This window comes from Streptosporangiales bacterium (assembly GCA_009379825.1).
GTDB lineage: Bacteria > Actinomycetota > Actinomycetes > Streptosporangiales > WHST01 > WHST01.
Genome location: WHTA01000015.1, coordinates 57,672 through 103,223 on the forward strand (window position 1 = coordinate 57,672; position 45,552 = coordinate 103,223).

Annotated in this window: 41 protein-coding genes (1 of these 41 cut by a window edge); 26 read left to right on the top strand and 15 right to left on the bottom strand. The window is 70.2% G+C overall.

Annotation, left to right across the window (positions count from 1 at the left end):
- The 5 genes from GEV07_10420 to GEV07_10440 all read left to right on the top strand — a co-directional run.
- Window positions 1-925: the final stretch of a molybdopterin-dependent oxidoreductase gene (locus GEV07_10420; GenBank protein MQA03111.1), read on the top strand. Its footprint begins 1,484 nt before the window's first position; 925 of the gene's 2,409 nt are visible here — the last part of the coding sequence; its start codon lies beyond the left edge, outside the window; the stop codon is at window positions 923-925.
- Window positions 909-1,898 (top strand): amidohydrolase family protein, encoded by a 990-nt coding sequence (locus tag GEV07_10425; GenBank protein MQA03112.1) that lies wholly within the window; start codon window positions 909-911, stop codon window positions 1,896-1,898. The genes GEV07_10420 and GEV07_10425 overlap by 17 nt, the downstream gene beginning before the upstream one ends.
- A gap of 31 nt (window positions 1,899-1,929) precedes the next feature.
- On the top strand, window positions 1,930-2,409 hold the full coding sequence (locus GEV07_10430; protein MQA03113.1) for a homogentisate 1,2-dioxygenase: 480 nt from the start codon (window positions 1,930-1,932) through the stop codon (window positions 2,407-2,409).
- A gap of 1 nt (window position 2,410) precedes the next feature.
- A complete protein-coding gene (locus tag GEV07_10435) occupies window positions 2,411-3,820 on the top strand; it encodes an amidohydrolase family protein (protein MQA03114.1) in 1,410 nt (469 codons plus the stop codon).
- 106 nt (window positions 3,821-3,926) lie between these two features.
- The gene (locus GEV07_10440) at window positions 3,927-4,148 is read left to right on the top strand and encodes a hypothetical protein (GenBank protein ID MQA03115.1); all 222 of its coding nucleotides are present in this window, start codon (window positions 3,927-3,929) and stop codon (window positions 4,146-4,148) included.
- Here the strand turns inward: GEV07_10440 and GEV07_10445 are convergent.
- The 5 genes from GEV07_10445 to GEV07_10465 all read right to left on the bottom strand — a co-directional run bounded on the left by GEV07_10445 (window position 4,145) and on the right by GEV07_10465 (window position 7,983).
- Window positions 4,145-4,615 carry a flavin reductase gene (locus GEV07_10445; GenBank protein ID MQA03116.1) on the bottom strand — a complete coding sequence of 157 codons (471 nt, stop codon included), beginning with the start codon at window positions 4,613-4,615 and terminating at the stop codon, window positions 4,145-4,147. The two genes, GEV07_10440 and GEV07_10445, sit on opposite strands and share 4 nt — an antisense overlap.
- Before the next feature lie 61 nt (window positions 4,616-4,676).
- Window positions 4,677-5,021: a cupin gene (locus GEV07_10450; protein MQA03117.1), complete on the bottom strand. Its 345-nt coding sequence runs from the start codon at window positions 5,019-5,021 to the stop codon at window positions 4,677-4,679.
- 10 nt (window positions 5,022-5,031) lie between these two features.
- The gene (locus tag GEV07_10455) at window positions 5,032-6,480 is read right to left on the bottom strand and encodes a 4-hydroxyphenylacetate 3-hydroxylase (protein MQA03118.1); all 1,449 of its coding nucleotides are present in this window, start codon (window positions 6,478-6,480) and stop codon (window positions 5,032-5,034) included.
- 82 nt (window positions 6,481-6,562) lie between these two features.
- The gene (locus GEV07_10460; GenBank protein ID MQA03119.1) at window positions 6,563-7,279 is read right to left on the bottom strand and encodes a DUF2848 domain-containing protein; all 717 of its coding nucleotides are present in this window, start codon (window positions 7,277-7,279) and stop codon (window positions 6,563-6,565) included.
- The gene (locus GEV07_10465; GenBank protein ID MQA03120.1) at window positions 7,279-7,983 is read right to left on the bottom strand and encodes an FCD domain-containing protein; all 705 of its coding nucleotides are present in this window, start codon (window positions 7,981-7,983) and stop codon (window positions 7,279-7,281) included. Before GEV07_10465 ends, GEV07_10460 begins: the two co-directional genes overlap by 1 nt.
- Window positions 7,984-8,155: 172 nt before the next feature.
- Between GEV07_10465 and GEV07_10470 the strand changes: the two genes are divergently transcribed.
- From GEV07_10470 to whiA, 12 genes are all read left to right on the top strand, one after another.
- The gene (locus tag GEV07_10470) at window positions 8,156-8,941 is read left to right on the top strand and encodes an ATP-binding cassette domain-containing protein (GenBank protein MQA03121.1); all 786 of its coding nucleotides are present in this window, start codon (window positions 8,156-8,158) and stop codon (window positions 8,939-8,941) included.
- Between the two features lies 1 nt (window position 8,942).
- A complete protein-coding gene (locus tag GEV07_10475; protein MQA03122.1) occupies window positions 8,943-9,950 on the top strand; it encodes a hypothetical protein in 1,008 nt (335 codons plus the stop codon).
- Between the two features lie 10 nt (window positions 9,951-9,960).
- A complete protein-coding gene (locus tag GEV07_10480; protein ID MQA03123.1) occupies window positions 9,961-10,743 on the top strand; it encodes an ABC transporter permease subunit in 783 nt (260 codons plus the stop codon).
- Entirely contained in the window at window positions 10,743-11,522 is a 780-nt protein-coding gene (locus GEV07_10485) for an ABC transporter permease subunit (GenBank protein ID MQA03124.1), read from the top strand. The genes GEV07_10480 and GEV07_10485 overlap by 1 nt, the downstream gene beginning before the upstream one ends.
- Before the next feature lie 16 nt (window positions 11,523-11,538).
- The gene (locus tag GEV07_10490; protein ID MQA03125.1) at window positions 11,539-13,065 is read left to right on the top strand and encodes a UbiD family decarboxylase; all 1,527 of its coding nucleotides are present in this window, start codon (window positions 11,539-11,541) and stop codon (window positions 13,063-13,065) included.
- A 200-nt stretch (window positions 13,066-13,265) separates the two neighbouring features.
- Window positions 13,266-16,127, top strand: a complete 2,862-nt coding sequence (uvrA, locus tag GEV07_10495) for an excinuclease ABC subunit UvrA (GenBank protein MQA03126.1) — start codon at window positions 13,266-13,268, stop codon at window positions 16,125-16,127.
- 91 nt (window positions 16,128-16,218) lie between these two features.
- Window positions 16,219-17,466 carry an amidohydrolase family protein gene (locus GEV07_10500; GenBank protein MQA03127.1) on the top strand — a complete coding sequence of 416 codons (1,248 nt, stop codon included), beginning with the start codon at window positions 16,219-16,221 and terminating at the stop codon, window positions 17,464-17,466.
- Between the two features lie 27 nt (window positions 17,467-17,493).
- The gene (locus GEV07_10505) at window positions 17,494-18,228 is read left to right on the top strand and encodes a phosphotransferase (GenBank protein ID MQA03128.1); all 735 of its coding nucleotides are present in this window, start codon (window positions 17,494-17,496) and stop codon (window positions 18,226-18,228) included.
- Between the two features lie 86 nt (window positions 18,229-18,314).
- Window positions 18,315-20,249: an excinuclease ABC subunit UvrC gene (gene uvrC / locus GEV07_10510; protein MQA03129.1), complete on the top strand. Its 1,935-nt coding sequence runs from the start codon at window positions 18,315-18,317 to the stop codon at window positions 20,247-20,249.
- Window positions 20,250-20,351: 102 nt separating this feature from the next.
- Window positions 20,352-21,251 carry an RNase adapter RapZ gene (gene rapZ, locus GEV07_10515; protein MQA03130.1) on the top strand — a complete coding sequence of 300 codons (900 nt, stop codon included), beginning with the start codon at window positions 20,352-20,354 and terminating at the stop codon, window positions 21,249-21,251.
- Between the two features lie 48 nt (window positions 21,252-21,299).
- Window positions 21,300-22,298, top strand: coding sequence for a uridine diphosphate-N-acetylglucosamine-binding protein YvcK (gene yvcK / locus GEV07_10520; GenBank protein MQA03131.1), 999 nt, complete (start codon window positions 21,300-21,302; stop codon window positions 22,296-22,298).
- On the top strand, window positions 22,298-23,275 hold the full coding sequence (gene whiA / locus GEV07_10525) for a DNA-binding protein WhiA (protein ID MQA03132.1): 978 nt from the start codon (window positions 22,298-22,300) through the stop codon (window positions 23,273-23,275). The genes yvcK and whiA overlap by 1 nt, the downstream gene beginning before the upstream one ends.
- Before the next feature lie 491 nt (window positions 23,276-23,766).
- Here whiA and GEV07_10530 read toward each other — a convergent pair whose 3' ends face one another.
- The 4 genes from GEV07_10530 to GEV07_10545 all read right to left on the bottom strand — a co-directional run bounded on the left by GEV07_10530 (window position 23,767) and on the right by GEV07_10545 (window position 27,433).
- Window positions 23,767-24,042, bottom strand: a complete 276-nt coding sequence (locus tag GEV07_10530; protein MQA03133.1) for a DUF397 domain-containing protein — start codon at window positions 24,040-24,042, stop codon at window positions 23,767-23,769.
- Between the two features lie 249 nt (window positions 24,043-24,291).
- A complete protein-coding gene (locus GEV07_10535) occupies window positions 24,292-25,113 on the bottom strand; it encodes a helix-turn-helix domain-containing protein (protein ID MQA03134.1) in 822 nt (273 codons plus the stop codon).
- Between the two features lie 161 nt (window positions 25,114-25,274).
- The gene (locus tag GEV07_10540; GenBank protein ID MQA03135.1) at window positions 25,275-26,423 is read right to left on the bottom strand and encodes a hypothetical protein; all 1,149 of its coding nucleotides are present in this window, start codon (window positions 26,421-26,423) and stop codon (window positions 25,275-25,277) included.
- Complete coding sequence (locus GEV07_10545; protein MQA03136.1) at window positions 26,420-27,433, bottom strand: hypothetical protein; 1,014 nt, start codon at window positions 27,431-27,433, stop codon at window positions 26,420-26,422. Before GEV07_10545 ends, GEV07_10540 begins: the two co-directional genes overlap by 4 nt.
- A 921-nt stretch (window positions 27,434-28,354) precedes the next feature.
- Between GEV07_10545 and GEV07_10550 the strand changes: the two genes are divergently transcribed.
- The 7 genes from GEV07_10550 (at window position 28,355) to GEV07_10580 (ending at window position 34,779) form a co-directional block, all read left to right on the top strand.
- Entirely contained in the window at window positions 28,355-30,106 is a 1,752-nt protein-coding gene (locus GEV07_10550) for a DUF2207 domain-containing protein (GenBank protein ID MQA03137.1), read from the top strand.
- 170 nt (window positions 30,107-30,276) lie between these two features.
- Window positions 30,277-31,278, top strand: coding sequence for a type I glyceraldehyde-3-phosphate dehydrogenase (gene gap, locus GEV07_10555; protein ID MQA03138.1), 1,002 nt, complete (start codon window positions 30,277-30,279; stop codon window positions 31,276-31,278).
- A 19-nt stretch (window positions 31,279-31,297) separates the two neighbouring features.
- Window positions 31,298-32,485: a phosphoglycerate kinase gene (gene pgk / locus GEV07_10560; GenBank protein MQA03139.1), complete on the top strand. Its 1,188-nt coding sequence runs from the start codon at window positions 31,298-31,300 to the stop codon at window positions 32,483-32,485.
- Window positions 32,485-33,273 (top strand): triose-phosphate isomerase, encoded by a 789-nt coding sequence (locus GEV07_10565; GenBank protein MQA03140.1) that lies wholly within the window; start codon window positions 32,485-32,487, stop codon window positions 33,271-33,273. Before pgk ends, GEV07_10565 begins: the two co-directional genes overlap by 1 nt.
- Before the next feature lie 149 nt (window positions 33,274-33,422).
- Window positions 33,423-33,653 carry a preprotein translocase subunit SecG gene (gene secG / locus GEV07_10570; GenBank protein MQA03141.1) on the top strand — a complete coding sequence of 77 codons (231 nt, stop codon included), beginning with the start codon at window positions 33,423-33,425 and terminating at the stop codon, window positions 33,651-33,653.
- 157 nt (window positions 33,654-33,810) lie between these two features.
- A complete protein-coding gene (locus GEV07_10575) occupies window positions 33,811-34,155 on the top strand; it encodes an RNA polymerase-binding protein RbpA (GenBank protein MQA03142.1) in 345 nt (114 codons plus the stop codon).
- A gap of 15 nt (window positions 34,156-34,170) precedes the next feature.
- Window positions 34,171-34,779 carry a GNAT family N-acetyltransferase gene (locus GEV07_10580; GenBank protein ID MQA03143.1) on the top strand — a complete coding sequence of 203 codons (609 nt, stop codon included), beginning with the start codon at window positions 34,171-34,173 and terminating at the stop codon, window positions 34,777-34,779.
- Between the two features lie 12 nt (window positions 34,780-34,791).
- On the opposite strand, the gene pgl is transcribed toward GEV07_10580, so the two are convergent.
- From pgl to GEV07_10610, 6 genes are read right to left on the bottom strand one after another with little or no spacing between them, the layout of a single operon-like run.
- Window positions 34,792-35,523, bottom strand: coding sequence for a 6-phosphogluconolactonase (gene pgl, locus GEV07_10585; protein MQA03144.1), 732 nt, complete (start codon window positions 35,521-35,523; stop codon window positions 34,792-34,794).
- A 3-nt stretch (window positions 35,524-35,526) separates the two neighbouring features.
- Window positions 35,527-36,450: a glucose-6-phosphate dehydrogenase assembly protein OpcA gene (locus tag GEV07_10590; protein MQA03145.1), complete on the bottom strand. Its 924-nt coding sequence runs from the start codon at window positions 36,448-36,450 to the stop codon at window positions 35,527-35,529.
- 14 nt (window positions 36,451-36,464) lie between these two features.
- Window positions 36,465-38,003, bottom strand: coding sequence for a glucose-6-phosphate dehydrogenase (locus GEV07_10595; GenBank protein MQA03146.1), 1,539 nt, complete (start codon window positions 38,001-38,003; stop codon window positions 36,465-36,467).
- Window positions 38,000-39,604, bottom strand: a complete 1,605-nt coding sequence (locus GEV07_10600; protein ID MQA03147.1) for a glucose-6-phosphate isomerase — start codon at window positions 39,602-39,604, stop codon at window positions 38,000-38,002. Before GEV07_10600 ends, GEV07_10595 begins: the two co-directional genes overlap by 4 nt.
- Entirely contained in the window at window positions 39,604-40,707 is a 1,104-nt protein-coding gene (gene tal / locus GEV07_10605) for a transaldolase (protein MQA03148.1), read from the bottom strand. Before tal ends, GEV07_10600 begins: the two co-directional genes overlap by 1 nt.
- Window positions 40,708-40,744: 37 nt before the next feature.
- Window positions 40,745-42,778, bottom strand: coding sequence for a transketolase (locus tag GEV07_10610; protein MQA03149.1), 2,034 nt, complete (start codon window positions 42,776-42,778; stop codon window positions 40,745-40,747).
- Between the two features lie 231 nt (window positions 42,779-43,009).
- On the opposite strand from GEV07_10610, the gene GEV07_10615 reads away from it, so the two are divergent.
- The gene (locus GEV07_10615; GenBank protein MQA03150.1) at window positions 43,010-43,975 is read left to right on the top strand and encodes a protoheme IX farnesyltransferase; all 966 of its coding nucleotides are present in this window, start codon (window positions 43,010-43,012) and stop codon (window positions 43,973-43,975) included.
- Window positions 43,976-44,025: 50 nt separating this feature from the next.
- Window positions 44,026-45,453: a PrsW family intramembrane metalloprotease gene (locus GEV07_10620; protein ID MQA03151.1), complete on the top strand. Its 1,428-nt coding sequence runs from the start codon at window positions 44,026-44,028 to the stop codon at window positions 45,451-45,453.
- The last annotated feature ends 99 nt before the right edge of the window (window positions 45,454-45,552 follow it).

Genomic DNA, 45,552 nt, shown 5'->3' on the forward strand with positions numbered 1-45,552 from the left:
GGTCACCGTTCGCACCGGCTCGGTCGACACCGGCCAGGGCCACGAGACCACCATCTGCCAGGTGGTCGCGGACATGCTCGGCGTCGGCCTGGACGACGTGCACTTCGACACCACGTTCGACTCGTCGTGCTCGCCGTACACCGGCGCGTCCGGCGCGTACGCGAACCGGTTCAACGACGTGGAGGTCGGCGCGGTCATCACCGCGACCAAGCGGGTGCGGGTGAAGCTGCTCGAGCTCGCCGCGTACCTGATGGAGGCCGAGCAGGGCCAGCTGGTGCTCGGCGGCGGCGCGGTGAGCGCCGCGGACGGCAAGGCGCAGATGTCGCTCGCCGACCTGGCCAAGATCGCGTACAACAAGGTGGTGCTGCTGCCGCCGGACATGGACCCCGGCCTGCGGGTGCTCGCGTACTACCGCAACCCGATGGCGAAGCCGCCGGAGCGCGAGGACTTCAATGTGCAGCTGACGCACTCGAACTCGGTACATGTGGTGGTGGTGGAGGTCGACCCGGGCACGGGCATGCTCGACTTCCTGAAGTACGCGATCGTGCACGACTGTGGCCGGCAGCTCAACCCCACTGTGGTGGAGGGCATGGCGATCGGCTCCACCGTGCACGGCATCGGCGCCGCGCTGCTCGAGGAGTTCCAGTACGACGAGGCTGGCAACCCGCTTGCGACCACGTTCCAGACGTACCTGAAGCCGGTCGCCCAGACGGTGCCGCGGATCGAGCTCGGCCACCTGGAGTCGCCGTGCCCGTACACCATCCTCGGCACGAAGGCCACCGGCGAGGGTGGCGCGATCACGTCGCTCGCAGCGATCGGCAACGCGGTCGAGGATGCCCTGCTGCCGCACGGCGTGCAGGTGAACTCGCTGCCGATCACACCGGAGAAGATCTTGCGCGGGATCCGCCATGGCACTGCCATCTGACGGCTGCATCGACGCGCACGCGCACCTCGTACCGGCGAAGCTGGTCGAGGCGACCGAGCGTGCCGCGGGCAACCTGCCGAACGTGACCGTGAGCCGCCCCGAGGGCGGCGGCGTCGCGATCTCGTTCCCCAGCACCCAGGCGGTGCGGCCGATCCCGCCCGCCGTGCTCGACCGGGAGCGCTCGCACGCGTGGATGGACGCCCACGGCATCGCGGCGCAGGTGGTGGGTGTCTGGGCCGACCTGTTCGCGTACGACCTGCCGCCGCGCGAGGCCGCGTACTGGACCAGGATGGTCAACGAGCTGCTGGTCGAGGAGACGCATGCGTCCGGCAGGATGGCACCGCTGGCCATCCTGCCGCTGCAGGACACCACGCTTGCGTTGCAGGAGCTCGACCGCGCCCTGGACCTCGGCTATCCCGGGGTCACCATCGGGTGTTCGGCGGGTGCCGACGAGCTCGACCACGACCGGCTGGACGAGGTGTGGGCGGCACTCGCGGACCGCCGGGTGCCTGTGGTCATGCACCCAGGCTTCCGCACCAGCGACGTTCGTGCAACGGCGTACGGGCTGCCGAACACCCTTGGCCGTGCGTACGACACCGACGTCGCCGTCGCGCGGCTGCTTTACTCCGGCCGGCTCGCGAAGCACCCCGGAGTACGTCTCGTGCTGATGCACGGGGGAGGGGCGGTGCCGTACCTCTGGGGCCGGATGCAGCGCAACCACGCGCTCGGCGACGGGCCGGCCGATCCCGCCGATGGTTTGGCATGCCTGTACTTCGACAGCGTCGTCTACCGCGAGCAGGCGCTGTCGTACCTGGTCGACTTCGCCGGCGCCGACCGCGTGCTGCTCGGCTCCGACTACCCGTTCCCCATCATGGACCCTGAACCGTTGCGGGTGGTGCGCGAGCTGGTACCACCGGACGACGTGCGCGCCCGAATCTGCGCGGACAACGCCCGTGCCCTGTTCGTCCGCTGACCCCGTCGAGACCGTCGAGAAAGGACGCCCCATGGCGAATGATCCGATCCCCACCCGCGAGGTCATCACGGCCGGTGACACGCGCGTCGAGCTGGACCGTCCAGGCGTGCGGATGACGGCGGCCGAGGTGCTCGGCGGCGCGGAACGGTTGGTGTACTTCGACACCGCGGACGACAAGCTCCAGCCGGCCAACTACGACAAGCCCGACGGTGCGCCGCTGCGGGTGCTCACGTCCGCCGCGGCGAAGGTCGACGTCTCCAAGCGCAGCGTGCACGACATGGGGTTCTGGCACCGCAACGTCGACCACTCCGAGGTCATCATCTGCGTCAAGGGCGCGCTGCGGTGGGAGACCGAGCTCGGCGTGCACGAGCTGACGGCCGGCCAGGTGCTGTGCATCCCGCGCGGTGTCGCGCACCGGTCGGCGCTGTGCGACAAGTCCGAGGAGGAGAACATCCTCGTCGAGCTGAAGGTGCACGACGACATGACACCCGTCGGCCCGATCGGAGACTGACGTGACTGCCGAACCGCAGGTGGTCGACGTCGTCGTCGAGCACATCGACTGGTTGGTCACCGTCGACGAGGAGCGGCGGGTGATCAGGGACGCTGCCGTGGCGATCGCCGATGGTCGGTTCGCCGCCGTCGGCAAGACCGACGAGATCGCCGCGGCCTACACCGGCAGCACGGTCGTCGACGGCCGGCGGCGGGTCGGCACGCCGGGCCTCATCGACGCGCACCTGCACTCGTCCTTCCAGCTGTCGCGCGGGCTCGCGGACGAGGCGAATGCGCGGGAGTTCCTCATCCAGCGGATGTACCCGTACGAGGCGGCGCTCACGCCGGACGACGTCGAGCTCAGTGCCCGGCTGGCCGCCAGGGAGATGCTGCTGCACGGCACCACGTGCTTCGTCGACCCGGGCAACAACCACCCGGAGCGCAGCCTCGCCGGCGTGGTGCCCACGGGGATCCGGGTGGTCGTCGCGCGCAGTGCGTTCGACCTCGGCGACTCCGCGTTCGGCAGTGTGCCCGACTCGATGGTGTCGACACCGGACTCCGCCGCGCGGGAGGCCGCCGATCTGGTGGACAAGTACCACGACACCGAAGGCGGCCGGGTGCGCGCCTCGGTGTCGTTCCGGGGGTTCAACAACTCCAGCGACGAGCTGATCCGCGCGCTCGGTGCGGTGGCGGACGACAAGAACGTGCTGCTGCAGACGCACGCCTGCTTCAACTACTCGACGCACGACGCGTCGGTGGCGAAGTTCGGCCGGCCGGAGATCGAGCGGATGGCCGAGCTGGAGCTGCTCGGGCCGCGTACCCTGCTCGTCCACGGCGGCTGGCTCGAACCGCACGAGGTCGCGCTCCTGGCGGAGCACTACGCGAGCATCGTGGCGGCGCCGAGCTCGTCCCTGCACAACGGGTACGGCAACATCCGGATGGGCGTGATCCCCGAGCTGCTCGCGCTCGACGTGAACGTGGGGCTCGGCAGTGACCACGCCTGCTCCGGCCCGGTCGACCTGGTGCGGGAGATGTTCCTCGTTGCCTGCGGCCACAAGGAGGTGCGGCTGAACCCGCGCGTGCTGCCGCCCGAGCAGGCGGTGGAGATGGCCACGGTGAACGGGGCGCTGGCCGTCGACGCGGCCGACGATCTCGGGGCCGTCGCAGTGGGCAAGCAGGCCGACCTGGTGCTGTTCGACGTCGACGACCCGAGCTGGCAGCCGCTCTACAACCCGGTGTCGAACCTGGTGTACTCCGCGACCGGCCGCACCGCGCGCGACGTGTTCGTCGCCGGCGAGCGGGTCGTCGAAGGCGGCCGGCTCGCGAGGGTCGACGAGGAGCGGCTGCTCGCCGACGTCACCGCGGGCGCAGCCGCCCTCTACGACCGGCTGGACGGCGACTCCCTCGTCCGCGGCCGCTGGCCGGTCAGCTAGGCGGTTGACCGCAGTGGCTGCCCTGGGCGAGCCTCCGGGGTGGCCAAAAAATTCCTCCCAAAACCGGTCAACCGTGGCGCCGGTCCAGGCGTCTACGTGACGTCCGGTGGCGAAGGGGACCGCCACCGGCTGGACCACGGGCGACCACGCCCTTACCTGGGAGGCCATGACTCGGATGGTCGAGCTGTTCTTCGTGCTACTCGCCGCCACCGCGGTGGCGGCCTGCGCCGGACTCGTGCTACTGATCGGCGGCTCGCGGTTGCGCCCCGTGACGCTCGCCTTCGCCCGCACCGTTCGGCGGGTGACCGGCCGTGCCCGTACGCCCTAGAAGAACCAGTCGATGGGGCCGTGGTCGCCGACGGAGAGCTCGCCGAAGCTGCCGGCGTAGAAGGTCAGCGGCTTGCCGTCGCGCGCACAGGTGCTGACGATGCGGCCGAGGAACAGCACGTGGTCGCCGGCCGCCACCTCCTGCTCGGTGACGCACTCGAGGTGGGCGAGTGCGGCGGGGATCACCGGCACGTCGTGGTAGCCGTACTCCAGCGGTAGGCCGGCGAAGTGGTCGACGCCGCTCTTGGCGAACCGCCTGGCGATCTCCTCCTGACGCGACGACACGACCGACACCGCGAACCTGCCGGCGGTGCGCATGGTGCTCGTCGTGCGGGCGTCCTCGGTGAGGGAGACCAACAGCAGCGGCGGGTCGAGCGACACCGAGGTGAGCGAGTTGACCGTCATGCCGTCGGCGTTGCCGTCGGCGATGCTGGTGACGACGGCGACCCCGGTGGCGAACTTGCTCATCGTCCGCCGCAGCAGCCCGGGGTCGGTGCCCTTACTGTGTTCGATGGTCACGAGCACACCCTCACGCTGGGTAACGGACCTCGAACGTCAGGCAGCCGTCCTCGCTCGTCCACGGCCCGTGCGGCATGCCGGGCGGCCGGCACGCGTAGCTGCCCGCGGGGAAGGTCTGACCCAGTCGGAGATCGCTCATCGACCCCTCGAGGATGTACACCTCTTCCCAGAAGTCGTGCTCCTGCACGCCGTTCTTGCTGGTGTCGCACCCCGGTTCGAGCTTCAGCATCCGGGTCGCGACCCCGGTCTGCGGGTCGCTCGCGAGGATGCGCTCGGTGAGCCCCTCCGCCTCCCCGGCGCAGCGGGTGAACCCGACCGTGCCGACGTCGAAGAACTCGTACTCCGGCTTCGCCATGCAATCGCTCCTAGTCTTCGCTGCCGTACGAGGCGAGGAACTTCTCCACCGCGGCCAGTGGCTCCTCGAACCCGTAGTTCCGGTAGGCGTATCCCTTCGCGACGAACGGGGCGCCCGCATAGAACATCTCGTACTGGTGGTGTCTGCTGCCGAACTCGCTGCCGACGGCGTCCCAGACCAGCTTGAACAGCTTGACCCGCTCCTCCGCGGGCACGCCGGGGGACTGCACGTAGCGGTCCATGTCGGCGCGGGTCGCGGGGTTGCGCATCTCCGCGACGCTCGACGGCACCTGGAGCACGCCGCCGCCGACGAGCTCCCGCACGATGGCGAGCACCCGCGGGTACAGCTCGGCCTGCAGCCCCATGGCGCCGTAGAGCGAACGCGGCCGCGGTCGCCACATCCCGGCGTCGTCCGGGGTGGCCTGGTACTCGGCGGCGAGCACCGCGGACTCGACCAGCGACGCGACGCTGGCCAGCTCACCCAGCTTCTCCTGCACGCCGGGGATACGGTCGACGCCCGTGGTCTGCGCCGCCTTGCGGGCCAGCCCGGCGAGGAACTGCAGCTTGACCGCGAACCTGATCTGCGCCTGCCAGTTGCCGAGCACGTGCGCGCCGGTGTCGAAGAACTGCCGGCGCACGCCGTCCACGTCGCGGCAGACGAAGACCTGCTCCCACGGCACGAACACGTCGTCGAAGACGACCAGGGCGTCGGTCTCGTCGTACCGGGTGCTGAGCGGGTAGTCGAACGCGCTCGTCGACGCAGGTGCGTACGGCCGCCGGCAGTACAGCTTGAGCCCCGGCGACGCGACCGGCAGCGCGAAACCGAGCGCGAAGTCGCGGTCCTCAGGCGTGAGCGGCTTGATGCAGGACACGAAGATCTCGTCGGCGATCGCGCCGCCGGTGGCGAGCATCTGCGAGCCGCTCACGACGATGCCGTCGTCGCGCTCCTCCTTGACGCCCACCTGGATCAGGTCGCCCTCCCAGGCGTGTGCCGTGGTTGCGCGGGAGACCTGCGGCGGGATGATGGCGTACGAGACGTAGAGGCTCTCCTCGACCGCCCGCTTGTAGTACGCGGTGACGTTGGCGCTGAGGTCGTGCTCGTCACCACGGAACGCCTCCGGGTGTGCCGCGAACCCGGCGAGGAACGCCGCGACGTGGTCCGGGCTGCGGCCGACCCACCCGTGCGTGTGCTGCGACCAGGTCTCGATCGCCTTGCGCCGCGCGACGAGGTCGTCGTGGGTGCGCGGGATGGAGTAGACCAGGTTGGCCTGTCCACCGGTCTCCGGCGACTCGTACAGCATCCCGTTCGCCGGGTCGGCGGCGATGTCGTAGAGCTCCGCCATGGTGCCCGCGATGGGGGCAAAGGCAGGGTGATCGGCCACCCGGCCCACCCGCTCGCCGTCGACGTAGATCTCCCTGTCGTCGTCGAGCGCGGCGAGGTACTCAGCTCCGGTGCGCATCAGCGCCTCCTTCTGGTCCTGTCGGTCGAGCGCGGCGAGGTCGTCGAGCGCAGCGAGGGGGTCGACTCCGCTCTGGTGAGCATCAGCGTCTCCTTCTTCTGGTCACGTCATAGGTGTGGCTGAGCGTTGTCGGGCCCTCGGCCAGCTGCAGGGTGAGCGTGAGCTCCCAGCCGGCGCCAGGTTTGAACTCGCCGTCGAGCAGCGGCAAGGTCCCCGCGTACACGACGAGGTCGTCCGGCCACACGGTGTCCGACCCGAGTTCCTTCGCCAGCCGGGTGAGCAGGTCGCTCGGTGTGCGCAACGTCGCCAGCTGGCCGGTCTGGTAGTCCGCCCCGTCGACGCGGCTGCGTGCGGCCGCCTGGTCCCACGCCGCGTCGAACGCGCCGTCCTCGAGGTCAGCAGGCAGCCGCGCGACGAGCTTGCCGAGCGGTTTCGGGCACGCGGCCTTCGAGTCGCCGATGTCCTGGCGCTCCAGGTCGCGGTCGGTGTGGTCGGAGCCCACGCCGATGAACCACCGGCCGCCGTGCCGGACGAGCACCGGCTCGACCTCGCCCGACGTGTTCGCGCCGCCGGCCTCGACGGCCGCTGCCGTGGTGAGCAGGCCGGGGTCGAGGTGGTAGAACGTCGGGATCGACGGTGGCGGAGGCACCCCGATCTCCGCGAGCTCCGCGATGTGTGCGTGCGCCGCCGTCTCGTCCCGCGCGGTGTAGCCGGCGACGACCAACCGCTGCGGCACGAAGGTCAGGACCTCGGAGCCGTCCACGACGGTCAAGGTCAGTTGCGTTCCCGCATCGCTCATCAGTGTCCACCGCCAGGTCGTCCGGTACCAGCATGGCGCAGGATGGCCATGGTGTTGTCGAGATGGGTACGTACCGCGTTCGTCGCTCGATCGGTGTTGCGACTCTTGATGGCCCGCACGATCGCCCGGTGCTCGGTGAGCACGGCGCGGGTGCGGTCCGCGACGGACGACACGGCGCGGATGCCCATCCGTACCTGCCGGTCCCGCAGCGACAGGTAGAGGTCCTCGAGGACGGGGTTGCCGGCGGCGTGCACGATCGTCTGGTGGAAGTGCCGGTCCAGGTCGATGAAGGCGACCGGGTCGTCGATCACCTCCTCCTGCTGGGTGAGGAGCTCGTTGAGCTCGGTCACCAGGGCGTTCAGTTCCGGGGTGGGCGACGTGTAGGCCGTCGTGATGCGGCGGACGCTCCAGTCCTCGACCACGATGCGTGCCTCCATGACGTCCTCGACGTCACGCTCCGAGATCGGCGGTACGAACGCGCCCTTCTTCGGCACGATCTGGATGAGCCCCTCGGCCTCCAGCCGTAGCAGCGCTTCACGGACGGGTGTGCGCGATGTGCCCGCTTGCGCTGCCACTTCGAGCTCCGTCAAGAACGTGCCGGTATCGCGCGGCAGCGTGGCGATGTGTGTTTTCAGCCAGTGGTAGGTCGTGTCCTGAGCGTTCTCATTTCGAGAACGATCCTCACCTCTTCGCACACCGATCATAGCCAACATGCATACATCAGGTGTATGACTAGGTGCAAGCGGGGAACCAACGGAAGACGAGTTGGACGATCTGACTCTGGGAGTGAGGTGTGATGAACCTCCACCAGCCGCCGGGCTGCGCCTGCCGGGTGCCGCCCGAACCGGGGCTCGACGCCGACGGATGGCACGCAGTATGAGCGGGAAAACCGCCGAGTTGCTGTCGATACAGCAGATACGCAAGCAGTACGGGAACGGCACCTTGGCCGTCGAGGACATCACCTGCGACGTGCACAAGGGTGAGTTCGTCTCGATCGTCGGCCCGTCCGGAGCCGGCAAGACGACGCTGCTGAAGATGATCTGTGGCCTGCTGCCACCGACCGATGGTCGCGTGGAGCTGCACGGCAAGCAGGTGACGTCGCCGCCGCCGGAGATGATCCTGGTGTTCCAGGACTACCAGCGGTCGCTCTTCCCCTGGCTGAGCGTGCGCGGCAACGTGATGTTCCCGCTGAAGAACAAGAAGATGGCCAGGGCAGAGAAACAGCAGGCCGTCGAGGAGGCGGTGGCGGCGGTCGGGCTCGAGGAGAGCATCGACAAGTACCCGTGGCAGCTGTCCGGCGGTATGCAGCAGCGGGTAGCGATCGCCCGGGCGATCGCGTTCAGCCCGGAGATCCTGCTGCTCGACGAGCCGTTCGCGTCCGTCGACGCCCTGACCAGGATGAGCCTGGAGGACCTGACCCTCCAGCTGCGGCACAAGTTCGGGATCACCGTCCTGCTGGTCACGCACGACATCGACGAGGCCGTCTATCTCTCCGACCGGATCATCGTGCTGAGCCCGCCACCGTCGACGGTGGTGCGGGAGATGACCGTCGAGCTCGACCGGCCGCGTGAGCAGACGAAGACACGCAGTGACCCGTCGTTCTGGGAGCTACGTAACGACCTACACGACATGATCGGCAAGCGTCAGACCGAGAGGACCTGAGATGCCAGAGTTGAACAAGCGGGGGATAGCGAGAGGGATGATCGCCTTGTCCGCCGCATTGATCCTGGGGATCCAGGCGGCGGCATGTGCCCCACCAGGTGAAGGGGAGTCGGAGAGCAAGGACAAGGCGGGCACGCTGACGATCGGTGTGAAGCCGACGGACTCGGACGCGCAGATCATCTACGCGCAGGAGCTCGGCTACTTCAAGGAAGCCGGCCTGAATGTGAAGGTCAAGCAGATCGCGGACGGCGCGACGATCGTGTCCGGCGTGGCGTCGAAGAGCTTGGACATCGGCAGCGCGAACGTCACCTCGGTCGCGACCTCGTACTCCGAGGGCCTGCCGTTCAAGTTCATCGGTGCCGGCAGCATGTACGACGACGCCGGGCCGATCTCCGCCGCGCTGATCGTCGGGAAGGACTCGAAGGTCAAGAGCGCCGCCGATCTCAACGGCAAGACGGTCGCCGTCAACGGCCTGAAGAACATCACCGATGTCGCGGTGCGAGCCTGGGCGGACAAGAACGGCGGCGACTCGAGCAAGATCAAGTTCGTCGAGTTCCCGTTCCCGCAGATGTCCTCTGCGGTGGACCAGGGCAAGGTGGACGCGGCGCTGAACCTCGAGCCGGGACTGTCGGCGGCGACGACCACGTGCTGCAAGATCCTCGGCAAGGCGTACGGCGGCATCGCCAAGAACTTCATGACCTCGGGCTGGGTGGCCACGGACGAGTGGATCAAGAAGAACCCGGACGAGGCGAAGAAGTTCGCCGAGGTGATGGCCAAGACGGCCAAGTGGGCCAACCAGGAGAAGAACCAGAAGCGGTCAGCGGAGATCCTGGTGGACAACCTGGACATCGAAGCGAAGACCGCCAACTCGATGCAGCGCGCCGTCTACGGCGAGTCCGTCGACCCTGAGCTGGTGCAGCCGCAAATCGAGACGGCGACGAAGTACAAGATCATCGAGAAGTCGTTCGACGCCGAGAAGATCATCTCGAGCAAAGTCACGTCGGAGTAGGGACTCGTTCATGCTTCGATCGCCGAGACCGACGATCAACGTACGCGGATGGACGTTCGTCGTCGTCTTCACGGTCTTGCTCGAGCTCGTGGTGCGGGCGGGAGTGTTCTCCGAGTACTTCCCGCCGCCCACGGTGATCATCACGACGCTGGGGGAGCAGCTGTCGACAGGCGGCCTGGTCACCCAGATCGTCGCGACGCTCTTCGCCTACGCCGAAGGCCTCGCCCTCGCGGCGGGTCTCGGCGTGGTCGTGGGCGTACTGATGGGCACCTTCAGGACGTTCTACAACGCCCTGAAGGTGACCGTGGAGTTCCTGCGGCCGATCCCCTCGGTGGCGATCATCCCGCTGGCCATCCTGCTGTTCGGGCTCGGCACGTACGGCATGCGCGTGACGGTGATCGCGTACGCCGCGTTCTGGCCGATCCTGTTCAACACCTTCTACGGGGTGCGCTCGATCGACCCGGTCGCCGTGGACACGGCGAGGAACTTCGGGCTGTCGAGCGCGCAGATCCTGCGCCGGGTGACGTTGCCTTCCTCGATCGCGAACATCGCCACCGGGTTCCGGGTGAGCGCGGCGATGGCCATCCACCTCACGGTGACCGCGGAGCTGGTCGCCGGTGACAGCGGGATCGGCTACTACGTCGGCCGGATGGAGGAGGTCAACCGCGTTCCCGAGATGTACGCGGGGATCCTGCTCGCGGGCATCATCGGCTACCTGTTGAACACACTGTTCCGCGTCGTCGAACAGAAGGGCGTCTACTGGGCTCCCGCGTACGGCGAGAGGGGTGCGTGATGGCCAAGACCCTCCGCATAAAGGAGAACCTCCTCGGGTTCGCCGTGTTGTTCGCCGGGCTGGTGACCTGGGAGGTGCTGGGCCGGGCGCTCGGTTCCTTCTACTTCCCGCCGTTCAGCGCGGCCCTGCTGAGTCTTTACGAGAACCTCATCTCGCCGGAGTTCCTCACCGGTGACGCCATACCGAGCCTGCGGCGGATGCTGCTCGGCTACCTGATGGCGGCCGTGCTCGGGGTGGTCATCGGTGTGCTCACCGGGTCGTTCCGCAGCCTGTTCCAGACGCTCGACCCGTTCTTCGAGTTCTTCCGGGCGATCCCGCCGCCGATCATCATCCCGGTGGGCATGCTGCTGCTCGGCATCGGCGACGCGATGAAGATCTTCGTGATCGCGTTCGGCACGTTCTGGCCGGTGCTGCTCAACAGCAACGACGGTGCGCGCAGCGTCAGCAGGGAACGCCTCGACACCGCGGCGATCTTCGGGCTCGGCCGGGCGGAGTCGATCGTACGGGTGGTGTTCCCTTCCGCTCTGCCGAACATCTTCGCCGGCCTGCGGATCGGGCTGTCGCTGTCGCTGATCATGATGGTGATCTCGGAGATGATCGGCAGCACGAACGGGATCGGCCACTACATCCTGGACGCCCAGCGCACGTTCAAGGTGCCGGACATGTTCGCCGGCATCGCGTTGCTCGGCATCCTCGGCTACCTGCTCAACCTCGCGTTCGTCGCCATGGAAGCAAAGGTGCTTGCCTGGCACCACGGACAGACGAACCAGACCACCTGACGCACCCTGGAGGGACATGTCCGACCACAGCACCGAGGACCTGCGTACCGCACTCGACCGGTTGCGCGCGTACGGCGAGTTGGCCGATGTGACGGGGGAGGTGCACTGGGACCGTGAGCTCGGCACCCTGACCCGCGAGGCGTTGCGGCGGCAGGGGCCCGCCCTCCTGTTCAAGAACATCACCGGCTACAACACGCCGGACGCCCGGTGCAGCCAGCTGGTCACCAGCATCGTGGCGAGCCAGCGCAGGCTGTCGCTGCTGCTCGGGTACGACGAGCCGCCCCAGCACGAGGACCTCGTCAAGTACGTGCTGAAGAAGAACGCCGAGCAGGTGCCGCCGGTCATCGTGGACGACGGGCCGGTGCACGAGGTGCAGGTGACCGGCGACGACATCGACCTCAACGAGCTGCCCGTGCCGTGGTGGCACCATCTCGACGGCGGCCGCTACATCAACACGTTCGCGGCCATCGTGACCAAGGACCCCGAGGACGGCACGGTCAACCTCGGCGTCTACCGCGGGATGATCTCCGGCAAGGACAAGATCCCGATGCTGCTCGTGCCGAGCCAGCACTGGGGCCTGCACTGGCGGAAGCACCTGGACCTGGGCAAGCCGATGCAGGTGGCGTGCGTCTACGGCTGGCACCCGGTGATGGACTTCCTCGCCGGCAGCCCGATCCCCAAGGGCCTCTCCGAGTACGACGTGATGGGCGCGTACCTCGACGCGCCGGTGCCGCTCGTGCGGTGCAAGACCGTCAACCTGGAGGTGCCGGCGTCCGCTGAGCTGGTCGTCGAGGGCTACATCTCGCCGGACGAGAGCACCTGGGAGATGGAGGGACCGTTCGGTGAGTTCACCGGCTACGTCAGCGACGTGCCGACGCGGCGTCCGACCATCCAGGTGACCGCGTTGACGCACAGGGAGTCGCCGATCTTCCGCGGCACCCTGGAGGGCTCGCTGCCTGGTGCCAGCGGGGAGAACAGCCACATGTCGGCGCTGCAGCGCGCGGCGATCGCGTGGCGGACCCTGGAGAACGCCGGTGTGCCAGGGGTGACCCAGGTGTACGTGCACCCGGTCACCAACGGCACGACGATCGCCGTCCAGATCAAGAAGGTCAACGAGGGCCACGCGAAGTGGGTGGCGTCCGCGCTGTGGAGCAGCGGGGCGGCGCTGTACAGGTACAAGAACGTCATCGTCGTCGACGACGACGTGGACATCTCCGACTACTCCGCACTCGACTGGGCGATCGCGTACCGGGTGCGGCCGGGCACCGACGACATGGTGGTGTTCCCCGGCAGCTTCGGCTCGCCGATCGACCCGAGCACGCCGCTCGAGCTGCGCTCGGTCGCCGACCTCGGCGCGGGCGTCTGGAACCGGATGGTCATCGACGCCACCCGCACCTGGCGCTACGAGGCCCGCCCGGAGTGGGGCGGCGCCAAGTTCCCGCCGACCGTGGAGAACGCCCCAGAGGACATCGAGAAGATGCACCAACGGTGGCCGGAGTACGGCTTCGTGGGCTGGGACGGCGAACGCCGCACCCCCTCCTGACCGCCCCTGGCCTGGCTGGGGTCGTGGCGCGGCCCGCACGCGCGGGGATCGGACATTGAGTAACATTTCGCTAGGGAGTGCCGAGCAGTGACGACGGGGCTGGTCAGGAGGGCCGGCGGGCTCAGCGGGACGTGTTGTCGGTGCCTCCGGTTAGCATGGCGACGCCTCATCCACCACCTGTGCCGGAAGACGACCTGCGAGTGACTGACCGACTCACCATCCAAGGTGCCAGGGAGCACAACCTCAAAGACGTCTCGATCGACCTGCCACGCGATTCCCTGATCGTGTTCACCGGGCTGTCCGGGTCCGGCAAGTCGAGCCTGGCCTTCGACACGATCTTCGCCGAGGGCCAGCGTCGGTACGTCGAGTCGCTGTCCGCGTACGCTCGCCAGTTCCTCGGCCAGCTGGACAAGCCGGACGTCGACTTCATCGAGGGCCTGTCGCCCGCCGTCTCGATCGACCAGAAGTCCACCTCGAAGAACCCGCGCTCGACCGTCGGCACGATCACCGAGGTGTACGACTACCTGCGGTTGCTGTACGCGAAGGTCGGCAAGCCGCACTGCCCGGAGTGCGGGCGGCCGATCGCGCGGCAGAGCCCGCAGCAGATCGTCGACCGGGTGCTCGAGATGAAGGAGGGCACCAGGTTCCAGGTGCTCGCGCCCGTGGTCAGGGAGCGCAAGGGCGAGTACGGGGAGCTGTTCCGCGAGCTGCAGACCAAGGGCTACAGCCGCGCACGGGTGGACGGCGTCACGCACCTGCTGGAGTCGCCGCCGACGCTCAAGAAGTACGAGAAGCACACCATCGAGGTGGTGGTCGACCGGCTGGCGGTGAAGAAGTCCGGCCGGCGCCGGCTGACCGACTCGGTCGAGACCGCGCTCGGGCTGTCCGGCGGCACCGTCACCCTCGACCTGGTCGACCTGCCGGAGGGCGACGAGCACCGCGAGCGCACCTACTCCGAGCACCTCGCGTGCCTCTACGACGACCTCGACTTCGAGGAGCTCGAGCCGCGCTCGTTCTCGTTCAACAGCCCGTTCGGGGCCTGCCCGGAGTGCACCGGCCTCGGCACCCAGCTGGTGGTCGACCCGGAGCTCGTGGTGCCCGACCCGGACCGGTCGGTCGGCGACGGCGCGATCTCGCCGTGGAGCGGCGGGCACATCAGCCAGTACTTCAGCAGGCTGCTGCAGGCGCTCGCCGACGCGATGGGCTTCGACCTCGACACGCCGTGGAAGAAGCTGCCGGCGAAGGCACGCAAGGCCGTGCTGAACGGGTACCCCGAGCAGATCCACGTGCGCTACCGCAACAGGTACGGCAGGCAGCGGTCGTACTACACGTCGTACGAGGGCGTGGTCACGTACGTCAAGCGCCGCTACCTGGAGGCGGAGAGCGACAGCAGCAGGGAGCGCTTCGAGAGCTACATGCGCGAGGTGCCGTGCCCGGCGTGCGCGGGTGCCCGGCTGAAGCCCGTGACGCTCGGGGTGACCGTGGGGGACAGGTCGATCGCCGACGTCGCCGGCATGCCGATCGGCGACGCGGCGGTGTTCCTGCGCGACCTGGACCTGTCCACCAGGGACCAGCAGATCGCGGAGCAGGTGCTGAAGGAGATCAACTCGCGCCTCGGCTTCCTGGTGGACGTCGGCCTGCACTACCTCACCCTCGACCGGGCGTCCGCGACGCTCGCCGGCGGTGAGGCGCAGCGGATCAGGCTGGCCACCCAGATCGGGTCCGGTCTGGTCGGGGTGCTGTACGTGCTCGACGAGCCGTCCATCGGGCTGCACCAGCGCGACAACCACCGGCTGCTCGAGACCCTGGTCCGGCTGCGCGACCTGGGGAACACGCTGATCGTCGTCGAGCACGACGAGGACACCATCAGGACCGCCGACTGGGTCGTGGACATCGGTCCGGGCGCCGGTGAGCACGGCGGCCAGATCGTCTACACCGGTCCGGTGAAGGGCCTGTACAAGACGGACGACTCGCTGACCGGCGCGTACCTCAGCGGCCAGCGGGAGATCGCCATCCCGGAGATCCGCCGGCCGCGGCAGAAGGGCCGCGAGCTGCTCGTCCGCGGCGCGCACGAGCACAACCTGGCCGGCATCGACGTGGCGTTCCCGCTCGGCAGCTTCGTGCTCGTCACCGGCGTGTCCGGGTCGGGCAAGTCGACGCTGGTGAACGACATCCTGTACAAGTCGCTGGCGAAGCAGATCAACGGGGCGAAGCTCTCGCCCGGCCGGCACAAGCGGATCAACGGCGTCGACCAGGTCGACAAGGTCGTGCACGTCGACCAGAGCCCGATCGGGCGCACCCCGCGGTCGAACCCCGCGACGTACACCGGTGTGTTCGACCACATCCGCAAGCTCTTCGCCGCCACCGAGGAAGCAAAGGTGCGTGGCTACCAGCCCGGCCGGTTCTCGTTCAACGTCAAGGGCGGCCGGTGCGAGGCATGTGCAGGCGACGGCACGCTGAAGATCGAGATGCAGTTCCTGCCGGACGTCTACGTGCCGTGCGAGGAGTGCCACGGGGCCAGGTACAACCGGGAGACGCTCGAGGTCCACTACAAGGGCAGGACGATCTCCGAGGTGCTGGAGATGCCGGTCGAGGAGGCACTCGACTTCTTCCGGCCGATCACCGCGATCGCCAGGCACCTGCAGACGCTGAACGACGTCGGGCTCGGCTACATCCGGCTGGGCCAGCCGGCGCCGACGCTGTCCGGTGGCGAGGCGCAGCGGGTGAAGCTGGCATCGGAGCTGCAGCGCCGCTCGACCGGGCGCACCGTCTACGTGCTCGACGAGCCCACCACGGGCCTGCACTTCGAGGACATCAGCAAGCTGCTCGGTGTGCTGCAGCGGCTGGTCGACACCGGCAACACGGTGATCGTGATCGAGCACAACCTGGACGTGATCAAGTGCGCGGACTGGGTGATCGACCTGGGGCCCGAGGGCGGTTCCGGCGGCGGCGCCGTCGTCGCGGTGGGCACCCCGGAGGACATCGCCATGACTGCGGAGAGCCACACCGGCCAGTTCTTGCGTGAGATTCTCGGTGGCCGGGTGCCCGCCGTAGTGGACTGACACCTGGGCAACCCCCTGGCGGTGCCGCGTACCGCGGTTCCCGGCGCGGCCGCACCCCCCGGCGTATCTTCCGAATCGGGAGGTGGGGTCCATGTCCACCGAGCTCGACACCGTTCCCGAGTCACCGCCAGGCGCGCGCGGCTACGCGCTGCGTGCCGACCGCGTCTTCGACGGCGAGCGGTTGCACGGCCCGGCCACAGTGGTGGTCGAAGGCGGCCGGATCGCCGGCGTCCATCCCGGGGAGTCGCCGCTACGGCCGGACCTGGCGACCGTCGACTGCGGGCCGGACACGACGCTGTTGCCCGGGCTCATCGACACGCACGTCCACCTGGTGTTCGACGCGACGCCGGACGCCGCGGCGAACGTGCAGCGCGTAGGCGACGAGGAGCTCATCGAGCAGATGCGGGTTCGCGCGCAGGCGATGCTCGCGGCCGGCATCACGACCGCGCGCGACCTCGGCGACCGCAGGTACCTTACGCTCGCGCTGCGCGGTGAGCTGGCGTCCGCGCCGGCGGCGGGCCCGCAGCTGCTGTGCGCCGGGCCGCCGATCACCACCGTGCGGGGGCACTGCTGGTTCCTCGGCGGCGAGGTGCCGGCCGGTGCCGACCTACGTGCCGTCGTCGCAGAACGCGCGGCGCGCGGGGTCGACGCGGTCAAGGTGATGGTCACCGGCGGGCAGCTGACGCCCGGCTCGCACGGCGGTCTGGTGCAGTTCCACTCGCAGGCGCTCGACGCACTCGTGACGGAGGCGCACCGGCACGGGCTGCCGGTTGCCGCGCACGCACACGCACGGGCGGGCATCGCGGACGCCCTGGCCGCCCGGGTGGACAGCATCGAGCACTGCTCGTTCATGACCGAGGACGACGTGGTGCCGGACGACGACCTGATCCGGGCGATCGCCGCCGCGGGCATCGTGGTGTCGCTGACCCTCGGCTTCGCGCCCACCGACCAGCCCATGCCGCCGGACTTCGCGGCGCGGGTGCCGAAGCTGATGGACCTGGTGCGGCGGATCGTCGTCTCGGGTGCGACGGTGACGATCGGCTCCGACGCCGGCATCGCACCGGTCAAGCCGCACGACGTGCTGCCGCTTGCCGTGGTGCAGCTGGCCGGCATCTGTGGCGACGCCGCCGCCGCGCTCGCCGCCGTCACCAGCGTGGCCGCCAGGTCCTGCGGTGTGCCGGACTGCAAGGGCCGGCTGGCGCCGGGGTACGACGCCGACTTCGTCGTCGTGCGCGGGGACCCGGTCGCCGACATCGCCACGGTGCGCGATCCGGTGGCCGTCTACCGCGCGGGCGAGCTCGTCGCCGGCGGCCACCCGGCGCAGGGGGAGCTGCGGTAGCGCGACGGCTCAGGCACACTGGGCTGGATGGAGGAGTCCTCGCTTCGCGGCGGCTTCGTCACCGAGGTGGTGCGGGTCGGCGATACGGTGCGCCGGTCCCCGGGTCCGAACGCGGCGTTCGTGCGGGAGCTGCTCACGCTGTTCGAGCGGTGCGGGTGGCCGGGCGCACCGCGCTTCCTCGGCGTGGACGACCGCGGCCGGGAGACGATGTCGTTCCTCGACGGGCACGTCGCCTGGGCCGAGGACCAGCCGCCCGCGGTGTACGCCGACGGCAGCCTGGCCGAGCTCGCGGAGCTGGTGCGGGAGTTCCACGACCTCACGGCGGCCACCGAGCTGGCAGCCAACGCCGAGGTCGTCTGTCACAACGACCTGTCGCCGAAGAACACCGTGTACCGCGACCTGGATGACGGGCTGCGGCCGTACGCCTTCATCGACTGGGACATCGCCGCGCCCGGAGCCAGGGTGCACGACGTCGCCCACATCTGCTGGCAGTTCGTCGGGCTTGGCCCCGGCCTGTCGGACGTGGCGGCGGCCAGTCGGGTGCGGCTGATCTGCGACGCGTACGGGCTGGACGACCGGAGCCACGTGGTTGAGACCATCCTGTGGTGGCAGGACAGGTGCTGGCGCGGTATCGAGACCGAGGCGGCGGCCGGCGACGAGGCGAAGATCGCGTTGCGCGACAGCGGGGTGTGCGCGGCGATCCGGGCCGCCCACGAGTGGCTGGCCGCGCACCGGCGGACGTTCGAGATCGCGCTGCGCTGACGTCCCGGCTGCGGGACGGCCCGGCGCGGGCCGGGTACCGGCGGGCGCTCCCGGTCGCCGTCGGCGCCGGAAGTTAGGGTTGGTGCGTGGCAGATCCGGCAAGCTACCGTCCCGAACCAGGCTCGGTTCCGGATTCGCCGGGGGTCTACCGGTTCCGTGACCAGGACACGCGGGTCATCTACGTCGGCAAGGCGAAGAGCCTGCGCGCGAGGCTGAGTTCGTACTTCCAGGACCTCACGGCGCTGCACCCGCGCACGTACCAGATGGTCCGCACGGCGTGCTCGGTCGACTGGGTCGTGGTCAACACCGAGGTCGAGGCGCTCCAGCTGGAGTACTCCTGGATCAAGGAGTACGACCCGCGGTTCAACGTGAAGTACCGCGACGACAAGAGCTACCCGTACCTGGCGGTGACGCTGCACGAGGAGTTCCCCCGGCTGCAGGTGTACCGCGGGCAGAAGCGCAAGGGCGTGCGCTACTTCGGGCCGTACTCGCACGCCTGGGCGATCCGCGAGACGCTCGACCTGCTGCTGCGGGTCTTCCCCGCCCGCACCTGCTCCGCCGGCGTCTTCAAGCGCTCGGCGCAGATCGGCCGGCCGTGCCTGCTCGGCTACATCGAGAAGTGCTCGGCACCGTGCGTCGGCCGGGTGTCCGCCGAGGAGCACCGCAAGATCGTCGAGGACTTCTGCGACTTCATGTCCGGCCGCACCGGCCCGTACCTCAAGCGGCTGGAGGCGGACATGCGTGCCGCCGCGGCGGAGCTGGACTATGAGCGGGCCGCCCGGCTGCGCGACGACATCGGCACGCTGAACAAGGCGCTGGAGAAGCAGACGGTCGTGCTCGCCGACGGCACCGACTGCGACGTGATCGGCATCGCCGAGGACGAGCTGGAGGCCGCCGTGCAGGTCTTCTACGTCCGCGGCGGCCGGATCCGCGGGCAGCGCGGCTGGGTGGTGGACAAGATCGAGGAGGTCGATACCGGCGACCTGGTCGAGCAGTTCGTCACACACATCTACGGCGAGGGAGACGTGCCGAGGGAGCTGCTCGCTCCAGAGGTGCCCGACGACGTCGCCGCCGTGGAGGAGTGGCTCACCGACCGGCGGGGCACGGCGGTGCGGCTGCGGGTGCCGCGGCGCGGCGACAAGCGCGCGCTGCTCGAGACCGTGGAGCGCAACGCCAAGCACTCGCTCGCGCTGCACAAGACCAAGCGGGCCAGCGACCTGACCGCACGCAGCAAGGCACTGCAGGAGATCCAGGATGCGCTCGACCTCTACGACGCACCGCTGCGCATCGAGTGCGTGGACGTCTCGAACCTGCAGGGAAGCGACGTCGTCGCGTCGATGATCGTGTTCGAGGACGGCCTGCAGCGCAAGTCCGAGTACCGCCGCTTCACGGTGAAGGGGCTCGCCGGCCAGAACGACGTCGCCGCCATCCACGAAGTGGTCACCAGGCGGTTCAAGCGGCTGCTCGAGGCGCGCCAGAAGACCGGTGAGCTCGCGCCGCTGCCGGACGAGGAGGCCGGCGAGGACGACGCCGAGACGCCGAGCCTGATCGACCCGGAGACCGGCCGGCTGCGGAAGTTCGCCTACCAGCCGAACCTGTTCGTCGTCGACGGCGGCGCACCGCAGGTGGCCGCGGCGCAGCGGGCGCTGGACGAGCTCGGCATCGACGACGTCGCCGTGTGCGGGCTGGCCAAGCGGCTGGAAGAGGTGTGGCTGCCCAGCGACGAGTACCCGGTCATCCTGCCCCGTACGAGCGAAGGCCTGTACCTGCTGCAACGGATCCGCGACGAGGCGCACAGGTTCGCCGTTACGTTTCACCGGCAACGCCGATCCAAGAGTATGACGCGTAGCGTGTTGGACACCGTGCCCGGCCTGGGGGAGACGAGACGCAAGGCGTTGCTGCGGCACTTCGGTTCGTTGAAGAAGTTGCGGGAGGCGACCGTCGAGGAGATCACCGAGGTCCCGGGGATCGGTCGACAGACCGCGGAGTCGCTGGTGACCGCGCTGGAACGGTCGACCTAGGGCACGACCTGGTCGACCGGGTTTGACCATCACATGGGGGATCGTTGGGGGGAGCAAGAGATGAGTACCGAGTCGAAGAGCTCGGCCGCAGGGGGCGATGACATGCCGGCGGGCGATGCGGACGGCACGCCCGGCGGCCCGCCGCCGGACGTGCTCGTGGTCACCGGGATGTCCGGTGCCGGTCGCAGCACCGCCGCGAACTACCTGGAGGATCTCGACTGGTACGTCGTCGACAACCTGCCACCCGGGCTGATCGGCACCCTGGCCGACCTCGGCGCCCGCACCCAGGGCGGCGTGCCGAAGCTGGCGGCCGTCATCGACGTGCGCAGCCGGGCGTTCACCACGTCCGACCTGCTCGAGTCGGTGCACGAGCTGCGCAAACGCGGCGTGCGTACGAAGGTGCTGTTCCTCGAGGCCACCGACGCGGTGCTCGTGCGGAGGTACGAGAGCGTGCGCCGGCCGCACCCGCTGCAGGAGGGCGAGGGCATCGTCGACGGCATCGCGCGGGAGCGGGAACGGCTCGGCGCGGTGCGCGGTGAGGCCGACCTGGTGATCGACACCAGCGACCTGAACGTGCACGACCTCAGGCGGAAGATCGTGCAGGCGTTCGCCGGGTCGGGCGAGGCGAAGCTGCGCATCACCGTGCTCTCGTTCGGCTACAAGTACGGGCTGCCGGTCGACTCGGACATGGTCGCCGACTGCCGGTTCCTGCCGAACCCGCACTGGGTGCCGGAGCTGCGGCCACTGAGCGGCCTGGACCAACCGGTGCGCGACTACCTGCTCGAGCGCGACGACACGAAGGCGTTCTTGGACAGCTACGCGACACTGCTCGACATCGTCGAGCGCGGTTACGTCAACGAGGGTAAACGTTTCTCGACGTTCGCCGTAGGCTGCACCGGAGGCAAGCACCGCAGTGTGGCGATCGCGGAGGCGTTGGCGAAACGACTGGAAGGGGCCGGGGTGGAGGTCCACGTGCACCACCGCGACCTCGGCCGGGAGTGACGCCCCGCGCAGCGGCGGTTGACGATAAGTTGCGGAAGATGGAGCTGCATGACAGGTAAGGCTGGGCCGCGGGTCGTCGCCTTGGGTGGTGGTCACGGCCTGTACGCCTCCCTCTCCGCGCTCCGGCGGGTCACCAGGAACCTGACCGCGGTGGTGACCGTGGCGGACGACGGTGGGTCGAGCGGGCGGTTGCGCAAGGAGTTCGGGGTGCTACCGCCCGGCGACCTCCGGATGGCGCTCGCCGCGCTGTGCCGTACCGACGAGTGGGGCGAGACCTGGCGCGAGGTCGTGCAGCACAGGTTCGTCAGCGACGGGCCGTTGAACGGCCATGCGGTGGGCAACCTGCTGATCGTCAGCCTGGCCCAGCAGATGGGCGAGCCGGTCGCGGCGCTCGACTGGGTGGGCCGGCTGCTCGGCGCCCAGGGACGGGTGCTGCCGATGTGCCCGCAACCGCTCGGCATCCGCGCGACCGTACGCGAGCGCGACGGCGGTGGGCAGGTCCGCACCCGGACGGTGGACGGCCAGGTGGCCGTGGCGACCACGTCCGGGGAGGTGCAGTCGGTGCAGATCGTCCCGGACGACCCGCCGGCCTGCCCGGAGTCGCTTGCGGCGATCGAGGCGGCGGACTGGGTGGTGCTCGGACCTGGGTCCTGGTTCACCAGCGTGCTGCCGCACCTTAAGGTGCCTGAGCTGGCGGCCGCGCTGCTGAACACGTCGGCGCGTAAGGTGGTCGCGCTCAACCTTGCGCCGCAGCCGGGGGAGACGGCCGGTTTCTCGCCCGAGCAGCATCTGCGGGTGCTGGCCGAACACGCGCCGACCCTCCAGGTCGACGTGGTGGTCGCGGACGAGCGGGTCACGGCCGACCCGGACGCGTTGGTCGAGGCGACCAAGGAGCTCCACGCCGAGCTGGTGCTCGAGCGGGTGGGGATGGTGGACGGCAGTCCACGGCACGATCCACGCCGGTTGGCCGGCGTCTATCGTGCGCTGTTTGCGGAGTACGACACCGCCGGAGGGGACTCGGCGGTCGGGTCGAGAGGACAAGACTGATGGCGATGACAGCCGCGGTGAAGGACGAGCTCGCTCGGGTGACGGTGACGAAACCGTGCTGCCGGAAGGCGGAGGTCGCGAGCATGCTGCGGTTCGCCGGTGGGCTGCACCTGATCGGTGGGCGCATCGTCGTCGAGGCCGAGCTGGACACCGGCGTCGCCGCGCGGCGACTGCGCAAGGACATCTCTGAGGTCTACGGCCACACGTCCGAGCTCGCGGTGATCGCGGCCGGCGGCCTGCGCAGGGGCAGCCGGTACATCGTGCGCGTGGACAAGGACGGCGAGCAGCTGGCCAGGCAGACCGGCCTGGTGGACGGCCGCGGGCGGCCGGTGCGCGGCCTGCCGCCGCAGGTCGTGTCGGGGTCCACGTGCGACGCGGAGGCGGCCTGGCGGGGTGCGTTCCTCGCGCACGGCTCGCTGACCGAGCCTGGCCGGTCGACCGTACTCGAGATCACCTGCCCGGGCTCGGAGGCGGCGCTCGCGCTCGTCGGCGCGGCACGGCGGCTCGGCGTCTCCGCCAAGGCCAGGGAGGTGCGCGGTGTCGACCGGGTGGTGGTGAAGGACGGGGACGCGATCAGCACCGTGCTCACCCGGCTCGGGGCGCACGAGAGCGTACTGACCTGGGAGGAGCGGCGGCTGCGCCGCGAGGTGCGGGCCACCGCCAACCGGCTGGCGAACTTCGACGACGCGAACCTCCGCCGCTCGGCGCGCGCGGCGGTGGCGGCGAGCGCCAGGGTGCAGCGTGCGCTGGAGATCCTCGGCGCGGACGTACCCGACCACCTGAAGCAGGCCGGCGACCTGCGGGTGCAGAACCAGCAGGCGAGCCTGGAGGAGCTCGGCCAGCTCGCCGAGCCACCCCTGACCAAGGACGCCATCGCCGGCCGGATCCGCCGCCTGCTGGCAATGGCGGACAAGCGTGCGTCCGACCTCGGCATCCCGAGCACCGAAGCGTCCCTACCCGCCGACGCGATGAACTAGGCCGCTCGCCGGTTCGGGGCAGGAAAAGGGCCCCATCCGGGGGGAAGATGGGGCCCTTGCGACTCCCGGCGGCTAGCTACCGAAAGTCTGGGACTCGGCACTGGGGGGTAGATGCCGAGTCCGGCAGGCGCACGTCCAACCGTGTGCAGTGGGCGGAGTTGGAGGGCAGGACCGCCGCCGGTATCGGGGCAACGCCGGCGGCCCCACCACGTTCGTGGTCCCGGTCAGGTCCGGGATGGGGGAGCGCCCAACTGCGCTCGGGGTGCTTGCCTAGCTATGCAGATGTGTGCTGAAGCGACGGGCCCGCCGGCCTGCAGACCCGAGGGGCGTCGGGTCCGAAGTGGAAGGCTCGTCGTCCCAGATGATGTCGCGGCCGGCAACGCTGGCGGGCTCTGTGCGTTCCGCCGTTACCGGTTCTGCCTGCGTTGCCAGTGTCACAGTGCGTCTCCCTGCTGTGCCGCGTGTACGCTTCGCTGCCGCAGGTCGCTCGGTTACGCGACCAAGTAGTCGAACTCGCCGTCCTTGACTCCGGCGAGGAATGCTCTGATCTCGCTCGGTGTGTAGACGATCGCCGGGCCCTCTGGTGTCTGTGAGTGGCGGACCGCGACGTGACCGTTGCTCATCTTGGCGACCTCGACACAGTTGCCGTTGCCGCCGCTGTGCCTGCTCTTCCGCCAGTCAAGGCCAGAGAGGTCGCGGTCGAGTCCCGCAGTGTCGGCCTCGTTCACCGCGCCACCTCCTTTCGACCATGCACCTGCACAAGACATCTGCAAGCGCCGTCTGCACGTGCATCTGAGTTTGCATGGTGCCGCAACACGTGTCAATGCACGTACGTATGCACGTGCACGAGGTAGTGGCGGGCACATGGCGTGACTAATGTGCCAACTCTGGTATGACCAGAGCTGACCTGCGAAAACATGGTCCGATCTGGATGGTTGCGCTGGTGGCGGGCCTCGAAGTGACCCAAATGTGATCTGGCCGACATCGGGCGACGCGGCGGTCGAGAGGGCCTGCAGTCAGTCCTTGCGTACCAGGGCGGCCAGCAGCTGGCGGGACTCGTCCGGGGTTGCGGCGGTGGTGACCAGCCGGTGGAAGACCTTCGCGTACAGGTCGACCTCGGAGCGCTTGTCCAGGTACAGGGCGCCGGAGAGGTGCTCGAGGTACGCGACGTCGGGCAGCTCGGGCTCGGCGAACCGGAGCAGCGTGAACGGGCCCTCCGCGCCGCCGCCGCCGGAGCTGAACGGCACGATCTGCACCGACACCGTCGGTAGCCGGGTGAGGTCGAGCAGGTGCTGCCACTGGTCGCGCATCACCGACTCGTCGGCCACCGACCGGTAGAGCACGCCCTCGTCGATGAGCGCCCACACCCGCGGTGCGCGCGGCATGGCGAGCACCCGCTGGCGGTCGCGACGCAGCGCCACCCGGCGCTCCACCTGTTCCGGGGTGATGTCGGGCAGGCACAGCCGCACCACGGCGCGGGCGTACTGCTCGGTCTGCAGCAACCCGGGGACGAACTGGGTCTCCAGGGTCTGCACCCGGGACGCGGACTCCTCCAGGCCGATGAAGTCCTGGAACCACCGGGCCAGCGTGTCGCTGTACGTGTGCCACCAGCCCGGCTGGTTCGACTGGCGGACCAGGTCGAGGAACGACTCGCGCTCGTGCTCGTCGTCGACGCCGTACAGGGTGAGCAGGTCGGCGACGTCGCGCTCCTTGAACGTGACCCGGCCGAGCTCCAGGCGGCTGATCTTCGACTCGGACGCACGGATCGTGTAGCCGGCCTGTGGCCGGGAGATGCCGCGCGACTCGCGGAGCCGGCGCAGCTGGCCACCGAGGACCATGCGCCGCGCGGTGGAGCCGACCTCGGCGGACTCAGCGCCTGCGGCCACCGGACCTCCACCAAGCTCGTCGACGCGTACCTGCCAGCGTCGGCATCCTAGTACGCCTGTCACGCGGCCTGCCCGACGTGCTTGCGGAGCGTCGCGGTGACCGTGCCCTCGGCTCAGGCGACGGTAGCGGCTGCGGCGGCCCAGGTGTTGCAGGTGTCCGGGGCGCGGTGGTCCCAGCCGTACCGGATCAGCCAGCGGTGGTTGCTCGCGAAGTTGCCGTGCACGCGAAGCGACGGGTCGTCGCCGGCGCCGTCGAGCGCGTCGTCACCGGTGCGGTCGGCGGTCTCCGCCATGGCCGCCCGCTCGATACGCATCGTACGGGCGTTCGAGCCGGTGAAGACGCCGGCGAAGCACTGCGCCTGCAGCTCCAGCCGCCGGGTGAGCCGGGTGTAGCCGTCCACATTGCGCGGGTAGACCTTGTTGTACCGGGTGTAGTACGCACCGGTGATGCCGGTCATCTGCTGGATGTGGTGAGCGTACTCGTGCGCGGAGGTCGAGATGAGGTACTCCCGGTCCTTCGGCAGCACGGCGCGCTTCGCGCTGGGCAGCGAGTAGTACACGGTGCGGTTCGTGGGGCAGTAGAACGCAACCGGTACGTAGCCCTCGACGCTGCTGCGGCACGGCGACGTGGGTTCCGCCGTGTGCGAGATCACCAGGTCCGGTGGGGTGTGGGTGATGCCGCGCTTGCGTAGCTGCGCCTGCCACGCGCGGTTCAGGCAGGTGGTGGACTCCCGGACGAACTTCTCGTACGGCTCGGGCGCCGCCGACCGCAGGTCCGCCCGGCACTCGACACTGGCCATCCGCCCGGTCCGGTAGACCGGGTTGCGGGCGGGGTCGCCGTGCCGCTCGGGCTCCTGGCGCTCGGCCCGGGACGACGTGGACTGTGGGCGTCCAGGATCCGTAGGCTCTGCCGTGCTGTCGTGCTTGCCGACCACCGCGCCCAGTGCGGCAGCGGCGACCACGAGCAGCAGGAAGGCGCCGCTGCCGCCGAGCAGCAGGGCGGCGGCAGCGGGCGGCCGGTGCCTCGCAGAGCGCTGCGGAACCGGGCGGGCGAGCTGGGTCGGCCGCCCCTCGGCATGCCGGTCGTCCAGTGTGCCGCTCGTTGCGACGGCAGCGTGCGCCTCGCCGCGGTCCGGTGCCACCGGAGGCGGCAGCGGTGCGTTGGGTGCGGGCAGCCGCGACGTCCGGCGAGCGGACAGCGACGTCGTCTCGTCGTGCTGCCCGTCGTCCGATGTCGGTGGCTGCCCGGCGCCAGTCGTCACGCCACCCGCGATCCCGGTGCCGTCCAGGTGTTGCAGCTGCCCGCGTTCGACGTGTCGAAGCCGCGTTTGTACCAGTGCCCGTTGTTGCGGTAGTTGCCGTGCGTGCGGTGGGCCGTGGTCGGCTTGCCGCCGTCCAGGTGGTTGTCGCCCACCCGGTCCTCCGCGTACCTGATGTTCGAGCTCTCGCCCATCGTGCGGTAGTTCTTGCCGACGAACAGCCCGGCCAGGCACTGTGCCTGCAGCTCGTTGCGACGGGTCATCCTGGAGCGCTTCGCGACGTTCGAGTAGTTCCGCTGGTAGCGCTCGTTGAACTCCTCGTTGATCCCGGCGAGCGCCTGGACGTGGTGCCCGTACTCGTGGGCGACCGTCGCGAACATGTGCTCCCTGGTCTGGGAGCGTGCCTGGTTCACCGAGTAGTAGATCGTCTCGTTCACCGAGCAGTAGAACGCCGCGGGCACGTAGCCTGTGTCGCCGCTGCTGCACGGCGAGTTCGAGGAGCCGTTGGACACCACGATGTCCGGCGACCGGTGCGTCATACCCTCCCTGGCGAACTGCGCCTTCCACATCTTGTTCAGGCACGGGTTGGCCTTGCGGGCGAAGCGGCCGATCGCGCCGGTCGACGGGAGCCTGGCGCGGCAGCCGACGTTCTTCGCCTTGCCGGTGTCGTAGATCTTGTTCTTCTCCGGCGAGCCGTAGCCGTCCTCGCTCTCCGACGGCGAGCTGAGCGAGCTCGAGCTGCTCGACGACGAGCTGGACGAGAGCGTCGGCGATCCGATGGCCGACGACGACGCCGAGTACGACGACGCCGAGTACGACGAGTAGGAGCTGCTGGGGTAGCCCGTCGGCTCGTCATCGTCGTCGGCCGTGGCGGCGATCAGGATGACGACGATGAACAGCAGCACGACCACGCCGCCGCCACCGAGCAGGATCGGCACCAGCGGTGACGACTTCTTCCGCGGCGGCGGGCCGACCGGTCCGCCGAAGCCAGGACCGCCCGGTGGCGGGCCCATCGGCCCACCCGGGCCGAAGCCGCCCGGGGGTGGTGGTCCGCTCGGGGGCGGCGGTCCGCCCGGACCGCCTGGTGGACGTCCGCCCGGTGGCGGTCCGCCGGGAGGGCCTGGTGGACGTCCGCCGGGACCACCCGGTGGGGGCGGCCCGCCGCGGCCGCCAGGCGGTCCCATCGGCCCGCCCGGTGGCGGGCCGGGTGGGCGCCCCGGCGGCGGTGCGGGTGGCCGTCCAGGCGGTGGTCCTGGCGGCATCGCGCGGGGGCCGCCTGGCGGCCGTCCGGTGGCTGGTGGTGGTCCTGGTGGTCGGCCGGTGGACGGTGGGGCTGGCACGGGTGGTCGACCTGGCACCGGCGGCCGTCCGCCCGGTGGTGGTGGGGGACCACCACGACCTGGCCCGCCCGGGCCCCATCCGCTCCCGCTCATCCGCGCATCCTTTCCTTCCAGGCAGGCGAACGCTATCGTCCGTGCGCCGACTCGGGCCACCTGGCGCACACGCAGAGCATTTCTACCTCAGGCCACCCGCGGCCCAAGCGCTGTCCAGGCGTTGCAGTTGCCACCGTCGAGATGGTCGTCGCCTACTCGGTCCTCCGCGCACCCGATGCTAGAGCCTTCGCCCATCGTGCGGTGGTCGTTGCCGATGAACATCCCGGACATGCACTGCGCCGGCAGCTCCTGCCGTGCCGAGCGGGTAGTAGATGGTCTCGCTGCACTATTGAACGTTGCCGCAATTCTCGGTGTACGGCATGTTCGGCTCGCGCCGATCCGGCGGCGGTTGTGCGACCACACGTAGTGGGCCGGAGCGGGAGCGTAGTAGATTCGCCCGGCGGCGTGGGTGTGCAGGATCACGTCCCGGTCGACCGACGGGACCTGCGCTGGGAATTGACCTGCGGGACCGCTACGCTGCCTGCCGTGTTTGGGGATGTGATGAGAACCGGTTCTGTCCTGCCTCACCACCGCACCATCTTCCGCAGCCGTCGCGGCCGCGCGATCGGTGCTGCGCTGGGTGCCGGGGTGATCGCGGCGCTGACGGTGCTGCCCGCAGCTGACGCGTCCGCCGCGTCCGCGCACGTGCAGCGTCAGAACATCGACATGGTCGTCGCGAAGGACGGCACGACGAAGGTGACCGAGCGGGTCACCTACGACTACGCGTCGGGCAACGCCGGGTTCACCCGGAGCTTCGTCACGCGGACGCGGTACAGCGACACCGAGGACCGCGTCATCAAGCTGAGCGACATCGAGGTGACCTCGGACGGCGCCGACGTGCCGACGAGGATCAACCACGAGGACGGCACGACGACCGTGGACGTCGACCCCGGCAAGGAGCTGCAGGGGCGCAAGAAGTACGAGATGACCTACACGGTGGACGGCATGATGGTGCCGTCCACGGGTGGCGTGACGCTGAGCTGGACACCGGTCAGCGGCTGGACGGTGCCCGCGAGGAAGGTCAACATCAACGTGATCGGCCCGCAGCAGCCGACGCACGTGTCGTGTACCGCGGGAGCCCCTGGCGCGTCCGTGCCGTGCACGCTGTCGCAGGCCGGCGGCGAGGGCGTGGCGGGGAGCAAGTTCCTGCAGAACGACCTGCCGGCGCGCGGCGTCTTCGACATCACCGTGGGGATGCCGCAGGACGCCGTGGACGCCGAGCCGATCCTGGAGAAGCGGCACACGCTCGTCACCGCGTTCTCCGTGACACCGTTCACCGTGGCAGCGCTCGTCGCGGTGCTGGTGCTTGGTCTCATCGGGCTCTGGCTGCTGTGGCGGATACGGGGCCGCGACGCGCGGTCGGTGGCCGCGGGCAGCAACACCGGCGGCCGGCGGCCGTTCCACGAGGAGGACGGCACCATCGTGTTCAGCCCGCCCGGCGGTCTTCGCCCGGGGCAGGTCGGCACCCTGGTCGACGAGCAGGCCGACGTGGTCGACATCGTGGCGACCATCCTCGACTTGGCGGTGCGCAACTACATCTTCATCGAGGAGCTCGGCGGCGCCCGGCCGGACTGGCGGCTGTACAAGCGCAACGAGCCGGGCGACGAGCTGCTGCCGTACGAGCGTGCGGTGTTCGACGAGCTGTTCGAGCACGGCGACGACGTGCTGGTCTCCGACCTGCGTTCGGTGCTCGCCAGCGACATGCCGCGGCTGCGTCAGCTGATGTACCACGACGTCGTCACGCAGGGCTGGTTCGCGTCCCGCCCGGACCAGGTGCGCTCCCGCTGGCTGTGGGGCGGTGTCGCCCTGGCGATCGCCGGTGTGGCGATCACGGTGCTGCTGGCGCTGTTCACCTTCGACGCGCTCGTTGGGCTGGCGGTCGTGATCCTCGGTATCGGGGTCGCGGTGGCGGCCGAGTACATGCCGTCGAGGACGTCGCGCGGCAGCGAGGTGCTCGGCCAGATCAACGGGTTGCGGCAGTACCTGCAAGGCGCCGACCCGGCGGACATCCCGGCCGCCGAGCAGGAGACGCTGTGCGCGCGGCTGGTGCCGTACGCGGCGCTCTTCGGCGCCGAGGACCGGTGGGCGCACGCGCTGTCGGAGTCCGAGGACGTCGGCGACGAGGGCTTCACCTGGTACGGCGGGCCCGAGGGGTGGAGCAGGGAGCACCTCGACGACTCCGTCGCCAACTTCCTGGTGGACGTGACCGGCGCGGTCTCCACGTCGCGGCCGTTGCGGGGAGTAGCTGGCTAGTCCGCGGCGGTGATTACGGGCGCCGCCGAGGGGTAGGTGGCGCTCAGACGTAACGGCTGGTGATCGCGTTACCGCGGCAGCGGGCGCACGGCCGTGCGTTGATAGTGTCCTGGCCGGGAGTACAGGTAAGCGCGATCCCGGTGATCGTCGAGCTAAGAGGAGCCGTTTCTGTGACCGTTCGCGTGGGCATCAACGGATTCGGAAGGATCGGCCGGAACTTCTTCCGCGCCGTACTCGCGGGGAGCTCCGATGTCGAGGTCGTCGCGTTCAACGACCCGATCGGCGACGTGGCGTCGTTCGCGCACCTGCTGAAGTACGACTCGGTGCTCGGCCGGCTGTCCGCGGACGTGGCCGTGGCCGACGGCGGGATCACCGTCGGGGGCCGCAAGGTCACCGCGTACGCCGAGCGCGACCCGGGCGCGATCAAGTGGGGTGACGCGGGCGTGGACGTGGTGGTGGAGTCCACCGGCGTCTTCACCGACGCGGAGAAGGCCCGCAAGCACCTCGACGGCGGCGCCTCGAAGGTGGTCATCTCGGCGCCCGCCACGAACGAGGACCTCACCATCGTGATGGGCGTCAACGACCAGTCGTACGACCCGGCGACGCACACGGTGGTGTCGAACGCGTCCTGCACCACGAACTGCCTGGCGCCGATGGCCAAGGTGCTCAACGACGAGTTCGGCATCGAGCGCGGCCTGATGACGACCGTGCACGCGTACACCGCGGACCAGAACCTGCAGGACGGCCCGCACAAGGACATGCGCCGCGCGCGGGCGGCCGCGGTCAACGTGGTGCCGACCTCCACCGGCGCGGCGAAGGCGATCGGGCTGGTGCTGCCGGAGCTGAAGGGCAAGCTGGACGGCTACGCGCTGCGCGTGCCGGTGCCGACCGGCTCGGCGACCGACCTCACCGTCACCCTCGGCAGGGAGACCACCGTGGACGAGGTTAACGCCGTCGTCCGTGCGGCGGCGGAGGGGCCGTTGGCCGGCGTCCTGACGTACACCGAGGAGCCGATCGTCTCCGCCGACATCGTGACCGACCCGGCCTCGTGCATCTTCGACGCCGGGCTCACCAAGGTGATCGGTGACCAGGTGAAGGTCGTCGGCTGGTACGACAACGAGTGGGGCTACTCCAACCGGCTGATCGACGTCGTCAAGCTCGTCGGCGCCTGAGCGGCCGGGACTGCTGCCGATGAGGACGATCGACGATCTCGACGTCGCAGGGAAGCGGGTACTGGTCAGGTCCGACCTGAACGTCCCGCTCGACGGCGACCGCATCACCGACGACGGCCGGGTGCGGGCGAGCGTGCCGACGATCGAGCGGCTGGTCGCGCGGGGAGCGCGGGTGGTGGTCTGCGCGCACCTCGGCCGGCCGAAGGGCGAGGTGCGCCCGGAGTTCTCGCTGCGCCCGGTGGCGAGCCGGCTCGGCGAGCTGCTCGGCACCGACGTCGCGTTCGCCGGTGACGTGGTGGGTGACGGTGCGCAGCAGGCGGTGACCGGGCTGGCCGATGGCCAGGTGGCGCTGCTGGAGAACCTGCGCTTCGAGGCCGCAGAGACGAGCAAGGATGACGCCGAGCGGGCCGCGTTCGCGGCGAAGCTGGCTGCGCTCGCCGACTGCTACGTCGGGGACGGGTTCGGTGCCGTACACCGCAAGCACGCGAGCGTGTACGACGTGCCTGGGCTGCTGCCGCACGCGGCCGGTGGGCTCGTGAAGGACGAGGTCGAGGTGCTGCAGCGGCTCACCGGCGACCCGCAGCGGCCGTACGCCGTGGTGCTCGGTGGCGCGAAGGTGTCCGACAAGCTCGGCGTCATCGCCGGGGTGCTCGAGGTCGCGGACCGGCTGATCATCGGCGGCGGGATGGCGTACACCTTCCTCAAGGCCCAGGGCCACGAGGTCGGCAAGAGCCTGCTGGAGAGCGATCAGGTGGACGCCGTGCGCGGGCACCTGGACACCGCGCAGGCCAAGGGCGTCGAGGTCGTGCTGCCGGTGGACGTGGTCGCGGTCGAGGAGCTGCGTGCCGGCGCCCCGTCGCAGGTGGTGCCGGCCGACGGCATCCCCGCCGACCGGGAGGGCGTGGACATCGGGCCCGACTCGGGCAAGGTCTTCGCCGACAAGCTGCGGGACGCGAGCACGGTGTTCTGGAACGGCCCGATGGGCGTGTTCGAGATCGACGCGTTCAGTCTCGGTACGAAGGCCGTGGCGCAGGCGCTGACCGAGGTGGACGGGCTGACGGTGGTCGGCGGCGGCGACTCCGCCGCGGCCGTGCGGAAGCTCGGGTTCGCCGACGACCAGTTCGGGCACATCTCCACCGGTGGCGGTGCGAGCCTGGAGTACCTGGAGGGCAAGACCCTGCCGGGTCTCGCCGTACTGGAGGATTGATGGCGAAGACTGGCCGCAAGCCGCTGATGGCCGGCAACTGGAAGATGAACCTCAACCACTTCGAGGCCATCGCGCACGTCCAGAAGCTGGCCTGGTCGCTGGACGAGAAGCACTACGACGCGGTGGAGATCGTGGTGCTGCCGCCGTTCACCGACCTGCGCAGCGTGCAGACCCTCGTGATGGGCGACAAGCTGCTGCTCGAGTACGGGGCGCAGGACCTCTCCGTGCACGACAGCGGTGCGTACACCGGCGAGGTGTCCGGCGCGATGCTGGCGAAGCTTGGGTGCCAGTACGTGGTCGTCGGCCACTCCGAGCGGCGCGAGCAGCACGGCGAGGACGACCAGCTGGTCAACGCCAAGGTGAAGGCCGCGCTGAAGCACGAGCTGACGCCGATCGTGTGCGTCGGGGAGAAGCTCGACGTGCGGGAGGCCGGCGAGGCCGAGCCGTTCACCCTCGCGCAGGTCGACGGCGCGCTCGCCGGCATCGCCGCCGCGGCGGCGAAGAGCGTGGTGATCGCGTACGAGCCGGTGTGGGCGATCGGCACTGGGAAGGCCTGCTCGCCGGATGACGCGCAGGACATCTGCGCGGCGATCCGCAGCCGGCTCGCGGAGCTCTACTCCGGCGACGTCGCCGACCAGGTGCGGATCCTGTACGGCGGTTCGGTGAAGCTCGACAACATCAAGGCCATCATGGGCAAGGCGGACATCGACGGTGGCCTGGTCGGGGGCGCGAGCCTCGACCCGGAGACCTTCGCCAGGCTCGCCCGTTACCCGGAGATCCCGGTATAGCCCGTTATCGCCCGGCATGCCGGGGGGAGAGGTGTGGCGACCGGATTCGTGCTCGGCCCGGGCGATCACGTACCCTGGGATGCGCCCCAGCTCAGACCGCACAGCAACGTCTGCCGAACGGAGAGAGTCCAGCGATGGACGTCGATTGGCTGAAACTGCCGCTCCAGATCATCGTGATCGTGGCCAGCTCGCTGATGATCTTGCTTGTGCTGCTGCACAAGGGCAAGGGCGGCGGCCTGTCCGACATGTTCGGCGGCGGGTTCATCTCCGCGGCGAGCAGCTCGACGGTCATGGAGAAGAACCTGAACCGGTTCACGATCGGCGTGGGCGTGGTCTGGTTCCTCAGCTTGATCGCGCTCGCGGTCATCTTCAAGGTCTGACGAGGGGGAGACGCGTCGCCGGGCGGCGCCGGGTGGAAGAGGACCGGTGAAGATTTGTGGGGCGCAACGCCCTCGCCGATGCGCCGACGGGGTTATTCTCTGTTCTGCTCTACTCGAGAGTGCGTATGACGCACCGCGTACGTGAAGGGTGAAGTCCGTGCCAGGTGGTAACGCGATCCGTGGCAGCCGTATCGGTGCCGGCCCCATGGGCGAGGCCGAGCGCGGCGATGAGGCGCCACGCATTCGAGTGTCCTACTGGTGTGCCAACGGGCACGAGAGCATGCCGTCGTTCGCCAGCGACGTGGAGCTCCCCGAGACGTGGGACTGTGTCAGGTGCGGGTTCCCCGCCGGCACCGACAAGGAGAACCCGCCGTCACCGATGCGCACTGAGCCGTACAAGACGCACCTGGCGTACGTGAAGGAGCGTCGCAGCCCCGAGGACGCCAAGGCCATCCTGCAGGAGGCCGTCGACAAGCTTCGTGCAAGCGGTGTGCGGTTCTAGCCAATGTGACCCAGCATGAGCGACCCGGCGTTGGCGAGCGGCGAAGGGCAGCCGGCACAGCCGACCCTGGTCTCCGGTGACGTCACGCTGCGGCCGTGGCGGCTCGGTGACGAGTCGACCATCCTGCCGCTGTACGACACGGAGATGGCCCGCTGGTTCGGGATCAGCAAGGGTGCGCCGGTGCTGTCGCGGATGCAGGAGGCGATCAGGCGCTGGCACCAGGGCTACATCGACTCCAGGAGCATCGTCAGCTTCCTCGTCGTCCGTACGGCCGACCCGGTGCCGGTCGGCACCTGCCAGGTGCACGACGACGGTGACGGCGTGGGCGTGGTCTCGTGGACGGCCTACGGCCCGTACCGCCGCACCGGGTACGCCACCACCGCGGTCATGACGCTGTGCAAGTACGCGTTCGAGGACCTCGGCTTCGTCCGCCTGGAGGCGTACGTGTCCCCGGCGAACAAGGCGTCGCTCGCGGTGGCGGGCAAGTGCGGCTTCACCAGGGAGGGCCTGCTGCGCCAGAAGCGCTCCGGCGACGAGGGCCGCCGCGACCTGGTCCTCTTCGCCCGCCTGGTGACCGACCCGGTGCCCCTGCTGCGCCTCCCACGCCGCCGCAAGCGCCGCTGACCCCTACCGCGGTCAGCGGAGCTTGGCCGCCGCTGTCTGGTCGAGCAGGAACCGCGTCGCCGCCGTGCCGTGGGCGCCGGCGGCGGGGACCTGGTGCGGGTCTGCGCCGGCGAGCGCCTGCTGCACTGCGTCCGCCTTCTCCGCGCCGGCGGCGAGGATCCACACCTCCGCCGCGGTGGCGATGGTCGGGAACGTCAGCGAGATCCTGGTCGGCGGCGGCTTCGGCGCGTCGTGCACGGCCACGGCCGGGCGCCGCTGCTCGTCGAGGGCCGGCTGCCCGGGGAACAGCGACGCCACGTGGGCGTCCGGGCCGATCCCCAGCATGAGCACGTCGAACGCGGGCACGCCCGCGAGCTCGGCGGCGTACGCGTCCGCCGCGGCCGCCGGGTCGTCGCCGTACCGGCCGTCGGACGGCGCCATCGGGTGCACCTGCGACGGGTCGACGCCGACGTGGTCGAGCAGCGCCTCGCGGGCGGCCGTCTCGTTGCGCTCCGGGTGCCCGGCAGGCAGGAACCGCTCGTCACCCCACCACACCGACAGCCGCCGCCAGTCGATGGCGTCCCTGGCCGGCGCGGTACGCAGTGCCGCGAGCGACGCGGTGCCGATGCCGCCGCCGGTGAGCACGACGGACGCGTGCCCGCGGCTGCTCTGCGCGTCGACGATGCGGGTCACCAGCCGCGCGGCGACCGCCTGGGCGAGTAGGTCGGCGTCCCGGTGCACGGTCACGGTCGGCGTGTCGGGCATGCGTCACCCCTTCGACTGTTTGGCGAGCCGCTTCGCGTGGTGGGCGAGGGTCTCGTGGTACGGCTCGTCCGGGTCGAGCCTGCGCAGCTCCTCGGCCAGCAGCTCGGAGATCTCGCGGCGGGCGAGGGCCACCTGCCGGTCCGGGTCGCCGGGACGCGACAGCGTCGCCAGCCGGCCGTCCGGGCGGTGCACGGCGATCTGGCCGCCGGGCACGTCGAGCGTCACGGCGGTGATGCCGGGGCCGCGCGAGGCGACCTGGTCGACGCGTACCCGCAGCTGCTTGCTCAGCCAGGTGACCAGCAGCTCACCGCTGGGGTTCCCGCGCGCCGCGTGCACCGTGGCGCTGCGGATACGGCCCGGGTTCTGGTCGAGCTCGGACGCCAGCAGTGTGCGCCACGGGGTGAGCCGGGTCCAGGCGAAGTCGGTGTCGCCCGGCTGGTACTCCTCGGCGCGCTGCGGCAGCAGCTTCGTGCTTCGCGCGCCCGCCGCGGCGTCGGTCACCCGGCGCTTGGCGAGCTGGCCGAGCACGGTGTTCGCGACGTCGGCGGGGGCATTGCCCGGCCACCAGACGACCACCGGCGTGTCCGGCAGCAGCAGCGGCAGCACGACGGAGTCGGCGTGCCTGCCGAGCTTGCCGGCCAGCCGCAGGATGACCGACTCGAGCAGGCCGGCCTCGCCGCCGACGGAGAGCTCGGCGTCCAGGCGTGCCTTGTCCCTGCCGGAGTGGCGGATCACCGTGAGGATGCGGCACGGGTGCTCCCGCGCGGCCTCGGTCGCGGCGCGCAGCGCGTCCGCGTGGTCGTCCTCTGTGGTGTCGATGACGAGGGTCAGCACCATGCCGACGGTCGGGCTGCCGCTGCGCCTGCGGGCGTCGAGCAGCGCGCTGGCGATGGCGGAGCTGTTGGTGTCGGTGAGGTCGATGCGCATGTCCCGTGCTCCCGTCAGGGCCTACGCCAGGTGCGGCCGTCGCGGGCCAGCATGGCGACCGCGGACTCCGGGCCCCAGCCGCCGGCCGGGTACGGCTCCGGCTTGCCGCGCTTCGCCCAGTACTCCTCGATCGGGTCGAGGATCTGCCACGACAGCTCGACCTCCTCGTGCCGCGGGAACAGCGGCGGGTCGCCGAGCAGCACGTCGAGCAGCAGCCGCTCGTACGCCTCCGGGCTGGCCTCGGTGAACGACTCGCCGTACGCGAAGTCCATGTTCACGTCGCGGACCTCCATCGCGGTGCCAGGCACCTTGGAGCCGAACCTGACGGTGATGCCCTCGTCCGGCTGCACCCGGATCACGATCGCGTTCTGGCCGAGCTCCTCGGTGGCCGTCTCGGTGAACGGCAGGTGCGGTGCGCGGTGCAGCTCGAGCGCGATCTCCGTGACCCGGCGGGGCAGCCGCTTGCCCGTACGCAGGTAGAACGGCACTCCCGCCCAGCGCCTGGTGTCGACCTCGAGCTTCACCGCCGCGTACGTCTCCGTCGCGGAGTCCTTGCCGATGCCCTCTTCCTGCAGGTACCCGCGCACCTGCGTGCCGCCCTGCCAGCCGGCGATGTACTGGCCGCGTGCGGTGTTCAGGTCCAGCCGGTCGGGCAGGGTGACCGCGCCGAGCACCTTCTCCTTCTCCATCCGCAGGTCCCGCGCCTCGAACGACGCGGGCTCCTCCATCGCCACCAGGGCGAGCAGCTGCAGCAGGTGGTTCTGGATCACGTCGCGTGCGGCGCCGATCCCGTCGTAGTACCCGGCCCGGCCACCGATGCCGATGTCCTCGGCCATGGTGATCTGCACGTTGTCGACGTAGTTGCGGTTCCAGATCGGCTCGAACATGGTGTTGGCGAACCGCAGCGCCAGGATGTTCTGGACGGTCTCCTTGCCGAGGTAGTGGTCGATGCGGAAGACCGAGTCCGGCGGGAACACCTGCGCGATGGTGCGGTTCAGCTCCCGCGCCGACTCCAGGTCGTGGCCGAACGGCTTCTCCACCACGACCCGCCGCCAGCCGGTGCCGTTCTGCTCCGCGAGCCCCGAGGTCTGCAGCTGCTCGATGGTCCTGGGGAACAGGCCGGGCGGCACGGACAGGTAGAACGCGTGGTTGCCGCCGGTGCCGCGCTCGCGGTCCAGGTCGTCCACGGTCTCCCGCAGCCGCTCGAACGACGGGTCGTCGCCGAGCTCGCCAGGCACGAACCGGCAGCCGTCGGCGAGCTGCTGCCAGACCGCCTCCCTGAACGGGGTACGCGCGTACTGCTTCACCGCGTCGTGCACGACCTTGGTGAAGTCCTGCCGCTTCCACTCCCTGCGGGCGAAGCCGACCAGCGCGAAGCCAGGGGGGAGCAGCCCACGGTTCGCGAGGTCGTACACCGCGGGCATCAGCTTCTTCCTGGACAGGTCGCCGGTGACGCCGAAGATCACCAGGCCGCACGGGCCCGCGACCCGGGGCAGCCGGCGGTCCCGGGGATCACGCAGCGGGTTGATCCAGGGTGGTCGCCCGGTGCTCATGCGGTTGCTGCCTCCAGCAGTTGACGGAGCCCGGCGGCCCGGTCGGTGAGGTGCAGCCGGACGACCGGGCGGCCCTTCTGGCGGAGCACGGCCAGGTCGCCGGCCGCCTGCGCGGCGATCAGGCTGCCGAACGAGTACGGCCGGTCGGGCACGGCGAGGTCGTCGGCGACGGCGCCGGTGAGCTGGACGAAGCCGCCGTTCTGGTGGCCGCCCTTGTGGTACTGGCCGGTGGAGTGCAGGAACCGCGGTCCCCAGCCGAACGTGGTCTGCACGCCGCTGCGGGCGGCGACCGCTGCGCGCAGGCGTTCTGCGGCCGCGTCCGCCTCCCGGTCGAGGTACGCCTGCAGCGCCAGGTAGCCGGTCTCGGGCACCAGGTAGTGCAGCGAGGCGAACAGGTATGCGAGCGTCTGGTCGCCGCGCAGCGTGTCCGGGTCGCCGTACACCTCGACGGCGCCCTCGGTGAACGCGTGCGGCAGCCCGTCGCCGGCCGTCGGGTTGTCGAGCAGCGCGCGGGCCTGCTTCTTCGCCTCCTCGACGTTCGGCTGGTCGAACGGGTTGATGTCGATCACCCGGCCGGCCACCGCGACGGCCGCCTCCCACAGCAGCAGCTGCGCGCCGAGCGGGCCGTCCGTCGTCACGTCCGCACCCGCCGCAGCGCCGATCGCGACCTTCGTCGCGTCGTCGCCGGCGTCCGTCCAGCCCGGGGTGTCGCCGCTCACCGCGCCGACGTCCACCGGCAGCAGCCCGCGGTCGTCCTTGCCGGTGGACTCGGCGATCAGCTGCTCCGCCCACGCAGGGAACCCGGCGACGGGGGAGTCACCGGCACCGAGCACCACCTTGTCGCGACCAGCGGCGTGCGCGCCGCCGAGCACGGCACCGAGCACCAGGCCGGGGTTCTCCGCGGTGTCACCGGCCAGCTGCGGCAGCAGCTCCTCGGCGTCGTCGAGCAGCTGCGACACGTCCACCCCGGTGAGCCCCGCGGGCACCAGGCCGAACGCGGTGAGCGCGCTGTAGCGGCCGCCGACGTTCGGGTCCGCGAGGAACACCTTCCGGTAGCCCTCCTGCTCGCCGAGCTCGGCCAGCGCGGAACCGGGGTCGGTGACGACGACGAACCTGCTCGGCGCGTCGATGCCGGCCGCGGCGAACGCCTCCGCGTAGGCACGGCGCTGGCTGTCCGTCTCGACCGTGGTGCCCGACTTGCTCGACACCACCACGACGGTCCGCTCCAGCCGGTCGCCGAGCGCCCGCCGTACGGTGCCGGGATCGGTGCTGTCGAGGACGGTCAGCTCGACGCCTGCGGTCGCCGTGATCACCTCGGGGGCGAGCGACGAGCCGCCCATGCCGCACAGCACGACGTGGTCGAGGCCCTCCTCACGCAGCTCGGCGCGCAGTGCGTCGATCTCCGCGAGCAGCGGCCGCGAGGTGTGCGCGAGGTCGATCCAGCCGAGCCTGATGGCGGCCTCCGCCTCGGCGGCCGGCCCCCACAGCGTGGCGTCCTTGGCGACGAGCTTGGTCGCCACCTGGTCCTGGATGAGCGCGGTCAGGACGTCGGAGTACGCGGCGCCGTGCACGGACACGGCGCCGGCGGCGGGCGAGCCCATCAGGCGTCGTTCTGCAGCTCACTGCTGACCGCGCCGATCAGGTCGTTCCACGAGGTCTCGAACTTCTCCACGCCCTCGTCCTCGAGCACGCGCACGACGTCGTCGTAGGAGATGCCGGCGTTCTTCAGGTCCTCGAGCACCTTCTTCGCGGCGTCGTAGCTGCCCCGTACGGAGTCGCCCTCGATGTTGCCGTGGTCGGCCGTCGCGTGGATGGTCGCCTCCGGCATGGTGTTCACGACGCCGGGGGCGATCAGCTCGTCCACGTAGAAGGTGTCGGGCATGGCCGGGTCCTTCGTGCTCGTCGACGCCCACAGTGGCCGCTGCGGACGGGCACCGACGGCGCCGAGCGCCTGCCACCGCTCGCTGGCGAACTTCTGCTCGTAGAGCTCGTACGCGAGCTGGGCGTTGGCGACCGCGGCCTTGCCCTTCAGCGAGACGGCGTCGCCGCCGATCTTCTCCAGCCGGTTGTCCACCTCGGTGTCGACCCGGCTGACGAAGAACGACGCGACCGAGCCGATCTGCGAGACGTCCCTGCCGACCTTGCGGGCCCGCTCGATGCCCTCGAGGAACGCGTCGATGACCTCCGCGTACCTGGCCAGCGAGAAGATCAGCGTGACGTTGACGCTGATGCCCTCGGCGAGGCACTGGCTGATCGCCGGCAGGCCCTCGACCGTCGCCGGGATCTTTATGAAGAGGTTCGGCCGGTCGACCAGCCACCACAGCTGGCGCGCCTCGGCGATCGTCGCCTCGGTGTCGCGCGCCAGCCGCGGGTCGACCTCGATGGAGACCCGGCCGTCGACGCCCTGGGTGGAGTCGTAGACCGGACGCAGCACGTCGCACGCCCAGCGGATGTCGTACGTGGTGATCATCCGCAGTGCTTCGCCGACGTCCAGGCGTCGGACGGCGAGGTCGCGGACCTGGTCGTCGTACTTGTCCGAACCGGCGATCGCCTTCTGGAAGATCGTCGGGTTGCTCGTGACCCCGACGACGTGCTTGTTCTGCACCAGCTCGGCCAGGTTGCCTGAGACCAGCCGCTCCCTGGAGATGTCGTCCAGCCAGACGGCGACGCCCTCCGCGGACAGCCGCGCCAGGATCTCACTCATTCGTCTTCCTCCTCCATCGCGGTCGGCAGCTGGGCGGTCAGGCCCCCGACCTCGCCAGGCTCGAATGTGCGGCCGCCACCACGCGTTCCGGGGTGAGACCGTACTGCTCGTACAGCGTCTTGTAGTCGGCCGACGCGCCGTAGTGTTCCAGGCTCACACATTCCCCGGTCGAACCGACGAACTCACGCCAGGCCTGCGCGACGCCGGCCTCCACCGACACGCGCGCCGACACCGCGGGCGGCAACACCGTGTCGCGGTACGCCTGGTCCTGCTCGTTGAACCACTCGACACACGGCATCGACACCACCCGGGTCGGGGTGCCCTCGGCCTGCAGCTGCTCGCGCGCCGCGACGGCGAGCTCCACCTCGCTGCCGGTGGCGATCAGGATCACCTGCGGCAGGCCACCGTCGGCCTCGGCCAGCACGTAGCCGCCCTTGGCGACCCCCTCGGCGGACGCGAAGCCACCCTCGGGTGAACGGTCGACGACAGGCAGGTTCTGCCGGGTGAGCAGCAGCCCGGCCGGCCGGTCGGGCTGCTCGAGCACGGTGCGCCAGGCGACGGCCGTCTCGTTGGCGTCCGCCGGCCGTACGACGTCCAGGCCGGGGATGGCGCGCAGCGCCGCGAAGTGCTCGATCGGCTGGTGCGTCGGGCCGTCCTCGCCGAGGCCGATCGAGTCGTGCGTCCACACGTAGATCGCGGGCAGCTTCATCAGCGCGGCGAGCCGTACTGCCGGACGCATGTAGTCGCTGAAGGTGAGGAACGTGCCGCCGTACGGCCGGGTGAGCCCGGCGAGCACGATGCCGGACAGCGCCGCGCCCATGGCGTGCTCGCGGATGCCGAAGTGCACGTTGCGGCCGTCGGGGGAGTCCGGCAGGAACCTGTCCTCGCCCTTGATGTCGGTGTTGTTCGAGCCGGTGAGGTCGGCGGAGCCGCCCCACAGCTCGGGCAGCACGCCGGCGACCGAGTTGATCACCTCGCCGGACGCCTTCCTGGTGGCGACCGCCTTGCCCGCGGGGAACTCGGGCAGCTTCGCCGTCCAGCCGTCCGGCAGCCGGCGTGCGACCAGCCGGTCCAGCTCGGCGGCGCGCTCGACGTTGGCGGCCCGCCAGGATTGGTACCGCTTGTCCCAGTCGGCGCGCAGCTCGCGGCCCCGGTCGACGACCTGGCGGGCGTGCGTGAGCACCTCGTCCGGCACGTCGAATTTCTTGTCCGGGTCCATGCCGAGGATCTTCTTGGTGGCCGCGACCTCGTCGGCGCCGAGCGCGGCGCCGTGCGCGGGACCGGTGTTCTGCGCGTTCGGCGCCGGCCAGGCGATGATCGAGCGGACGTTGATCAGCGACGGCCTGTCGGTGGTCTCCCTGGCGGCCACCAGGGCGCGCTGCAGCGCCTGCACGTCGTTCACGTCTTCGACGACCTGGGTGTGCCAGCCGTACGCCTCGTACCTGGCGGGGACGTCCTCGCTGAACGCCACGGCCGTGTCACCGTCGATGGAGATGTGGTTGTCGTCGTACAGCACGACCAGGTTGCCCAGCCGCTGGTGCCCGGCGAGGCTGGACGCCTCGGCGGAGACGCCCTCCTGCAGGTCGCCGTCGGAGGCGAACACCCAGACGGTGTGGTCGAAGATGCTCTCGCCGTCCGGCGCCTCCGGGTCGAGCATGCTGCGCACCCGGCGCGCGCCCATCGCCATGCCGACGGCCGTGCTGATGCCCTGGCCGAGCGGGCCGGTCGTGGTCTCGACGCCGGCTGTGTGCCCGTACTCCGGGTGGCCGGGGGTGAGGCTGTTCCACTTGCGGTAGGCCTTGATGTCGTCCAGCGACAGGCCGTAGCCGGAGAGGTAGAGCTGGAGGTAGAGGGTGAGGCTGGAGTGCCCGCACGACAGCACGAAGCGGTCGCGGCCCAGCCAGTCGGGGTCGGTCGGGTCGTGCCGCAGCAGCCGTTGGTACAGCAGATAAGCGGCTGGCGCCAGGCTCATCGCCGTGCCGGGGTGGCCGTTGCCCACCTCTTCGACCGCGTCCATGGCGAGGGCGCGGACGACGTCGACGGCCTTCGCGTCGAGATCCGACCACTCCATCGTGGTTCCCTCGTTGGCCTGTGCGCTCACCTGCACGACTCCTCTCCGGGGTATTCGACGTGTGTGCCGCGTGCGAGCCTATCTCTGCCGCTCGCGGTGGCTGCTCCGCTCCCCGGCGGCGGCTGGTTCGGCCCCGCGCCTTGGGCCGGTGGCGTGCGCACTAGCATGGGTGACGCTCCGATAGCCGCCTACGTAGTTTGAGGTTTACGTGGCCCGCGCAGAGGCTCGTTCGTGACCGCCGTCACAAGCCGTCCCACGCCGCCGCCGGCTGCCGCGCAGCGCGGCCACCGCACGGTCAAGGCGACGCTGTGGGCGTACGTGGGGTTGACCAAGCCGCGGATCATCGAGCTGCTGCTGATCACCACCGTGCCGGTCATGTTCCTCGCGGCACGCGGCCTGCCGCCGCTGTGGCCGGTGGTCGCGACGCTGATCGGCGGCACCCTGTCGGCGGGCAGTGCGAACGCGTTGAACTGCTACATCGACAGGGACATCGACACGGCCATGCGGCGCACCAGGCGCCGGCCGCTGCCGACCGAGTCGGTGAGCCCGCGCGAGGCGCTGATCTTCGGTGTCGTGCTCGGCATCGTGTCGACGGTGTGGCTGGCGCTGACCGTCAACCAGCTGTCCGCCTGGCTGGCGCTCGGCGCGAACCTGTTCTACGTATTCGGTTACTCGCTGCTGCTGAAGCGCCGTACGTCCGCGAACATCGTGTGGGGCGGCATCGCCGGGTGTTTCCCGACGCTGATCGGGTGGACTGCCATCACCGGCAGGCTCTCGGTGGCGCCGGTGGCGCTGTTCCTCGTGGTGTTCTTCTGGACGCCGCCGCACACCTGGGCGCTGGCGATCAGGTACCGCGAGGACTACGCCGCTGCCGGGGTGCCGATGCTGCCCGTCGTCGCGTCGATGCCGGAGACTGCGCGCAAGATCCTCATCTACAGCGTCCTCACCGTGGCGAGCTCGCTGTTGCTCTGGCCGCTGGCGCACACCGGGCTGATCTACGTGACCGCGGCCGCCGTACTCGGCCTGGTGCTGTTGGTGGAGGCCGTCGCGCTGCTGCACCGCGCGACGAAGTACGCCGCCGACGACCCGTCAGGTAGCGTCGCACTGCTGAAGCCGATGCGGCTGTTCCACTGGTCGAACATGTACGCGGCGCTGCTGTTCCTCGCGGTCGCCGTCGACGCAGTCGTCCGCTGGTAGTTGCGTGGCGACGCCCCGTCGCGGCGAGGTGACGGTTACGCTGACTGGTCATGAGCAAGAGTAGGAACACCTGGGTTCGCGACACCCTGGAAGGGCGTTCCACGCCACGTCGCCCGACGCTTGCCGTCCTCGGCTGGGTGGGCATCGGCGTGTGTGGGCTCGTCGCGCTCGGCTACGGCATGTTGGCCGGTGGCCCAGGGGGTTTCCTGCTCGGCGCGCTGTTCGCCATCCTGCCGGTGCCACTGCTGGTCTTCGCGGTCCTCAGCCTGGACCGGATCGAGCCGGAGCCGACCAGGAACCTGGTGCTCGCGTTCGCCTGGGGCGCTGCCGTCTCCGTGGTGTTCGCGCTGCTCTTCCAGATCGGCTTCGGGCTCGTCGTGCCCGGCGAGATCTACGGCGCGACGATCGCCGCGCCGATCAGCGAGGAGCTGGCCAAGGGCCTGATCATCTTCCTCATCCTGCACGTGAAGAAGACCGAGCTGGACGGCCCGACCGACGGGCTGGTCTACGCCGGCATGGTCGGCCTCGGCTTCGCGATGAGCGAGAACATCGTCTACTACGGCAGCGCGCTGGCCGACGGCGCAGGCAGCCTGGTGGCGACGTTCGTCATGCGCGGCATCTTCTCGCCGCTCGCGCACCCGCTGTTCACCGCCGCGACGGGGGTGGCGCTCGGCTTCGCGGCGCTGAAGCGCGACGCTGCCATGCGCTGGCTGCTGCCGATCGGCGGCGTGATCCTCGCGATGATCCTGCACGCGCTCTGGAACGGGTCGACCCAGATCGGCTACGGCATCGGCCTGATCCTCTACTACCTGCTGATCATGCTGCCGATCCTCGTCGCCTGCATCCTCATCGCGTTCTTCGACCGGCGCCGGGTGCTGCGCCAGATCGCCACCCACCTGCCGGCGTACGCGCCGTCCGGGATCTTCTCGCCGGACGAGGTGGCGCTGCTGAGCACGATGAAGGCCAGGCGCAAGATGCGGCACCTGATGCGCGACTACCAGCAGGCGGCGACGGAGCTCGCGATGCTGGACGACCACGCCGCACGCGGGACGGCGGGCCCGGAGTACGGCCCCCGGCGCGAGGCGCTGGTGCGCATCCTGATGCTGGCGAAGCAGGCGTTCCCCGGTAACCAGGGCATCGCGAGGAACCTCGCCGAGATCGAGGGCACCCTGCCGCCACCGCCGCTGTCGGCGAACCGCCGCCCGCCGCAACCGGTGCAGCCGCGCCCGGGCATGCCGCCGCCGCACCCGCCGGGCCCGCCACCGGTCGCCGGCCCGGGCCAGCGCCCGCACCCCGGCGCCGCGATGACCGGCCGGCCAGGCGGGTACCCGCAACAAGGCGGCCCGGGCGCGTACCCCCCACCTGGCGGGATGCGTCCGCAGCCACCCCAGCCGCCACCTGGCATGCCGGTGCCACCACCGAGCGGACCACCCCCAGGTGGCGCCGGCCCGCGCCCACCGATGCCTCCGCCGGCGTAGGCCGGGCGCACACCAGGCCCGGGCGCTACTCGCGGGTTGTGGCCGCTGAGCGGGTCACCGCCGGGTGGCGCCGGCCCGCGCCCACCGATGCCTCCGCCG

What these genes read in the sequence shown, in the direction of transcription:
- GEV07_10480 (MQA03123.1), top strand. Translation starts at nt 9,961, where the DNA reads ATGCTTCGATCGCCGAGACCGACGATCAACGTACGCGGATGGACGTTC.
- GEV07_10545 (MQA03136.1), bottom strand. Translation starts at nt 27,433, where the DNA reads ATGGGCCCGCCACCGGGCGGTCCTGGCTTCGGCGGACCGGTCGGCCCG.
- GEV07_10610 (MQA03149.1), bottom strand. Translation starts at nt 42,778, where the DNA reads ATGGAGTGGTCGGATCTCGACGCGAAGGCCGTCGACGTCGTCCGCGCC.
- whiA (MQA03132.1), top strand. Translation starts at nt 22,298, where the DNA reads ATGGCGATGACAGCCGCGGTGAAGGACGAGCTCGCTCGGGTGACGGTG.
- GEV07_10505 (MQA03128.1), top strand. Translation starts at nt 17,494, where the DNA reads ATGGAGGAGTCCTCGCTTCGCGGCGGCTTCGTCACCGAGGTGGTGCGG.
- GEV07_10590 (MQA03145.1), bottom strand. Translation starts at nt 36,450, where the DNA reads ATGCGCATCGACCTCACCGACACCAACAGCTCCGCCATCGCCAGCGCG.
- GEV07_10620 (MQA03151.1), top strand. Translation starts at nt 44,026, where the DNA reads ATGAGCAAGAGTAGGAACACCTGGGTTCGCGACACCCTGGAAGGGCGT.
- GEV07_10535 (MQA03134.1), bottom strand. Translation starts at nt 25,113, where the DNA reads ATGGTCCTCGGTGGCCAGCTGCGCCGGCTCCGCGAGTCGCGCGGCATC.
- GEV07_10600 (MQA03147.1), bottom strand. Translation starts at nt 39,604, where the DNA reads ATGGGCTCGCCCGCCGCCGGCGCCGTGTCCGTGCACGGCGCCGCGTAC.
- rapZ (MQA03130.1), top strand. Translation starts at nt 20,352, where the DNA reads ATGCCGGCGGGCGATGCGGACGGCACGCCCGGCGGCCCGCCGCCGGAC.
- GEV07_10475 (MQA03122.1), top strand. Translation starts at nt 8,943, where the DNA reads ATGCCAGAGTTGAACAAGCGGGGGATAGCGAGAGGGATGATCGCCTTG.
- GEV07_10485 (MQA03124.1), top strand. Translation starts at nt 10,743, where the DNA reads ATGGCCAAGACCCTCCGCATAAAGGAGAACCTCCTCGGGTTCGCCGTG.
- pgl (MQA03144.1), bottom strand. Translation starts at nt 35,523, where the DNA reads ATGCCCGACACGCCGACCGTGACCGTGCACCGGGACGCCGACCTACTC.
- GEV07_10425 (MQA03112.1), top strand. Translation starts at nt 909, where the DNA reads ATGGCACTGCCATCTGACGGCTGCATCGACGCGCACGCGCACCTCGTA.
- GEV07_10580 (MQA03143.1), top strand. Translation starts at nt 34,171, where the DNA reads ATGAGCGACCCGGCGTTGGCGAGCGGCGAAGGGCAGCCGGCACAGCCG.
- GEV07_10450 (MQA03117.1), bottom strand. Translation starts at nt 5,021, where the DNA reads ATGGCGAAGCCGGAGTACGAGTTCTTCGACGTCGGCACGGTCGGGTTC.
- GEV07_10455 (MQA03118.1), bottom strand. Translation starts at nt 6,480, where the DNA reads ATGCGCACCGGAGCTGAGTACCTCGCCGCGCTCGACGACGACAGGGAG.
- GEV07_10445 (MQA03116.1), bottom strand. Translation starts at nt 4,615, where the DNA reads ATGAGCAAGTTCGCCACCGGGGTCGCCGTCGTCACCAGCATCGCCGAC.
- tal (MQA03148.1), bottom strand. Translation starts at nt 40,707, where the DNA reads ATGAGTGAGATCCTGGCGCGGCTGTCCGCGGAGGGCGTCGCCGTCTGG.
- GEV07_10490 (MQA03125.1), top strand. Translation starts at nt 11,539, where the DNA reads ATGTCCGACCACAGCACCGAGGACCTGCGTACCGCACTCGACCGGTTG.
- GEV07_10550 (MQA03137.1), top strand. Translation starts at nt 28,355, where the DNA reads ATGAGAACCGGTTCTGTCCTGCCTCACCACCGCACCATCTTCCGCAGC.
- GEV07_10465 (MQA03120.1), bottom strand. Translation starts at nt 7,983, where the DNA reads ATGATCGGTGTGCGAAGAGGTGAGGATCGTTCTCGAAATGAGAACGCT.
- pgk (MQA03139.1), top strand. Translation starts at nt 31,298, where the DNA reads ATGAGGACGATCGACGATCTCGACGTCGCAGGGAAGCGGGTACTGGTC.
- GEV07_10460 (MQA03119.1), bottom strand. Translation starts at nt 7,279, where the DNA reads ATGAGCGATGCGGGAACGCAACTGACCTTGACCGTCGTGGACGGCTCC.
- GEV07_10430 (MQA03113.1), top strand. Translation starts at nt 1,930, where the DNA reads ATGGCGAATGATCCGATCCCCACCCGCGAGGTCATCACGGCCGGTGAC.
- GEV07_10500 (MQA03127.1), top strand. Translation starts at nt 16,219, where the DNA reads ATGTCCACCGAGCTCGACACCGTTCCCGAGTCACCGCCAGGCGCGCGC.
- GEV07_10470 (MQA03121.1), top strand. Translation starts at nt 8,156, where the DNA reads ATGAGCGGGAAAACCGCCGAGTTGCTGTCGATACAGCAGATACGCAAG.
- GEV07_10565 (MQA03140.1), top strand. Translation starts at nt 32,485, where the DNA reads ATGGCGAAGACTGGCCGCAAGCCGCTGATGGCCGGCAACTGGAAGATG.
- yvcK (MQA03131.1), top strand. Translation starts at nt 21,300, where the DNA reads ATGACAGGTAAGGCTGGGCCGCGGGTCGTCGCCTTGGGTGGTGGTCAC.
- GEV07_10530 (MQA03133.1), bottom strand. Translation starts at nt 24,042, where the DNA reads ATGTCTTGTGCAGGTGCATGGTCGAAAGGAGGTGGCGCGGTGAACGAG.
- GEV07_10595 (MQA03146.1), bottom strand. Translation starts at nt 38,003, where the DNA reads ATGAGCACCGGGCGACCACCCTGGATCAACCCGCTGCGTGATCCCCGG.